44 protein-coding genes and 2 pseudogenes are annotated in these 44,676 nt (G+C 31.1%); 36 read left to right on the plus strand and 10 right to left on the minus strand.

Going from position 1 to position 44,676, the window contains the following annotated elements:
• Positions 1–332: 332 nt before the first annotated feature.
• The 10 genes and pseudogenes from B5E87_RS10235 to B5E87_RS10280 form a co-directional block, all read left to right on the plus strand.
• Entirely contained in the window at positions 333–995 is a 663-nt protein-coding gene (locus tag B5E87_RS10235) for a carboxymuconolactone decarboxylase family protein (protein ID WP_206399296.1), read from the plus strand.
• A gap of 199 nt (positions 996–1,194) precedes the next feature.
• The gene (locus B5E87_RS10240) at positions 1,195–1,731 is read left to right on the plus strand and encodes a flavodoxin family protein (protein ID WP_087244829.1); all 537 of its coding nucleotides are present in this window, start codon (positions 1,195–1,197) and stop codon (positions 1,729–1,731) included.
• 60 nt (positions 1,732–1,791) lie between these two features.
• Positions 1,792–2,277 (plus strand): NUDIX domain-containing protein, encoded by a 486-nt coding sequence (locus B5E87_RS10245; RefSeq protein ID WP_087244830.1) that lies wholly within the window; start codon positions 1,792–1,794, stop codon positions 2,275–2,277.
• Positions 2,278–2,279: 2 nt separating this feature from the next.
• Positions 2,280–3,044, plus strand: coding sequence for an HAD family hydrolase (locus B5E87_RS10250; RefSeq protein ID WP_087244831.1), 765 nt, complete (start codon positions 2,280–2,282; stop codon positions 3,042–3,044).
• 72 nt (positions 3,045–3,116) lie between these two features.
• Complete coding sequence (locus B5E87_RS10255; RefSeq protein ID WP_087244832.1) at positions 3,117–4,028, plus strand: DUF2232 domain-containing protein; 912 nt, start codon at positions 3,117–3,119, stop codon at positions 4,026–4,028.
• Between the two features lie 11 nt (positions 4,029–4,039).
• Entirely contained in the window at positions 4,040–6,004 is a 1,965-nt protein-coding gene (locus B5E87_RS10260) for a GGDEF domain-containing protein (RefSeq protein WP_087244833.1), read from the plus strand.
• Positions 6,004–6,450, plus strand: coding sequence for a 50S ribosomal protein L9 (gene rplI / locus B5E87_RS10265; protein WP_087244834.1), 447 nt, complete (start codon positions 6,004–6,006; stop codon positions 6,448–6,450). Before B5E87_RS10260 ends, rplI begins: the two co-directional genes overlap by 1 nt.
• Positions 6,451–6,462: 12 nt before the next feature.
• Positions 6,463–7,833 (plus strand): replicative DNA helicase, encoded by a 1,371-nt coding sequence (gene dnaB, locus B5E87_RS10270; protein ID WP_087244835.1) that lies wholly within the window; start codon positions 6,463–6,465, stop codon positions 7,831–7,833.
• A gap of 68 nt (positions 7,834–7,901) precedes the next feature.
• Positions 7,902–8,438 carry a GNAT family N-acetyltransferase gene (locus B5E87_RS10275; protein WP_087244836.1) on the plus strand — a complete coding sequence of 179 codons (537 nt, stop codon included), beginning with the start codon at positions 7,902–7,904 and terminating at the stop codon, positions 8,436–8,438.
• Positions 8,439–8,596: 158 nt separating this feature from the next.
• Positions 8,597–9,058: pseudogene (locus B5E87_RS10280) on the plus strand (GNAT family N-acetyltransferase); the annotation flags it as partial.
• 45 nt (positions 9,059–9,103) lie between these two features.
• Here B5E87_RS10280 and B5E87_RS10285 read toward each other — a convergent pair.
• Positions 9,104–9,490, minus strand: coding sequence for a hypothetical protein (locus B5E87_RS10285; RefSeq protein ID WP_087244837.1), 387 nt, complete (start codon positions 9,488–9,490; stop codon positions 9,104–9,106).
• A 237-nt stretch (positions 9,491–9,727) separates the two neighbouring features.
• On the opposite strand from B5E87_RS10285, the gene B5E87_RS10290 reads away from it, so the two are divergent.
• From B5E87_RS10290 to B5E87_RS10340, 11 genes are all read left to right on the plus strand, one after another.
• Complete coding sequence (locus B5E87_RS10290; protein WP_087244838.1) at positions 9,728–10,318, plus strand: thymidine kinase; 591 nt, start codon at positions 9,728–9,730, stop codon at positions 10,316–10,318.
• A gap of 183 nt (positions 10,319–10,501) precedes the next feature.
• Positions 10,502–10,807, plus strand: a complete 306-nt coding sequence (locus B5E87_RS10295; protein WP_087244839.1) for a pyrimidine dimer DNA glycosylase/endonuclease V — start codon at positions 10,502–10,504, stop codon at positions 10,805–10,807.
• 168 nt (positions 10,808–10,975) lie between these two features.
• Entirely contained in the window at positions 10,976–11,632 is a 657-nt protein-coding gene (locus B5E87_RS10300; RefSeq protein ID WP_087244840.1) for an HAD family hydrolase, read from the plus strand.
• Positions 11,622–11,795, plus strand: coding sequence for a GntR family transcriptional regulator (locus B5E87_RS10305; protein WP_087244841.1), 174 nt, complete (start codon positions 11,622–11,624; stop codon positions 11,793–11,795). The genes B5E87_RS10300 and B5E87_RS10305 overlap by 11 nt, the downstream gene beginning before the upstream one ends.
• A 29-nt stretch (positions 11,796–11,824) precedes the next feature.
• Positions 11,825–12,535, plus strand: coding sequence for an alpha-amylase family glycosyl hydrolase (locus B5E87_RS10310; protein WP_241147166.1), 711 nt, complete (start codon positions 11,825–11,827; stop codon positions 12,533–12,535).
• Positions 12,536–12,730: 195 nt separating this feature from the next.
• Complete coding sequence (locus tag B5E87_RS10315) at positions 12,731–13,417, plus strand: AzlC family ABC transporter permease (protein ID WP_342670401.1); 687 nt, start codon at positions 12,731–12,733, stop codon at positions 13,415–13,417.
• Positions 13,410–13,724 (plus strand): branched-chain amino acid transporter permease, encoded by a 315-nt coding sequence (locus tag B5E87_RS10320; RefSeq protein ID WP_087244844.1) that lies wholly within the window; start codon positions 13,410–13,412, stop codon positions 13,722–13,724. Before B5E87_RS10315 ends, B5E87_RS10320 begins: the two co-directional genes overlap by 8 nt.
• A gap of 33 nt (positions 13,725–13,757) precedes the next feature.
• A complete protein-coding gene (locus B5E87_RS10325; RefSeq protein WP_087244845.1) occupies positions 13,758–14,405 on the plus strand; it encodes an SGNH/GDSL hydrolase family protein in 648 nt (215 codons plus the stop codon).
• Between the two features lie 14 nt (positions 14,406–14,419).
• Positions 14,420–15,154 (plus strand): alpha/beta hydrolase family protein, encoded by a 735-nt coding sequence (locus B5E87_RS10330; protein WP_087244846.1) that lies wholly within the window; start codon positions 14,420–14,422, stop codon positions 15,152–15,154.
• 107 nt (positions 15,155–15,261) lie between these two features.
• Entirely contained in the window at positions 15,262–17,085 is a 1,824-nt protein-coding gene (typA, locus tag B5E87_RS10335) for a translational GTPase TypA (RefSeq protein ID WP_087244847.1), read from the plus strand.
• A gap of 373 nt (positions 17,086–17,458) precedes the next feature.
• Positions 17,459–17,677, plus strand: coding sequence for a DUF6465 family protein (locus B5E87_RS10340; RefSeq protein WP_087244848.1), 219 nt, complete (start codon positions 17,459–17,461; stop codon positions 17,675–17,677).
• 61 nt (positions 17,678–17,738) lie between these two features.
• Here the strand turns inward: B5E87_RS10340 and B5E87_RS10345 are convergent, their stop codons facing one another.
• On the minus strand, positions 17,739–18,278 hold the full coding sequence (locus B5E87_RS10345; protein ID WP_087244849.1) for a nitroreductase family protein: 540 nt from the start codon (positions 18,276–18,278) through the stop codon (positions 17,739–17,741).
• Between the two features lie 104 nt (positions 18,279–18,382).
• Here B5E87_RS10345 and B5E87_RS10350 point away from each other — a divergent pair, with 104 nt between their 5' ends.
• From B5E87_RS10350 to B5E87_RS10395, 10 genes are all read left to right on the plus strand, one after another.
• Positions 18,383–19,888 carry a WG repeat-containing protein gene (locus tag B5E87_RS10350; RefSeq protein ID WP_087244850.1) on the plus strand — a complete coding sequence of 502 codons (1,506 nt, stop codon included), beginning with the start codon at positions 18,383–18,385 and terminating at the stop codon, positions 19,886–19,888.
• A 9-nt stretch (positions 19,889–19,897) separates the two neighbouring features.
• A complete protein-coding gene (locus B5E87_RS10355) occupies positions 19,898–20,950 on the plus strand; it encodes a class I SAM-dependent methyltransferase (RefSeq protein WP_224759497.1) in 1,053 nt (350 codons plus the stop codon).
• A gap of 196 nt (positions 20,951–21,146) precedes the next feature.
• Positions 21,147–21,416, plus strand: coding sequence for a phosphocarrier protein HPr (locus B5E87_RS10360; protein ID WP_087244851.1), 270 nt, complete (start codon positions 21,147–21,149; stop codon positions 21,414–21,416).
• A 132-nt stretch (positions 21,417–21,548) separates the two neighbouring features.
• On the plus strand, positions 21,549–21,812 hold the full coding sequence (locus tag B5E87_RS10365) for an autorepressor SdpR family transcription factor (protein WP_087244852.1): 264 nt from the start codon (positions 21,549–21,551) through the stop codon (positions 21,810–21,812).
• A 2-nt stretch (positions 21,813–21,814) separates the two neighbouring features.
• Positions 21,815–22,456, plus strand: coding sequence for an SdpI family protein (locus tag B5E87_RS10370; RefSeq protein WP_087244853.1), 642 nt, complete (start codon positions 21,815–21,817; stop codon positions 22,454–22,456).
• 70 nt (positions 22,457–22,526) lie between these two features.
• On the plus strand, positions 22,527–23,255 hold the full coding sequence (locus B5E87_RS10375; RefSeq protein WP_087244854.1) for an ABC transporter ATP-binding protein: 729 nt from the start codon (positions 22,527–22,529) through the stop codon (positions 23,253–23,255).
• On the plus strand, positions 23,227–24,834 hold the full coding sequence (locus B5E87_RS10380; protein WP_241147167.1) for a hypothetical protein: 1,608 nt from the start codon (positions 23,227–23,229) through the stop codon (positions 24,832–24,834). The genes B5E87_RS10375 and B5E87_RS10380 overlap by 29 nt, the downstream gene beginning before the upstream one ends.
• A 385-nt stretch (positions 24,835–25,219) precedes the next feature.
• Positions 25,220–31,042, plus strand: a complete 5,823-nt coding sequence (locus B5E87_RS10385; RefSeq protein ID WP_087244856.1) for a lamin tail domain-containing protein — start codon at positions 25,220–25,222, stop codon at positions 31,040–31,042.
• 133 nt (positions 31,043–31,175) lie between these two features.
• On the plus strand, positions 31,176–31,754 hold the full coding sequence (locus B5E87_RS10390; protein WP_087244857.1) for a GrpB family protein: 579 nt from the start codon (positions 31,176–31,178) through the stop codon (positions 31,752–31,754).
• Positions 31,755–31,781: 27 nt separating this feature from the next.
• On the plus strand, positions 31,782–32,126 hold the full coding sequence (locus B5E87_RS10395) for a SpoVG family protein (RefSeq protein WP_087244858.1): 345 nt from the start codon (positions 31,782–31,784) through the stop codon (positions 32,124–32,126).
• On the opposite strand, the gene B5E87_RS10400 is transcribed toward B5E87_RS10395, so the two are convergent.
• Together B5E87_RS10400 and B5E87_RS10405 are read right to left on the minus strand one after the other, a co-directional pair.
• The gene (locus B5E87_RS10400) at positions 32,121–32,375 is read right to left on the minus strand and encodes a DUF1294 domain-containing protein (RefSeq protein WP_087244859.1); all 255 of its coding nucleotides are present in this window, start codon (positions 32,373–32,375) and stop codon (positions 32,121–32,123) included. The two genes, B5E87_RS10395 and B5E87_RS10400, sit on opposite strands and share 6 nt — an antisense overlap.
• Before the next feature lie 14 nt (positions 32,376–32,389).
• The gene (locus B5E87_RS10405; protein ID WP_087244860.1) at positions 32,390–33,256 is read right to left on the minus strand and encodes a LysR family transcriptional regulator; all 867 of its coding nucleotides are present in this window, start codon (positions 33,254–33,256) and stop codon (positions 32,390–32,392) included.
• A 113-nt stretch (positions 33,257–33,369) separates the two neighbouring features.
• Here B5E87_RS10405 and B5E87_RS10410 point away from each other — a divergent pair, with 113 nt between their 5' ends.
• Positions 33,370–34,377 (plus strand): YeiH family protein, encoded by a 1,008-nt coding sequence (locus tag B5E87_RS10410; RefSeq protein ID WP_087244861.1) that lies wholly within the window; start codon positions 33,370–33,372, stop codon positions 34,375–34,377.
• A gap of 6 nt (positions 34,378–34,383) precedes the next feature.
• Here B5E87_RS10410 and B5E87_RS10415 read toward each other — a convergent pair whose 3' ends face one another.
• The 5 genes from B5E87_RS10415 to B5E87_RS10435 form a co-directional block, all read right to left on the minus strand.
• Positions 34,384–34,806, minus strand: a complete 423-nt coding sequence (locus B5E87_RS10415) for a DUF2871 domain-containing protein (protein ID WP_087244862.1) — start codon at positions 34,804–34,806, stop codon at positions 34,384–34,386.
• A 107-nt stretch (positions 34,807–34,913) separates the two neighbouring features.
• Positions 34,914–37,028 carry an MFS domain-containing histidine kinase gene (locus B5E87_RS10420; RefSeq protein WP_087244863.1) on the minus strand — a complete coding sequence of 705 codons (2,115 nt, stop codon included), beginning with the start codon at positions 37,026–37,028 and terminating at the stop codon, positions 34,914–34,916.
• A 2-nt stretch (positions 37,029–37,030) separates the two neighbouring features.
• Positions 37,031–37,738 (minus strand): response regulator transcription factor, encoded by a 708-nt coding sequence (locus B5E87_RS10425; protein WP_087244864.1) that lies wholly within the window; start codon positions 37,736–37,738, stop codon positions 37,031–37,033.
• A gap of 74 nt (positions 37,739–37,812) precedes the next feature.
• Entirely contained in the window at positions 37,813–38,502 is a 690-nt protein-coding gene (locus B5E87_RS10430) for a TVP38/TMEM64 family protein (protein ID WP_241147168.1), read from the minus strand.
• 112 nt (positions 38,503–38,614) lie between these two features.
• Positions 38,615–39,202, minus strand: a complete 588-nt coding sequence (locus tag B5E87_RS10435; protein WP_087244865.1) for an HD domain-containing protein — start codon at positions 39,200–39,202, stop codon at positions 38,615–38,617.
• Positions 39,203–39,503: 301 nt separating this feature from the next.
• On the opposite strand from B5E87_RS10435, the gene B5E87_RS10440 reads away from it, so the two are divergent.
• Both B5E87_RS10440 and ybaK read left to right on the plus strand, forming a co-directional pair.
• Entirely contained in the window at positions 39,504–40,679 is a 1,176-nt protein-coding gene (locus B5E87_RS10440) for a MalY/PatB family protein (protein ID WP_158095602.1), read from the plus strand.
• 10 nt (positions 40,680–40,689) lie between these two features.
• Positions 40,690–41,163: a Cys-tRNA(Pro) deacylase gene (gene ybaK / locus B5E87_RS10445; RefSeq protein WP_087244867.1), complete on the plus strand. Its 474-nt coding sequence runs from the start codon at positions 40,690–40,692 to the stop codon at positions 41,161–41,163.
• A gap of 22 nt (positions 41,164–41,185) precedes the next feature.
• On the opposite strand, the gene B5E87_RS15450 is transcribed toward ybaK, so the two are convergent.
• Complete coding sequence (locus B5E87_RS15450) at positions 41,186–41,905, minus strand: metallophosphoesterase (protein WP_087244868.1); 720 nt, start codon at positions 41,903–41,905, stop codon at positions 41,186–41,188.
• A gap of 240 nt (positions 41,906–42,145) precedes the next feature.
• On the opposite strand from B5E87_RS15450, the gene B5E87_RS10455 reads away from it, so the two are divergent.
• Both B5E87_RS10455 and B5E87_RS10460 read left to right on the plus strand, forming a co-directional pair.
• Entirely contained in the window at positions 42,146–43,840 is a 1,695-nt protein-coding gene (locus B5E87_RS10455) for a phospho-sugar mutase (RefSeq protein WP_087244869.1), read from the plus strand.
• Positions 43,841–44,320: 480 nt separating this feature from the next.
• A pseudogene (locus tag B5E87_RS10460) lies at positions 44,321–44,676 on the plus strand (hypothetical protein); the annotation flags it as partial.

Genomic DNA, 44,676 nt, shown 5'->3' on the forward strand with positions numbered 1-44,676 from the left:
TCAGGAGTAGAGAGATCAATCATAAGAACACCACCTAAGATGATTATACAATACAAAAAAGCGATAATCATCAAAGATGATTAATCGCCATGGACAAAATTTATTTTGTCCTTTTTTTAGGATGTTTTTTATATTTTATAATCATATGGAAATGTTAATAATAAAGGTTAATAATAAATGAAAATGATCTGGTATACATTGTGGAAAATCAATGATTGAACATGCTATAATAAAGAGGAGGCTATCTTATAAATAGAATAGAAAGAAGTCAAAAGAAATATGAAGAATTATTTTTAAACTCACAAACATTAGATTTAAAAGATCCTGAATTCATGACACAGTTACAAAGATTGATATTTGGTGAAGTTTTTTATGTTGGAGATTTGACAGATAGACAAAGAGAACTCATCACATGTAGTGTTTTAACAGTTTTACAGACTTTACCACAATTAAAGGCACATCTGAATGCTGCCTTGAATGTAGGTGTTTTACCATTAGAATTAAAAGAATCATTATATCAATGTGCTCCATTTATTGGTTATCCAAGAACATTGAATGCGGTGAATGTATTGAATGAAGTTTTAGAAGACAGACATATTTCATTACCACTAGATAATCAGACAAGTATAAAAGATGAAGAAAGATATGAAAAAGGATTAGAAATTCAAAAAGAGTTATATGGTGATGAAATTAAAGACAGATATCGTTATTTACCAGATGATGTCGGTGAAGCTTTACCAAGATTTTTAACAGAATGGTGTTTTGGTGACTGTTATACAAGAAAGGTATTAGATATTCCAACAAGAGAATTATTGATCTTTTGTATTTTAACAGCACTCAATGCCTCTGGACAGCTTTATGCACATGCTTTAGGAAATATCAAAGTTGGAAACTCTTTACATACACTTTATTATGCATTGATTCAATGCCTACCTTATTTAGGTTTCCCATGTGTGTTTAATGCTTTTAATGCGATTAAAGATTTAGCTGAATAAATATGAATCATAAAGATGGATAGAAATGTTCATCTTTTTTTGTGATTTTGATTGTTGTAAGAAATATTGGGTTATTGTTTCATGTTGATGTTGTAAGCGGAAAAAGTATGCTTTTTAGCTATGCTGTGAGATTGTTTTTAGGTATTGGACGAAAAAGAATATACACATTAAAATAGGAATAAAGAAAGGATGATGAATAATGAAGATATTGGTTATATATGGAAGTCCACATCAGAAAGGTTCTTCATATTTATTAGCAAATGAATTTATCAAAGGAGTTCAGGAAAATCACCATGAAGTCACTGTTTTTGATGTGGCTCATCGTCATATTGCACCCTGTCTAGGATGTGACCATTGTGGAATGAATGGTCCATGTATTCAAAATGATGATATGGGTCAGTTAAGAAAAGACATGCTTGATCATGACATGATTGTTTTTGTCACACCACTTTATTACTTTGGAATATCAGCACAACTAAAAGCGGCTATTGACCGTATGTATAGTTTTACAATGGAATTATCATCTATGCATAAAAAGACAGCTTTTATATGCGCTGCATGGAATAGTTCTCAGGGAACAATGGATGCTGTTAAGATGCATTATGAGGCATTGGTTGATTATATGCATTTTCAAGATATAGGAAGCATTTTAGCAACTGGATGTGGAACACCATCTATGACTTTGCGTTCACCTTTTATGGAAAAAGCATGCCAATTAGGGAAAAGTATCCAATAAGGCTCTTGAAATATCAGGAGCTTTTTCTTTATAATAAATTTAATAAAGGGGCTGGAGAGTATGAAATATTGTGATGAATGTGGACATGAATTGATTGAAAAACCATGTGGAATTGATGGGACAATGCCTTATTGTGAACATTGTCAGAAGTTTAAATTTCCAATGTTTAATAGCGCTATTTCTGCTATTATATTCAATCCACAAAAAGATAAGGTATTGTTAATACAACAATATGGACAGGTAGACTATATTTTGGTAGCAGGATATATAAATAAAGGTGAAAATGCAAAACAGACATTAATCAGAGAGATTCAAGAAGAAGTCAATTTGAAAGTTGTAGATTATATGTATAATGATAATGAGTATTATGCAAAAACAAATACATTAATGCATAATTATATTGCGGTGGTTGATTCAGAAGATTTTCATTTAACAAATGAAGTGGATCATGCCAAATGCATTCCTGTTGATGAAGTCTTCAATGTTATGAAACAAGGATCATTAGCCCAATCCTTTGTGAAAAGATATTTAGAAAAGAGGGGTTGATTATGAAGAAAATATTTTTCTTTGATATTGATGGAACATTAGCGATACATGGTGTAATTCCTGAAGGGAATCTCAAAGCTTTAAAATTACTTCAGGATCAGGGACATTTCACATTCATATGTACAGGGAGAGCACCATTTTATGCCCAAAATCTTTTTGGAAATCTTGTCAGTGGTCTTATTACATGTAATGGAAGATATATTATATATCAAGGAAAGAAATTGTATGGAAAAGCTTTTTTACCAGAAGAACTGTCATATTATTATGAAAAAATAAAAGCATTCAATGCAGGAGCTATGTTTGTTTCTGATGAGGTTGCCGTTCCTTATTTATTAGATGATGCACAGATTGAAGGTATTAAAGATGAATATGGTTTACAACGTATTCAGACAAATGCTTCTTTATTGCCATTTTATACATTTGATTTGTTTTATCATGATCTTCAACAACGTGATACACTGATACAGGCTTTTGATAAAGAATTGGTTATTAATGATCATGGTGGTCATGGCTCATGTGACTGTTCAACCATTGGTTTTGATAAGGGTGATGGTATTGCTTATTTATTGAAATATTTTCATATTGATAAAGAGAATGCCTATGCTTTTGGGGATGGTTATAATGATCAGGCGATGTTTAGAGAAGTAGGACATGGTATAGCGATGGGAAATGCTGTAGATGTTTTAAAACAAAAAGCGACATATATTACAGATTCTATTGATCAGGATGGTATATTAAAGGCACTACAACATGAAGGAATAGCTTAAAGTTATTCCTTTTTTGTACATGAAGTTTGATTTATGTTATAATAGCGATACTTCAAAGGAAAGGATCTTTATATGGGAAATGTAAAAATAAGAAAAATGGTCCAAGGCGCTATGATTGCCGCTATCTTTGGTGCTTTGTCTATTTTCAATACGTATACAGGCAGTATGTTTGATATATTTATTTGTTATGGCATGGTGATTCCACTTGTCTGGTATAGTTATACATATCGTTTACAGGATGGTCTGTTAGTCAGTTTGATTGCGATGATTGTGATTATGATCACAGGATTACCTTTTTTTGCAATTTCATCATTTTCTTCATGTCTGATTGGTGTTTTTTTAGGTGAAGCTTTAAAACGTCAGGCTTCTCGAGGTGTTTTGTTTTTGGGGACATTATCTCTTACATTTTTCAATAATATCTTGCTTTATGAAGTTTTTGCAGGATTATTAAATATGGATCTGATTGGTGAAATGAAAGAGATGTATATGATGATGGAAAATGTTTTTCCTTCCATCACACAGACTTTTTCTTTAACATCATTTCTTTCATTAGCACCCCTTCTTTTATTGATTATGTCATTTCTTGAAATGTATGTGATTATTTTGTTATGTCAAATGGTTTTATCACGTTTTCATATTCCTTTTCCCAATTCGTTCCACATTGCTTATATGCATTTAAGTCGTCCAATAGGAGGTATTCTGACAATAATGCTGGTTGTCAGCTATGTATTAGAACATATTTATGCGATGAATAATATTTATATCACTTATATATATTTGATCTCTTTATTAACTTTGGCTGTTGAAGGCCTTGCCTTTTTGTCATGGCTGTCTATTTTGGAAAATAAACCACGCCTTATCATCCTGGCTTTTTTGGGTATGCTTATTCCATTTATCAATCAAATGTATGTTGTCATAGGAATCGTAGATATATTTAGTGATTTAAGAGAAAAACTATTGTATAATAAACATAATGAACAATAAGGAGGGATACAATGATCAGAAAGATATTACAAATCAGGAATCTATTAATGGCTTTATTGGTTGGAGAATGTGGTATATTATTTGGCTTATATCTTTTATTGAATACTCCGATATTGTTGGCTTTTAGTGTATATGCGCTTATTAAAAATGTTATTATTTTCTTGATTGTTGTTTATATTTCTTATGTTTTAGAAAATAATCAATTAAGTGTTGAAGAAGTTTTAAATAAAGATGCTAAAAATGCATTCATATTTGGTGGTATTGCTTTAATTCAGTATGATGAAAATAGAGATATTGTATGGACAAGTGATTTATTGAAGGCCATGAATATTAATATTGTAGGGGTTAAGCTTTTGGAATGGCAACCCCATTTGGCAAGTCTTTTTGATGATGAAGATGTCAAAGTGATTGATATTAAAGGTAAAAAGTTTGAAGCTTATATTAATCAGGGAACTAAGCTGATTTATTTAAAAGATGTCACACAGCTCATGTCTTTACAACAAGATTACTTAGATCAGCAGGTTTGTATGGCTTATATTACAATTGATAATTATGAAGAAACATTGGAAAATGCTGATGAACCTAAGATGGCTTTGATACAATCACGTTCTAGACAAGTTATCGTAGATTGGGCATATTCCAATGGGATTATTATTAGACGTTTTAAATCAGGTGGTTACTTAGCATTTTTTAATGAACGTATTTATCGTAAACAAGTTGAAAATAAATTTGCGATATTAGATACATTTAAAGAAATGTCAAAAGAGTTAGATGAAGTGATGACTTTAAGTATTGGTATTGGTAAAGATTCTCGTGTTTTAAGAGAACTTGATGAGATGGCTTCTGCCGCATTGAATTTAACGTATTCACGTGGTGGTGACCAGGTGGCTGTTAAATCTGGAGAAGATAAGAAAGTCAGATTCTTTGGTGGTAATAGTGATACTTTTGAAAAGAGCAGTAAAGTCCGTGCACGTGTCATTGCACAATCTCTAGCAGGGCTTATCAAAAATGCCAGTCAAGTAATCGTGATGGGGCATAAGAATTCAGATTTGGATTCATTTGGAGCATCACTCGGTGTGGCTAAGATAGCTATGGCCTATGGAAAGAAAACAACAGTCATTGTTGATTTTGAATCCATTGAAAAGAAAACTAAAGAAGTCGCTGTTTTGGTTAAAGCTGATCCACGCTATAAAGGAATGATTCAATCAGCCAATGAAGCAATTGAGCGTGTTGATAAAAATACCTTGTTAATTGTTGTGGATAATCATAAATCCAGTCTAGCACTTTCTAAAGCTTTGTTAGAACGTGTCAAAAATAAGGTTATTATTGATCATCATCGTCGTGGTGAAGAATTTATTGAAGCACCAGTTTTAACATATCTAGAGCCAGCGTCTTCAAGTACTGTAGAATTAGTTATAGAGCTTTGTGATTATCAAAATGTAGATTTGAAAATCAATGAACTGGATGCTACAATAATGTATGCTGGAATGCTGGTTGATACAAATAACTTTAAACAGCGAGTGGGTGTGCGTACTTTCCAGTCAGCAGCGCATTTGAAAGAATTACAGGCCAATGTGCCAATGGCTTATGAATTTATTAAAGATTCTTATGAAGAAACGTTGCAGCGTCTTTCTATTGCCCAGACAGCCTATCAGTATCGTCCTGATATTTTGATTGCCTGTGGACAAGAAAGCGAAGAATATAATTCTAGTTTATTAGCTAAATCAAGTAATGCATTGCTTGAAATTAGTGGTATTAAGGCAAGTTTTTCCATTGGTAGAATTTCTAAAACAAAGGTCGCTATCAGTGCGAGAAGTACCAAGGATATGAATGTACAGGTCATTATGGAAGCCTTGGATGGTGGTGGTCATTTTAGTATGGCTGCAGCACAGTTTGAAAATAAAACGATTGAAGAAGTACGTCTTTTATTAGAAGAAAAAATACAAGAATATTTAGATGATAGAGGTGAAGTATAATGAAAGTGATTTTATTACAAGATGTTAAGAAGGTAGGAAAGAAAAACGATATTGTCAATGTTGCTGATGGATATGGACAAAACTTTTTGATTAAAAACAATTTAGCCGTTTTAGCAACTGAACATGGGAAAAAAATGGTTGCTCAAACAAAAGAAAAAGAAAGATTGGAAGAATTAGAAAATAAAAAGAAAGCTGAAGAATTAAAAGAAAAAATTGAAAGTCTAACATTAGAATTTAAGTTATCATCTGGTAAAGATGGTAAAACTTTTGGAAGTATTTCAACGAAAAATGTTGTTGAAGAATTAATGAAAACACATGGAATCAAAGTGGATAAAAGAAAGTTCATTAATGCTAGACCCATACAAGCTTTAGGATATACAAATTTAAAAATTGAATTGCATAAAGGAGTTATTGCGACAATAAAAGTTCATTTATCTGAAAAATAAGGAGGGAAAAAGATGGCTAGAGAATATCCCCATGATTTGGTAGCCGAAAGATCATTGCTAGGATCTATGTTGATATCAAGTGATGTCTGTCAGACTGTTTTATCATTAGCTTCAAAAGATGATTTTTATTTGGATAGCCATCGTATTCTTTTCGAGGCTATGCAAAATATTTATGCTGATAATAGCCCTGTTGATGTCACAACATTAACATCTTATTTAATAGATAAAAAATTGTTAGATAAAACAGGTGGTGTTGAATATCTTTTAGAATTAAGTGAATCAGTGCCAACAACATCTCATAGTGAACATTATTTAAAAAGATTAAATGAAAAAGCTTTGTTGAGAAGATTGATTAAAGAATCAACAGAAATTATTGAAAAAGCTTATGGTGATGTCGAAAATATCAATGATTTTATTGGTGAAGTTGAAAAAGATTTCTTGAATGTCACAAGAGATCGTAATGCCGGTGAATTCCAAAATGTTAAATCAGTGATTCAAAAAGTAACAGATCGTTTGGTGATGTTACAAAAAGCAGATGGGAAAATATCTGGTGTTAAAACTGGATATTATGATTTAGATAAATTGACATCTGGTTTTCAAAAAGGTGATTTGATTATTTTGGCTGCACGTCCATCTGTTGGGAAAACAGCTTTTGCATTGAATGTGGCTTATAATGTTTCTTATAAGTCAGATGAAGCAGTCGCTATCTTTTCGCTGGAAATGCCAGCTGAGCAGTTGATTCAACGTATTATCTGTTCAGCAGGAAGTTTAAAAGCTGAATCTTTGCGTTCAGGTTCTATTTTAAAAGAAAGCAGTGAAAGGTATTATGCAGCTGCTGATAAAGTCTCTAAATGTAATTTATATATTGATGATACTCCGGGTATTCGTGTTGGAGAAATTGCTGCGAAATGTCGTCGTTTAAAACGTGAACAAGGTTTAAAGATGATTGTTATTGACTACTTGCAGCTGATTTCAGGACCGGCGAATAGTCGTGAATCTAGACAACAGGAAGTATCAGATATTTCACGACAATTAAAAATGATTGCCAGAGAATTAGAAGTTCCAGTTTTAGCTTTAAGTCAGTTATCTCGTTCCGTTGAAAAACGTGATAATAAGCGACCTGTTTTATCAGATTTAAGAGAATCAGGAGCTATTGAACAGGATGCCGATATCGTTTCATTTATTCATCGTGAAGATTATCAGGATCCTAAAAAAGAAGCTGAAACACAAGGAGCTACCGATATTATTATTGCAAAACACCGTAATGGGGCTTTGGCTGATATACGTCTTGTTTTCTTAAAACAATTTAGTAAGTTTGCCAATCCAGCAAGATCAGATCAGCAAATTAATCCATTAGAAGGTGTTAAAGATTTAAGAACATAAATATTTGACAAAATGAAGGAGTTTTGACTCCTTTTATTTAAAAATGATTTTATAAAGGAGGAACGCTTATGATTTTCACAACCAAAAGGTTAATTCTTAGACCGTGGGAAGAAAGTGATGCGCAAAGTCTTTTTCGATATGCCAGTGATCCAGATGTTGGACCGATTGCAGGATGGCCACCCCATCAAAGTGAGGAACAAAGTTTAGATGTGATACGTCATGTCTTTAATGGTGAGGAATGTTATGCGATTTGCAAAAGGGATAGTCATGAAGCTATTGGGGCTATAGAACTAAAACTCAATGGGCATACAGATATGACTGAACGTGATGATGAATGTGAGCTTGGATACTGGCTGGCCAAACTCTATTGGGGAAGAGGCTATATGCCTGAAGCTGGTAGAGAATTGATTCGACATGCCTTTGAAGATTTAGATATGAAGACTATCTGGTGTGGATATTATGATGGGAATACGAAATCTCTAAGAGTACAAGAAAAGCTAGGATTTATTTATCATCATAGTTGTGATGAGGTGCCTGTACCTTTGTTGAATGAAGTAAGGATTGGTCATACAAATTATATGACAAAAGAATCTTGGGAAAAATAGTGGACAATGGATACGTTGTCTTGTAGGGACATTATTTGTAATTGTGCTTTGTTTAGGTTTCTTTTTTCAAAGTATATTATAGATAAATAATCAGGAGGAATATCATGATTTTAGAAACAGAACGTTTGTTTTTAAGAGAATGAGAACAAAGTGATTTTGATGATTTAGCTCAAATATTACAGAATCTACATGTGATGTATGCTTATGAACATGATTTTTCAAAAGAAGATGTTCAGACATGGCTAGATCGTCAAAGAAAAAGATATAAGGAATATGGTTTTGGATTATGGGCCATGATTTTAAAAGAGACAAATGAAATGATTGGTCAGGCAGGGCTGACAATGCAGTCTTATCAGAATACCCAGATATTGGAAGTGGGTTATCTGTTAAAAGAGGAGTTCTGGCATTATGGATATGCTAGAGAAGTGGCATTAGGCTGTCAAAAATATGCTTTTGAAAATTTACAGGCAGATCAGTTATATGCCATCATTAAAGCTGATAATATTTCATCTATCAAGGTGGCAGAGAGTCTTGGTATGAAAAAGGTAGATGAGTTTATGACAGGATATTATAACGGAGAGACACTTCATTATTCATATACAATTGAACGTACAAAATAAAATCAATAAAAAAATGATAGACATCAAAAGATGAATATCATTTTTTTATGTGCGTTTATCAAATTGTTGATGGCATGTTGGGCAGGTAATTGTAATATCACCTTTTCCTTTTGGAACTCTTAAATATTGGTGACAGTGAGGACATTTTAAATATTTATGTGTTTTACGATATTTCCATTTATTTTTTTGACGATTAAAGAATTTTCTTATTCCAGATGTTTTAGCTAAAAACCATTCATTTTCCATATTACGTTTATAAATTTGTTTAGAAAACATTCTATATAAAGAATAAATAATAACCGCATAACACAAGAATGAAACAAATGGAACAAATAAAGAAATCACAAATAAAATAATATAACTTATAAATAAGAAATTTCCAAACTGATCAACACCATATCTGCCATACATAAAGTTTCTTAACCAATTCATTTTTATCACCGACCTCTATTATAAAGACGAATTATGAATGAAATATGACTTTTTGAATTCTTTATCTTTTAAATTCATTTTATTTGAAGAAATAATTTGAATACCTCCTATTGATAATGAGACTTTTATTGATGAAAGATAGAAATAGCTCATAATCGAATCTTGATTGATTATGTCAAAATATATTCAAAACTTATAGTGTTTGTAGTATAATGGATATTCGTGGAGGTTGAATTTATGTATAATCAATATCGAGAAGGATGGCTTGAAGTGATATGTGGATGTATGTTTGCTGGAAAGACAGAAGAACTCATTCGTCGTATTAATGTTTTATCTTATGCTAAAAAGAAAATAATTGTATTTAAACCTGAAATTGATAATCGTTATTCTGATAAAGAAATCGTTTCACATGCAGGAACGAAAGTCCCTTGTATTGTTGTAAAGGATTCTAAAGAAATTTTAAGATATATTAAACCTGATACAGAAGTAATTGCTGTAGATGAAGTTCAATTTTTTGATAGAGATATTGTTGATGTTTGTGAATACTTGGCTGATAAAGGATTACGTGTGATGGTTGCTGGTCTTGATAAAGACTTTAGAGGTGAACCATTTGGTGTCTTACCAGAATTATTAACACGTGCTGAATTTGTCACAAAGTTGACTGCTGTATGTGCAAAATGTGGTGCACCAGCAACACGTACACAAAGACTTGTGGATGGGTCTCCAGCTTCATTTGAAGATCCTATTGTTTTAGTAGGTGCTGTTGATCATTATGAACCACGTTGTCGACATTGTCATGAGATTTTAAATAAACCACATAAATTTTAAAAGTTCACACTCAAGACATATTTCTCATATATATTAATAGTGTCGAAAGACAAATACGATAGTATTGATTCCCCTCAAATCTATCATATATCCCTAAGAAAGAGATGCAACCCCAAAGCATCTCTTTCATTTTTTGGTATATTTTAATTATTTTGACATAATCATATATATGGAGGATTTTATATGAACTTATGTCATCAGGAAGATATACAAAAATTAACGACTCAAGAACTTTTTCAACAACATAATTATATTTGTTATTTAAGGGGAGATGGATGGCAAAAAGAACAGCATTATGTTTTTGACTATCCTTATTTATACCTCTATGCTTTTCATATGCATGTCATAAAGGAGATAGAACAAAGAGGTTATAGTGTAGATCCTTTATGGAAAGATTCGTGCTTTAGAGGAATTCATCGTGGATATGAAATTTCAATGCTCACGTATGATGATTTGGATATACCAATACATTTATATAAAGAAAATTAAAGAAAAATGAAATGTTCATATCTAATTCATATTGACAAAGTATATTATAGGTGTAAAGATAATAGAATCCATAAAAACTCCCTTTAAAATATGTATTCTAGAAAGAATCAGGTTTCTGATTCTTTTTTCTTTTTCTAAATCATGTATAATAAAGACGGGTGAAGAAAAATGAAAAGAATACTATTTGATTTAGATGGGACATTGACAGATCCATTTTTAGGTATTACACGTTCTGTAGCGTATAGTTTAAAATCTTTTGGCATTGAAGTTGATGATTTAGAAACATTAAAACCATTTATTGGTCCACCTCTAGATGTGTCTTTTAGAGAGTATTATCATATGGATGAAGCACAAAGCTGGAAAGCTGTTGAAAAATATCGTGAGTATTTTTCAAAAAAAGGATTATTTGAAAATAAAGTTTATGAGGGTATGGAAGACTTTTTACAATCATTACTGAATATGGATATGAAATTATATGTATGTACCAGTAAGCCTGAAGTGTTTGCAAAAGAGATTCTTGATCATTTCTCTTTAACACCATATTTTACAGGTATTTATGGCGCAACCTTAGATGGAAGTCTTAAAAATAAAGGTGATGTGATTGCTCATTGTATAAAGCAGGAACAGCTCAATATTCAAGACTGTATGATGGTTGGTGATCGTCAACATGATATTGTCGGAGCGCATCAAAATCAAATACCTTGTATTGGTGTCTTATATGGTTATGGAAGTTTAGAAGAATTTCAGGAGTATCATTGCGATTATATAGCTAAAGACTTGATAGAATTAAAAAAGATAATAGAGGAATGGAAAGATGTTAAGTAAATATCAACAGATTTATGAAGATTTGAAACAGAAGATTGAAAAAAATGAAATTCAGTCCAATACATTTTTGCCAAGTGAAAATGAACTCATGAATATTTATCAATCATCTCGTGATACCATTCGTAAATCCTTATCCTTACTCCAATTGACTTTCAGGAATTAAAACAATTATTAAACGATTGGCAATTAGGTATGCAAAATGGGAATGGCTGGAATGCTGTATTCTGGTGCTGCCATGATCAGCCACGTGTTTTATCACGTTTTGGAGATGACAAGAATTATCCAAAAGAATCAGCTAAAATGCTAGCCACAACAATCCATATGCTAAGAGGAACACCTTATATTTATCAGGGTGAAGAAATAGGAATGACTAATGCCTATTTTACAGATATTCATCAATATCGTGATGTCGAAAGTTTAAATGCCTATCAGATTCTTAAAGATAAAGGTGTACCAGAAAAAGAGATTTACCAGATTCTATTGAGTAAATCAAGAGATAATGCACGTACACCTATGCAATGGAATGATCAGGCATATGCAGGATTTAGTGATGTGGAATCATGGATAGAACCGATTTATAATTATAAAGATATTAATGTAGAAAAAAATCTAGAAGATCAAGATTCAGTTTTCTATTATTATCAAAAGTTGATTCAATTAAGAAAACAATACCAAGTCATTAGTTTAGGAACATATGAACCACTACTATCAGATCATCCAACACTATATGCCTATAAACGCCAATATCAAGATCAGGCAATCATTGTTTATAATCATTTCTATGGTGATCAGACAACATCTATAAGCATAGATGCAACTCAATATGATATTCTCAATCGCCAGACATTAGAAAATGAAATGATGTTAAAACCATATGAGTCACTTGTACTGATTAAAAAATAGATCATTATATAAATAAAAACATAACATCATTGATTGTTTATATGGGATACATAATTGATATTATGTATCTTTTTTTATGGAAATAACAAAAATAATGATATATTTTCTATTTTTCTGTATTAAAATACATATTCATGTTTCACAAAACAAATAAATAATGTTAAAATATTATCCATATAGATTTGAGGTGAAATCATGAAAAAAACAATGCGAGAAGCTTTTATTGCTTCCATACCAGTCATGATGGGATATATTGTATTGGGGATGGCATTTGGTATGTTACTAGAAAGTGAAGGATATTCTTTTTTATATGCATTAGCTATGAGTGTATTTATTTATGCTGGAAGTATGCAGTTTGTCGCAATCAATCTTTTAACATCAGGGGCAACTGTTATTAATATAATGATTATGACATTATTGATTAATGCCAGACATCTGGTTTATGGTCTATCCATGATTAAAAAGTTTGAAGATATGGGAAAACTCAAACCCTATATGATTTTTTCTTTGACTGATGAAACCTACTCTTTATTGGTCAGTGCTAAAACTCCAGAGGGATGCAGTCAAAAATATTATCTTTTTTTTATTTCTTTATTTGATCAATGTTATTGGATATTAGGAAGTTTAGCAGGAAGTATTATAGGCTCATTATTAACAATCAATACAACAGGGCTTGATTTTGCGATGACTGCTTTATTTGTTGTGATTGTGGTTGAACAGTATCTTTCCAGTGATAAACATATTTATACTTATTTAGGATTTTTCATTAGTATTGCCTGCTTGATTATTTTTGGTAGTGAAGCCTTTATTATTCCTTCTATGATAGGAATTGTATTGGGATTGCTTATGATGTATAAAAAAGGAGGAGTACAAGATGCATGATCTTTTATTAATTGCTGTTATAGCATTCGTTACACTTTTAACACGTTATCTTCCTTTTCTTGTATTCAAAAACAAATCATATCCAGTTATTGAATATTTGGGTGATGTTTTACCTTATGCGATTATGGCTATGCTTGTCGTTTATTGTTTAAGAAGTGTTGATTTACTGAGTGGAAATCATAGTATTTGTGAAATCATAGGTGTTGGCAGTGTTATTTTATTACATTTATTGAAAAGAAATACACTTTTGTCTATTATTGGTGGAACTGTGATTTATATGCTATGTGTTCAAATTATTTTCATATAACATATGTTATAATGAAAATGAGGTGAAGATTGTATGCGTCAAAATATGAGATTTGATACAAATATTTATCAGTTAAGAGAGTCTGTTTTAAAAAGAATGATACAGATTATTCAACAACAAAGATATATAGAAAAAAACAGTATTGTTTTTTATGGAGATTCCATCATTGAATATTATGATGTTGAACATATTTTTAGACATTTAGGACCAGTCTATAATTGTGGAATTGGTGGTATAACATCTGATATGTTGCTTCATTTTGTAGATGAAGGGGTTATCAAATATCATCCAAGCCAAGTCTTTATTTTAGTAGGAACAAATGATTTAGGAAATACGGTGATGGCGAGTCCAAGAGATATTGCTTTAAATATTAAAGAAATGGTAGAAATCATTCATTATAATTTACCAGAATGTCAAATTCATTTGTTGAGTCCAATACCTTGTATTGAAAAGGTTCATGGTTATCAGGCTATGCATCAAGGTTTAAGAAGTCATGATATTTTACAGATGATCATGCAGGAATATAAACGTATGATACCTTATGACTATGTTCACTTTATAGATATTTATCAGTCTTTATATCAAGACAATATTTTAAGAGAAGATGTTTTTATTGATGGTTTACATATTAACGAAGATGGTTATGCTTTATTGACAGAAGCTATTTTAAATCAATTATAAGGGGGGATAAAGACATGCAAGAATATTATGAAATTAAGACAAAACAAGGGGTTATGCGTGGATTCTTTCATAAACCTGATGGAAATCAATATCCAGTATGTATTATTTTTCATGGTTTTACAGGTCAAAATACAGGAACAAAATTTTCTTATGTACAATTATCAAGAATGCTGGAAAAACAAAATATTGGAACCATTCGTATGGATTTTTTAGGCAGTGGACAATCTGATTTAGATTTTAAAGATATGACTTTTCAAAATGAATTAGATTCAGCTATCAAAATCTTAGAGGAAGTCAAGCAGATGGATTGTGTGACAGATATTTATTTGCTTGGTCATTCTATGGGTGGAGCTATCGCAAGTGAGGTTGCTAAAATGTATCCTCAAGATATTTCTAAAATGTGTTTATGGGCACCTGCATTCAATCTTCCTGAAGCGATTGAATATTTAAAAGGGCATGTTGAAGAAGCTCCTTATTATGATCATAGTGGTTTTGAAATCTCTCATGAATTTGTTGAAGATATAACATCGAGAGATTTATATCAGGATTTAGATACTTATCAAAATGATCTTATGATAATTCATGGAACTGAAGATACAACAGTTCCTTATGCGATATCTCAGAAATATTTAAAAGGTTTTGTCAATCCAGTTTTTCATCCAATAGAAGGTGCGACACACAATTATGATAATTTAGAACATATTCGTCAGGTGATTCAACTGACATATGATTTTTTCATACAGGGCTAAACTCCCTGTATTTTTCATGATAAATTCAATAAAGAGTCAAGCTTTTTGTATTGTCTTTTCAATGAATTGTGTTATAATCAAAAAGGCAAAAAGGAGGAGTGAAAAACATGAATAACATTAGAAATATAGCAATTATTGCTCACGTTGACCATGGAAAAACAACTCTTGTTGATCAGTTATTAAAATTATCTGGAACATTAAAGGATAATGAACAGATTGCTGAAAGAGCAATGGATTCAAATGCCATTGAAAGAGAACGTGGAATTACTATTTTAGCAAAAAATACTGCTATTAATTATAAAGATTATCGTATTAATATTATGGATACACCTGGTCATGCCGACTTTGGTGGTGAAGTAGAACGTATCATGAATATGGTTGATGGTGTTTTATTGGTTGTTGATGCTTATGAAGGAACAATGCCACAAACACGTTTTGTATTAAAGAAGGCTCTAGAAGCTAAAGTGAAACCAATTGTCGTGATTAATAAAGTCGATCGTCCAGTTGTTCGTATTCATGAAGTTATGGATGAAGTTTTAGAATTATTTATGGAATTAGGTGCTGATGATAATCAGTTAGATTTCCCAACTGTCTTTGTTTCAGCTTTAATGGGAACATCAAGTTTAGATCCTGATATTGCAACTCAGGTTCCTAATATGGATTGTTTATTTGATATGATTATCAATGAAATTCCAGCTCCATTAGTAGATGAAGAAGGTGGATTACAGTTCCAGCCTGCTTTACTTGACTATAATGAATATGTAGGGCGTATTGGTATTGGACGTATTCAAAAAGGAAAAGTTAAAGTTAATGAAACTGTTGTTTGTTTACGAGCAGATGGAACAAAAACACAATTTAGAGTTCAAAAATTATTTGGTTTTTTAGGATTACATAGAATTGAAATTGAAGAAGCTAGTGCTGGGGACATTGTTGCTATTGCGGGACTTGCGGATATTGGTGTTGGTGAAACTGTCTGTACAATGGGACATGAAGAACCATTACCATTATTACGTATTGATGAACCAACAATTCAAATGGTTTTTGGTACAAATACTTCACCATTTGCAGGTAAAGAAGGTAAGTTTGTCACAGCAAGTAAAGTAGAAGAAAGATTATTTAAAGAAACAAATAGAGATGTCTCTTTAAAGATTGAAAGAGTGCCAAATGCTGAAGAATGGATTGTTTCAGGACGTGGAGAATTACATTTATCTATTTTAATTGAAAATATGCGTCGTGAAGGATTTGAATTACAGGTTTCTAAACCAAAAGTTATTATTAAAGAAATTGATGGTGTTAAATGTGAACCTTATGAAGAAGTCTTTATTGAAGCACCAGATGAATGTATTGGAAGCATTATTGAATCTTTAGGATTTAGACGTGGAACATTAGAAAATATGGAATCTGATAACGGTATGACAAAAGTGCATTATATCATTCCATCACGTGGTTTAATTGGATTCATGACAAACTTTTTAACAATGACAAAAGGATATGGAATTATCAATCATTCATTCTTAGATTATCGTCCAATGGAAGGAGATACTGTTGGAGAAAGACAGTTAGGAGTTCTTGTTTCTATTGATACAGGACAAACAACAGCTTATGCCCTTGGCGGTGTTGAAGATCGTGGAGTTATGTTTGTTGGTCCAGGTGTAGAAGTTTATGAAGGTATGATTGTGGGTGAACATAGCCGTGATAATGATTTGGTTGTCAATGTCACAAAAGGAAAACAATTAACAAATACACGTTCTTCTACAAAAGATTCAACTGTTGTTTTAAAGAAACCAAGAGTTTTCAACCTAGAAGCTTGTTTAGATTATATTAATGATGATGAACTTGTAGAAGTGACACCAAAGAATATTCGTTTAAGAAAACGTTTATTAACTGAAAATGAAAGAAGAAAAGCTTATACGAAAAAAATGAATGGATAATGAAAGGGTTCTTACTTGAATGGACAAGTAAGAATCTTTTTTCATGTAAAATAAAAGAGAAAAATTGTGATATAGTAGTTGAAAACATGGCTGATAAGGTAAATTGTTAAAGGGATTGATCAAGATTTATCAATCAAAGAAATGATAAATCCGATTATTTTAAAGATTAGATAAATTGATAAAATATTTTTTTTGTATTAAAAATTTGATAATATTTTTGAGAATATGATATAAAAAATATGAGAAAATCATAAAAAATTCAATAAAAATTTGAGTATTTCTTAAAAAAGTGGTATATTGTTGGAGGTAAATGAAGTAATTTATTGAAATGTAAAACGCTTTCATTTATAATATGAATTAAGGAGGGGACGCAGTGAAAATTAAATTACAAGTACAATTTCATAATAAAAATGTTGAAACAACATCTATTGAGAAGTTAGTAAAAGAGGATGTTAAATCAAAAGGTGTTAAAATGACAACTATTGATACATTAGAGGTTTATTATAAACCAGAAGATTCTTCTGTATATTATGTTGCGACAACAAAAACTGGTGAAGTCGTTGGTAATGACCAACCATTATACATCGGTTAATCTTAATATTACAAACATATACCCAAAGAAAGAGGCTCATTTGAGCCTCTTTCTTTATGTCTTATTTAACAATATGAATACGGTTTTCATTTTTATCTTTTGTAGGTGTTTCTTGATTGACATAACCAATAGAAGCACAACCAACAACTTGATGATTATGAGGAATACCCATTTTATTTAAAATGTTTCTTACTTCATCAACATCTTGTGTATCACTGAGTTGATTGATCCAGCATGAACCAATGTTTAGACTCGTTGCTGCTAGAAAGATATTTTCCAACATACAGCTGCCATCTTCGACACGTCTTGAATCATATTCAGGACCACTGACAATCAGTAATACTGGAGCGTGATAAGAGAAATGATAAGTATCTGGTTTCTTTTCACCACGTTCTTCACTTACTTTTTTAATAGCATTCGTTAATTCATCAATATAAGCCAAATTGGTAATGGCATAGATTTCACATAATTGTCTATTCATAGCACTAGGTGCTTGAATTCCAGCTTTTAAAATAGCTTGAAGTTCTTCATCTTTAATCATTTCACTTCGATAGCTACGACAGCTTTTTCTTTTTGCGATTGTTTGTAATGTTTCATTCATTTCATATCACCCCTTATTTTCTATTATAGTCTGATTGTTTGAAAAAACAATGCTAAAAAGTATATTTTATGGTATACTAGGGGCAACTAAAGGAGGATTGAACGATGAAAAAAATATTCGTTGGGCTTATAACACTTTTATTATTGGTGGGGTGTAGTCAAAATCAAAAGCTAAACTACTTTATGTTAACAAATGATAAAGAATTAAGTGCTTTATATAATTCTGAAGGTGAACAAATAACAGAATATCAATACCAATCATTTGAACGTGTTGGGAACTTAGGATATATTGTCACAAATAGTCAAAAACAAGTGGGATTGATTTCATTGGAAGGTGATGAAATGATCCCAATGGGTGAATATGAAACACTAGAAAGTGTAGATCAGATGTTTTTTGCGACTAAAAAAGAAGAAAAGAAAAAAGATGATCAAAAACAAGATAATCAAAAACAAGAAGAAACTTCTCAAAATCAATTGGTTAAAGATAATCTTTATGTTTTAAATAGTGAAGGTGAAATCTTGTATCAGGCCAATGACAAAACAAGTATTATGAAAACTGATTTACCAGTGATTTATCAGGATAAAGAATATATTGTTTTATATCAAAATGGTGAAGAACTTTATAGAGGAAAAGATGCTGTGACATATGTTTCACAATATCAAAATGGAAAATCTATGGTTGTTGGATTTAAAGATAAGAATCACTTTTATTATGTGACTGGCAATGAAGATGAAGATTTTGATCTTGAAGTAGAAAAAGGAACTTATACGTTTTTACTTCAAAATGATGCTGGATGTATCATTAATGATGAGAAGTTAAAAAGTATGATATATATTGATTTTCAAAATCAAAAGGTTTATCAAAACAACATTGCGATTAAAGATGCTTATTTTGATAATAAAGATAATATTATTTTAACTTCTGATGATAAAACATATCTTTATTCTATTGGTGGTGTTCCAACTTTAATTAATACTTATTACTATGATACACAAACATATTTAATACGTGAAGAAAAGGTTTATGGACCACATTATATATATAAAGATGGAAAGTCAAAAGGAACACTTGAAAATTGTCAATTATATCCTAGTGTGCAGGAATTAAATTTTGAAATGTATCCAGTTTATGTACAAGAAAAAGGATATGTCTATTATAATTTTGACAATAAACAGGTGTTTGACCAAACATATCTTGAAGCGAATCCATTTGATGCTTGTGGTAGAGCCATTGTGAAAATTGATGATCAAGGTTATTCATTAATCGACGATAAAGGTGAAAAATTGACAGAAAAAGCATATTATCGTATGGAGTACATAGGCAGTTCATATTATGCGGTTTATAATGAAAATGGTATGTATGGTATTATTGATATAACAGGAGAAGAAGTCTTCCCTGTTGAATATACATCTTTACCAGAAACACCTTTAATTGAATATAATGATGAAAATTATTTGTTATTGAATAAAAATGGAAGAAGTTATGTCTATAGTATAGATGATGATATGGAAGAATTGTTTTCTATTGAAGGAGATTTAACATTCCATAATGAGGGATATTTTTCAGACGGATATCATTATTATACAATTGAGGGAGAAAGTATAGAATAAGGAGTTTATATGGAATATTTAATGATATTATTATTAATTTTTATAGCAGTGTTATTTTTAATGCAGGTCGTCTTTTTTGAAATAACAAAAAGTAAAATGGAAAAGATGAACAATATGAACTGGTTTTTATCTTTAGATAAACCATTTAATTATAATCGTGTTGGATATATGGTCTTTCTTTGCTTTATCTGTTATTTGATTTCATCACCAGCACCATTATTTAGTCTAGAGTGGTTTATTTACTTTGTCTTGTTTTTAGCAATGGGTATTGTTGCTGATGCAGTTGTTCAATATGCTATTTTGATATATAGTAAAAAAAGATGTCGTAGACAAATTGAAGATGCGCATTTATTACAAAATGAATTACAACATTTTACGCCAAATACTGATTTTGAAAAAGATTATACATTAACACCTCAAAATTATGATGAAACTTCGATTTTAAGACAATATATGACACCTGAAGATCATTTGGCTGTCATGAGTGTGGATTCAGGAAAGTTTGCAAGTCAATTTAAAGATGATACGGAAGCGATGTTTGTTGTTGAGCCTTATACGGATACACAAAGAGTACAGAGTCAGTTTGAAGATGATTCATCAGTCAAAGTCACAACATTGACACCAACTGGGAAAATGCCTTTTAAAGATGAAAAAATAGATATTATTATGTGCCAGGAATGTAATTATGATAAAAATGAAATCCAAAGAGTTTTGAAAAAAGGTGGATATTTCATTGTCAATCAGCATGGAACAGAGAATTTAAAAGAATTTGTTCGTTTATATATGCCTTTCCAAATGAAAGGAAAGTGGGATGCTGAAAGCTGTGCACAGACTTTAGAAAGTATTGGTATGCGTGTTGTTGATAAATTTGAAGATTATGGAACAATTCGTTTTCATAGTATTCAGTCATTATATCAATATTTTACAAAAGTGTCACCAGACTTTGCGAATGTCAATAGATATCAGGTTTTCTATTTACAGGCCTTAAAAGAAATGAAAGATCATTCATATTTTGAAATGACAACACATCAATTTTTGGTTGTAGCACAAAAAACTTTTTAGGAGAATTTTGAGTCAATTCTCCTTTTTATATGAAGTTTTATTCATTATATCAATGCTTTTTGGAATAGAAAAAAAGAGTTAAAATACTTGACAAAAAAATATTATGAAAGCGTATTAAAAACTTTTGAAAATGTATGGAAAAGTAATTGAAATGTGTTATAATAAGACTATAAATTATTAAGGAGGAGTCAATAAGATGGCAGAAAAATTATCTTTTGTAGTTTCAGATCCAGTTGGATTACATGCTAGACCTGCAACTATCTTAGTCAACCAAGCTAGCAAATTTACTAGCAATATCAAATTATGTTACAATGGTAAAGAAGTTAATTTGAAGTCAATTATGGGTGTTATGTCTTTAGGTGTTCCTACTAAAGCTACTGTAGAAATCGTAGCTGAAGGTGAAGATGAAAAAGACGTAATCGCATCAATTGCTAAAGTTATTAAAGAACAAAAAGTTGCTGAATAATATAAGGCTTCAAATACATGGAACTATACATTTTGTATAGTTCTTTTTTCTTTTGTTTGACAATAGAAAGCAAAGTGATAAAATATATTTAGATATTTAGATAAATATCTAAATATTAAAGGAGGGAGAGATATGGGTGATGCATTTAAAGCGTTAAGTGATCCAACGAGAAGAAGAATCTTAGAGTTGTTACAGGATAGACCTTTAAATGCTGGAGAAATTGCAGATTGTTTTCAAATGACGAAACCATCTATATCACATCATTTATCTATTTTGAAATCAAGTGGTTTGATCATTGATGAAAGACAGGGGCAGAATATTGTTTATAGTATTGATATGTCTGTTTTTCAAGAAGTAATGAAGTGGTTTATGAATTTTATTGATATGGGGGAATGAAAATGAAAGTGAGAGCTTTTGATTGGATTTTATGGTTAGTCACAATTCTTTTGTGTGCAGGTATTTTTATGATGCCTCATGTTGTTCCTATACATTGGAATGGACAATGGGAGATTGATGGATATGGAAGTCGTTATTGGGTTTTCCTTTTAGCTTTTTTACCAATATTTGTTTATTATGGCATGTCACTTACAAAGCATATTGATCCTAAAAGAATGAATTTAGAAAAAAGACAGAAAACATATCGTATTTTTCAGTGTGGATTAACAGTTTTCTTTATTATTTTGGCTATCTTTTTTGAATATATGATTTTTAATCCACAGGGGGATATTGAGATTTTTATATGGTTGATGATGTCGTTATTATTGATAGGAATGGGAAATTATTTGCCAAAAGTTCCACAAAATTATTTCTTTGGCATCAAAACACCATGGACACTAGCAAGTGAATATGTTTGGAAAAAGACACATAAAATTAGTGGATATTGTTTTGTGGTGATTGGATTAATCACAGGAATAAGCGCCTTGGCACATTTTTCTTACACTTATCTGGTATTGATGATTGGTGTTCTAGGTATGACTGTATTTATTTATGTGTATTCTTATTTTTTATTTAGAAAATGTAGTCAAAAGATTGACGAATAAATATTAAAGATATAAAATATATAATATAAATAATTTTAATAATTATTTATAGAAAGAGAGGATATATAAGATGTTAAAGATTGAACATTTAACAAAGAAATATGATCAATATAAAGCTGTTGATAATTTATCATTGCATATTGAAAGAGGACATATTTATGGCTTTATTGGTCATAATGGGGCAGGAAAAACAACAACATTGAAAGCTGTTGCTGGTATTATGCCTTTTGATGAAGGGGAAATCATTATTAATGGAAAATCAATGAAAAGTCATGCTTTAGAATGTAAGCAAATCATGGCTTATATACCAGATAATCCAGATTTGTATGAATATCTCACAGGAATTCAATATTTAAATTTTGTGGCAGATGTTTATCAGGTATCAAAAACACAAAGAGAAGAACGTATATCAAAATATGCTGATTTATTTGAATTAACAAGTGACTTAGCACAACCTATTAGTGCTTATTCACATGGTATGAAACAAAAGTTAGCGATTATTTCAGCTTTTATACATCAACCACAATTAATTTTAATGGATGAACCATTTGTTGGATTAGACCCTAAAGCATCACATTTATTAAAACAAATCATGCGTGATCATTGTGATCGTGGTGGAGCTATTTTCTTTTCAACACATGTTTTGGAAGTGGCTGAAAAGTTATGTGATCGTATTGCGATTATTAAACAAGGAAAATTGATTGTCAGTGGAAAGACTCAAGATGTAATTGGTGATGAATCACTTGAAGATGTTTTCTTAGAGTTGGAGGATGATGACAATGTTAATGACGCTCATTAAGATTAGATTGCAGGGTATTTTATTAAGACAAACAAAAAGTTCTAAGAAAAAAGGGAACAGTATTGGAAAGCTGATATTATTTGGTTTATTGTTTGCTTATGTAGGTGTTGTCTTTATTGGCATGTTTGGGATGTTGTTTTATTCTTTGATTGAACCATTTTTAATGATGGGGATTGAATGGTTATACTTTGCTTTAATGGCATTATTCATTATTTTGCTTTGCTTTATAGGAAGTATTTTCTTAACACATCATGAAATTTATGAAGCTAAAGATAATGAATTGTTGTTGGCTATGCCAATTAAGAATAGAGATGTTTTATTGAGCCGAGTCTTTACGATACTGATATTAAATTATGTTTATGAAGCACTCATTGCATTACCAGCTTTTTATGTTTATATAACAAATGTAGGCATGAATATGATTGAAATTCTTATGTTTATTGGTGTTTGTTTGACATTGCCATTATTTGTATTAGCTATATCTTGTTTATTTAGCTGGATATTAGCACATGTACTTGTGAAGATTCATCGTTTTAAAACAATGATTTCTGTTGTTTTATTTGTAGGAGCATTTGGTTTATATATGTATGCAGTGAATTCTATACAAACATATATGACATGGCTCTTGGAAAATGGAAAGACAATAGCAGAAGCCATTGAAAGTTCAATGTTTCCGCTGTATCATTTGAGTCTGGCATTAAGTGAAGGAAATGTGATAAGCTTTATCATTTATTTGTTATGTGCAGTGATTCCATTTGTTGTTGCTATTTATATTCTTTCTGTTAACTTTATTAAAATGGCCACAACAAAACCTAAAGTCAAAAAAGCAGTTTATAAAGCGAAACCAATGAAACAGAATTCTTTATTTAAAGCTTTAATTATGAGAGAAGTGAAACATTTTACATCTAATGCCATGGTTATGCTCAATGGCGCAATGGGAATTGTTTTATGTGTGATTGCAGCTATATTCATTCTTTTTTACAAAGATGAAGTTCATATGATTATGACACAGTTGCCTCAAATTCAGGAATTTGTAACACCGGTTCTTTGTTTAATTGTGATTGGAACATCATCATTGAATATGATCAGTGCTTCATCTATATCATTAGAAGGCGACCGTTTTTGGATTATCAAATCATTACCTATAGCATCTAAAGATATTCTCAATGCAAAATTAGCTATGCATTTCTTGTTATGTGTACCAGCAGGACTTTTATTATCATTGGTTCTGATTTTTGTGACAGGAATAGGTTTACTTGATGGTCTTATTGTATTAGTTGTTCCTATATTGTTTACATTATTAATTGATTTCTTAGGTTTAATTTTAAACTTATGGAGACCTAAGTTTGACTGGGTTAATGAGACAGTTTGTGTTAAACAAAGTTTACCTGTAACACTTACTATGTTTATTTCAATGGGTATAGCTATTTTGTTAGTGATGGTTTATGCTATGTTATTAGTAGATATCATGTCTATTACAGTGTATATGTATAGTGTGATTATGATTGTTATTATTTTAGATGTTGTTCTTTATCAGACAATTCAAACGTGGGGTATACAACAATTTGAACATATATAAAAAGTAGAATAAAAGGCTGTACGAGATAAATAATCGTAAAATCATCTCAAAGAAGAAAACGGCAATGAATATCAATTACGATCATCATTGTCGTTTTTTTGTATATAGAGATTATGGAAATACATTATACAATCTAATTGCACTCATAATTATAATGTAAGTCATTTTTATGATATTAAAGCAAGAATAATGAATGTGCTAATCAACAAAAAGCAATTTATATCATTTTAATCTAGCATGAAATAAATTGCTTTCATATAGTGGATAAGGTGGTTTCAAATCAATGTTTTGATGTCATTAAAAACTATTAATGTACTTTTTACCTGACATTAACAATCTTTAGAAGCTGTTTTGTTATAATCCGTTTATAAATGGAGGAAACAAAATGGGAAAAAAAGCTAAAAAGTTAATTGGTAGTAGTATGAGTGTTCTTGTTGTGGCATCATCAATGAATTTGAATGCATTATCTGTTGTTCATGCAACAGATACACTTACAAAGAATGCTTCAAAAATTATAAGTCCAGTAATGATTAGTGAGATTGTAGCTGATACACATCAATCTGATATGACAACTGCATCAGGTACAGATGCGTTTGAATATATTGAGCTTTACAATACAACGAATCAAACTTTAAATATGGATAATTATCTTATTCAAAATGTCAATGGAAGTAAAAATACTTTATGGGAAATCCCTGAAGGTACAACAATCGAAGCAGGGGAGACACTGGTTGTATGGGTACGTAATAGTGAAAGTGACTCACTTGATGAAAATCAATTCCGCTCTTACTATAACATTACTGATGAATCAGTAAATATTGTGAAAACAAATGAATCGGTGAATGGTTTTAGTAATTCTGAAGAACGTTCAATGGAAGTCCTTGTCAAGGATACTAAGCAAGTCATTAATTCTATGACTTATAATGATGGAGAAGCAAAGGCCCAGACAAAAAAGGGGATTACATTTCAATATCAGAATGGTCGTATTCAAGAATTGACACTTGGCTATGATGGAGATCCAACGCCAGGATCATTGGTTGATGAACAAACATTAGATGACCATTATGTCGTTAATAAGGATGAAGATGCAGCAGTTAGTCTATTAGTTAATGAGACATTTAACCCAAATGCATCATATGTTGTGAAAGCAACTACAAACTTAACTTCTGTTATATTAGAAGCAAAAGCCTTTATAAATAATAAGTCATATAATATGACTTATGATAATGGTGAATTTTTTGTTTCTATTCCTGCATCAGATTTAAGTGGGTTAGAATCTTTTGAGTTATCAGTTGAATTAACTGATGGAGTTAATGAATTAAAATCTAATAAGACAATTACAGCAGAGACAACAGATTCAGTGAAATATCAATCACCATTATTATTGACTGAGTTTGTACCTAATACTGTTAATGTGGATGGCTCTGATGCATTTGAATATTTTGAAGTTTATAACGCTAGTAATCAGACAGTAGATTTGAAAGATTATCATTTTATTTATGTTAATGAAACTAAAGAAACTGAATGGATATTGGAAGATGATATTCAATTAGAAGCAAAGAAGACTTTAACTGTATGGATTCAAAATGAAAAAGTGATAAGTGCTCATTATACAGTGGACGACTTCAATGAAAATTATGGAACAGCTTTAGAAAAAGGTAAAGATCTGACAACAGTACAAAGTGATGGTTTATCAAATTCTGGGTCTCGTATAATGAAGATTACTTCACAGACAGGTTTAGAATTAAATCGTGCAGAATATAATGCACAAGATAGTTCTAATGAGAAAATAGATGAAAAAGAGTCTATTTATGTAACATATGAAAACTCTGAAGGAGTTGTTCATTATGATGGTGAACAGACTGTAGGAAATGTTTCTAATCAAATTTTTGGAGAATATCAACGCCCTGATGTGATAGAGAATCCTACTGTATCAATTGATGCACCATCTGTGGTTTCAAATCTTCAAGATTATGAAATGACGATTCAGACAAATCTAGAAAAAGTTTTCACAGCAACTGCAGATATTTATAGTGGAGAAACACTCATTGATACAATTAACTTTACATATGACAATGATATTTTAAAAGGGTCAATTGCATATAATGCTGTTAAAAATTATGACAGTATAACTTATAAAGTCACAATCAGTGATGGAGTCAATCAAGCTACTTATACATCATCTTTAATTCCAGTTCAAAGTGGAGAAGTCGATGTAACAAATGCGCCTGCCTTAACAATCACTGAAGTTATTCCAGATACTTCTAATGTAGATGGTGCAGATGCGTATGAATTTATTGAAATCTATAATAACTCTAATAAGGATATAAATTTGAAAGATTATAAGCTCTATTATAATTATCCAGATAGTGGTAGTGATAGTATTTGGTGGGAAACAAACGAAGATAAGATTTTAAAATCTGGAGAAACACTTGTTTTCTGGATTAAAAATGGTACAAATGATGCTTTAACAAAAGATAATTTTAATGAAAAATGGGGAACAAATCTTTCAGATGACCAATTGATTGAAATTTCATGTGGTGGGATGTCTAATAGTGGAGCGAGAGGAATTAAAATAGCGACTAATGTTAAAGATGTGATTGATTATGTAACATATAATATGGATGGAACTGATAATACAACAGCTGACAAATCTATTGTTTATCAAAACCAATATAATAATGGACAATTCCAGTCTGTATTAGTGAGTGATGATAGAACGCCTACACCTGGTAGAGTTGATAGTAATACGAAACCGCAATATTCTCCAGTATTGCCAGATACAGTAAGTGAACCTGTTTTAGAAGATCGTACAGCATCAACTTTTCATACAGATGAAGATTTTGCATTTGAAATCAAAGCAACTTCACAAGAGACAACGATTAAAACTGTATCATTATATATGAAAGATAATAAGTCAAACGGCTATACTCAATATAATCTTTTAAGAAATAATGGAGATGTTTTCAATTATACTCTAGCAAGTGTTGACTTAATTGGGAAATCTTCTTATGAATATTATTTTGTTGTTAGTGATGGATATCAAACAGTAACAACTGATGTGAAAACGGTAAACAATGAAGAGGGAACTCTTGAGGGTGATCGTTTCAATATTGATGATCAAACAGTGGTATCACAAAATCAACAAATTATAGGAACGGGAGAAAACCTTATTCTTGATGGTAAAGATATTACAGGTGAAGCCAAAAAATCTATTAGCAATTCAGCAAAAATTGCATTTGATGCTTCACAGACAGATGTCTTCTTTAAAAATGCAGTTTCTATAGGTAACGATTCAATAGGTGTCTTTAATGAAGGAACTTATGACTCATGGATGACATATAGTTATGATGTAGATGCAAAATATTTTGATTATGATAAAAAACAGGTGACAATTGCATTCCATGCTGGAAATAAAGCTAATGTGTTAGAACATAATATTGAAAATAACGATGATTTTGTTTTAAAGAATATTCGTCTTGTTTTACCTGATGGTACATCTTTGAGAGGAAAATATACTGGTGTTAAGGGGCTTGGAGCAGTTGAACATACTGCAGATAACTGGCATCCAGATCAACCAGAAACATTGGACAATTATTCTCCACAAACTGAAATTTCAATGGGAGATGGAACAAGTAAAATAGAAATTCTTTATGTCACATTTGATATTCCTGAAGCATCATTTGATTCATTACGTTATGATCTTGATACAACAAAGTTATCAGATGGTGTGCATACACTTCAAACTGGAGAATCATCTATACAGTTTATAGTAGATAATACGGCTCCTGAAATTATGACAAATATGGAAGAAGATGCACAATATAGAAGTCATACAATTGAAGCGAGTGCTAAAGATGCTATAAGTAAAAATGTTTCTTTATTAGCAACATTGGATAATCAAGCAATTGAATTGCCTTATGCATTTGATACAAAGACATTAGATGCTGGAGAACACGTTTTATCTTTAACTGCTACAGATGAAGTAGGGAATATGGCTACCAAAACAATAACATTTACTGTTCCTGAAGAAAATGCTACTGTTGGTGAAATCACACCAGGTGATGGGTCAGTGATTCATGGTGATCCTACATTATCTGTTCAAGTGAGTGATGCAACAAATGATGTTATGAATGTTGCATTTAAGAAAGGCCAAAAATATACTTTGAATGATCAAAATATTCAAGCTTCTCAAGGTGTGAGTCAGACTTCTGGTACTAATGAACAGTCTTTTGAAACAAATTCTGCCAATGGCTTCCCATATCAGCAATTTGATATTAAGGTTGATTCTTCATTTACAAATAAGGATGCAATGAAAGTTCATTGGGAAGGTGAAAGTAATAATGCCAAAACATTTATGTATGTTTATAATCACACAACTCAAGAATGGGATTTACAAGATGCCCAAAAGATTTATGATGGCAGTCAGATTGAATTAACTGCATCAATAGCGTTAAATGATTATCTCAAAGATTCATCAGTAAGAGTCATGATACAAAATGGGGAAGGATATACGCCACCTCAATATGATTCACAAACAACACGTATTACAACTTCTAATGAAGATGATACTCCTCGCGAAGATTATGATTTTACATTTGTTGTAGAAAGTGATACACAATATTATAATGAAGATTATGATGGTAATCCTGAACAAGATGTTGATGGTTCATATCAGTATCAGTTAGATATTCATGAATGGGTTCTCGCAAATAGAGAACGTATGAATATTCAATATATGTTCCATGATGGAGATATTATTGATGATGAACATCTTGATCCTGAATGGGAAAATGCCGATAAAGCTTATAAAATACTTGATGAAGCAGGAATGCCTTATGGTGTATTGGCTGGTAACCATGATGTTGGTCATTTAAGTGGTGATTATACAAGTTTTTCTCAGTATTTTGGTGAAGAAAGATATAATCAGAATCCTTGGTATGGTCAAAGTTATAAAGATAATCGAGGACATTATGATTTAATTAGTGTAGGTGGTATTGACTTTATTATGATTTACATGGGATGGGGTATTGGTGATGAAGAAATTCAATGGATGAATGATGTCTTAGCACAATATCCTGAACGTAAGGCCATCTTGAACTTCCATGAATACTTACTTGCTAGTGGAGGTTTGGGTGAAGAACCTCAACGAATCCATGATGAAGTCGTAGCTGTGAATCCAAATGTTTGCATGGTATTATCAGGACATTATCATAACGCTCAGACAAATGTAGAAAGTTTTGATGATAATCATGATGGTGTTGCAGATCGTACGGTTTATCAGATGTTATTCGATTATCAAGGATTAAAAGCTGGTGGTATGGGATATATTCGTTTAATGCACTTTGATTTAGAAGGTGAAAAAATTATTATTCGTACATACTCACCTTCATTAGATGATTATGATGCTAAAGATGAAACTGATATTGGTGATGTCGCCAATATTAATGGAGAAGAAGAATTTGAAATTCCTTTTTCAGCATTGGGAATCGAACCAAAGACAAAGAGTCTTGAAACTTCATCTTTAGATATAGATGTTTATGGAAGTGAAGTGTTAGGTGAAGTTAAAAATGTAGAAAGTGGTCAAACTGCACAATTGACATTAAATAATCTGGCTAATCAAACATTAGGATGGTATGCTGAAATTACTGATGAAAATGGTGGATTGACAAGAACGGATGTTCAGTATATTACAGTGAACAAAGAAGAAAAAGCACCAACAATTATTTTACCATCAGATAATACATTTACTGTTGGAGAAGAATTTGATCCAATGAAGGGTGTGAGTGCAACGGATTATACAGGAAAAGATATTACATCTCAAATTCAGGTTGCTGGTCAAGTGAATACATCAAAACCTGGAACTTATGAATTGACTTATACTGTATATGATGAATATGGTTATTCTACTCAGGCTGGAAGAGTGATTACTGTCAAAGCAGAATCATCATCTCAAGGTCAACCTTCTCTTCCTGATGAAAATAAACCAATGCAAAATCCTAATCAGAACACTCCACAACAAAGTGATAATCCTTCACAACAAATTCAAAGCCAAAACAATATTCAACAGGTACAATCATCTATGCAACCACAAACCTCAGATCTTTATGGAAACTTTGCTGGATATTTATTTGTTGCCATTATAACATTGATTGGTATTGTATATTTAACATTAAAAAATAAAATCAAAGATTTATTTCAAAAGTAATATAAAAGGAATCAATTTTACTTCTGATAAGTAATAAATAATGAAGGTGGATACCTCAAAATAGAGGATCCACCATTTTCATTTGATAAGTATATGATATAATATGATAATCGATAAAAGGAGGGAATCTGATATGACAGAGTTAACTGATGAATATATTAAAAAAGTTGTTGTGAGTGGAAATATTGAACATAATCAGACAATTCTATTGAAACCTTATGATGATAAATGGCCTGTTTTATTTGAAAGAGAGAAAAACAGAATCTCCAAAATATTAAAAGAACGTGCTTTAACGATTGAACATATTGGTTCAACCTCTGTACCTGGTTTGACAGCAAAACCTATTATTGATATTTTGCTGGTGGTTGAAGATGCTGGAAAAGAGGAACTATATGTCAATGATTTATGTGAACATGGTTATATCTTGCGTATCAAAGAACCAGATTTTGAAAATCATCATATGTTTAAAGGACCAGATACGGATATCAATTTACATGTTTTTTCTAAGGATTCAAAAGAAATTGAAAAGTATCTCTTGTTTAGGAATTATTTACGTTGTCATGCTGATGCGAGGCAACTTTATGAGAATACAAAAAAAGAGTTAGCAAAGAAAACATGGAAATATGTACAGAACTATGCTGATGCCAAAAGTGAAGTTGTTCAAAAAATTCTCAGTGATGCCATTCAAGAGAACAAGACAAATCAAGAATAAAAAGAAAATACAGAAAGGAAAGATTATATGATAGATACAATAAAAATAACAAAGGTTTATCATGGTGGAAGTTTAAAAGCCTCTGCTACTTTAACAATAGGAGGCGTTCTTGCTTTACATGATATTAAAATTATAGAAAAAGAAAATGGATATTTTATTGCCATGCCAAGTCAGTTAATCAAAGGTGAATATAGAGATATTTATCATCCTATTTCAGCACCTGCTCGCCAAGTCTTTGAAAATCTTCTTTTAAGATGCGTTGAAGATCTGATGCAATCTCAAGAAAGTTCACTCTTTTATCAATGTCAAAATACAAATATTCCATTTCTCGATTTAACTTATGATGATTTTCAAATTGTGAATCAATCATAGATGAAAATGCAGTTTATATATGATTATCATCTGTATGATGACAATCATAGGAATACCCCATACAAAATACCAATGTTTAGTTTTATGATGAAATAGATACATCCCTAGCCATACGCCTAAGCTGCCACCGATAATGGCAACTGTAAAAAGTGCTTTTTCACTTATACGATATAAGTGATGCTTGGCTTTGGATTTATCTATTTTCATTATTATAAAGCCAATACAATTGATGATAAGGAAATAAATCATAAAAAACTCCTTTCTCATTCTGTCATCATATGAAATAATTGCTGATACTCATCTTTATGAATATGTGATTTGAGATAAATGAAGTGCATAGGACGAGAAATATGAAAGTTTTCAATCTGTAATTCAATTAATTGTTGATTTTGTATTTCCTCTTTCACAACGCCAGCATATAAAAAAGTAACTGCCTGACTGTCCATAAGCAATGTTTTTATCATAGATAAACTACCCACTTCAATAAAATGTGAAAAACGTGAAAGAGGATAGATTGTCTGTTGTAAATAATTTTCTAGGATATCTCTTGTTCCTGAACCTTTTTCTCTAATGAGTAATGGATATGCAAAAAGCTGTTCAAATGTTACTTTTTGATGAGCTAAAGGATGATGAATACTTGCAACAGCAATAAATCTTTCCTGTTTTAATAAATGATAATCAAATAATTGTGTATCAAACTGTCCTTCTACAAAAGCACATTCAACTTCACCATTAATGAGTTTTTGAATTAAAGTATACGTATTAGCGACAACAATTTCACATGGACGAGAAGTTTGAATGAATTTTTTCGCAATCATATGAGGAATATAATAATCGGCAATGGATAGTGTTGAGCCAATAGTTAAAGGTGGATAAGCTGTTTGGAGCTGTTTTTGAAAAAGATCTTCATTATGAATCTGTGTTTTGGCATAGTGATATAAAAGTTCACCCATTTTGGTGAGATGGAAAGATTTGTGAGTGCTATCAATAAACTTTTGTTGATAATGTTCTTCCAGAGCTTTGATATGTTGTGTAACGGCAGGCTGAGTAATATGTAAATTTTTAGCTGCCTGAGTATAGTTTTGACATTCAACGACTTCTACAAATGTTCTCATTTTGTCATCTATCATGAAATCACCTCATCTTCATTATAATATATTGTTATAATAAATAAAATATCATAATTTTTATTTATAGAAAAATTGTGGTAATATAACCCTGGTTGATAAGGGGAGATGACAAAGTGAATAAAATCAAAGATATATTACCAGGATTTATAGTTTGCTTGGCTATTGGACTTATAGCTCAGCAGATTGCGAAGTTTTTTCCAAGTATTGGTGCTGCACTTTTTGCGATTGGGATTGGAATGCTTGCAGGCAATACATTTTTAAATAAAGATATTTTTAATGTGGGAACGAAATTTTCAGAAAGTCGTTTATTGGAATATTCGATTGTTTTAACTGGGCTCACATTACAATTGGCAGATATTGCAGGTATAGGATTTCAAGGTGTAGGCTTTATTGCTTTACAGATGATATTCACGATTGCTATGTGTTATTTTATCGGGAGAAGACTTAAGTTTTCTAAAAAGTTTTCATTGTTAATGTGTGCAGGAAATGCCGTTTGTGGATCTTCAGCCATTGGAACAGTTTCTCCAATTGTGGAAGCTGACAGTAAAGATAAAGGTATTTCTATTACAATTGTCAATGTCACAGGAACAATCTTGATGGTTGTCTTACCTATTTTAACAAGCTTATTATATCATCATGAAACACTTCAGACTTCAGCGATGATTGGTGGAATACTGCAATCTATTGGACAGGTCATTGCATCAGCATCACTTGTGAATCAGGAGGTTGTTGAATTTGCAACAATCTTTAAGATCGTCAGAATCATTTTTGTGGTTGTCGTTGCTTTAACATATGCCAAGATGAATCTTGATGAAAATCAACCATTGTTTGCTAAAAAGGAAGGAGTGGCAGCTAAGGTTAAAGCCAAAGTTCCATGGTTTGTTATTGGATTCTTTATTTTTAGTATTATCAATAGTACAGGTATTTTACCAGCCATCATTTCTACATCTGCAAAAATAGTAAGTTCTCAATTTGAGATTATTGCTTTAGCAGCCATAGGGATGCGTGTTAAATTTGCTGATCTTATTAAAGAAGGACCTAAAGCTATGTTATATGGATGTTTAACAGGAACATCACAAATTATCTTTGCATTCATTTTGATTGCTTTATTGTTTTCATAAAAAAATCTATTCGGCTTGAATAGATTTTTTTCGTAGAATGATAAAGAATAAAACAAAAGATATAGCTAAAAGTATATGTGAGATTCCAGCGATACCAGAAATCATCGCATTCATTGCAGTTGATAATTGAATATTCAAGACTTGAACAATTCCTCTTGTCATCAACATGATAATAAAAAATGGTAAAGCTATGTTATATAAAATAAAGAATTTCTTAAATAATGAGCTTTCTAATATATCTTTATCATTTTTAATAAAGAGTGCCAACAACAAGAAAACAAAGACACCCAAAATAAATAAATGCGTATGTGTAACACTTAATGTTGTTTTTCCTGTGAATTGATTAAATTTAGTCAATTCTCTATAAAAAACACCCGCCACAAGAGCTGCTATCATATAAATCATTGAAACATTTATTAATTTTTTCATTGAATGAACCTCCCCATTCTATTCTTTGGATATCTTAATGCGTAGAGAGAATCTTGTCAATGAATATGCAAATAAAAAGAAGTTTTCAAATCGAAAACTTCTTTGTTTTATGAACACTTAGGGAAGATGACAATAGTCTTAAATAAATCACCGTCTAGCTCTACATGGAATTGCCCACCTTGTATTTCAGTAAAACTCTTGACAATGGCTAGTCCTAAACCAGAACCATGCGTATTTCTTGATTTATCTCCTTGAACAAATCTTTCTACGATTTCATTTTCATTAAATGTCATTTCTTCTTCAGATATATTTTTAAAGATAATTTCTACTTGGTCATCATGATCATGAATATCAATATAAACACGTGTATGTGGTAAAGCGTATTTACTAATATTCATAAATAGATTTTCAAAAATACGATAAGTTTTAGAACTATCTAAATGACATATGATTTTCTCTTCAGATGAATTCCATTTCATGGATAAAGATTTCTCATCTAAATTATCCTGACACTCTAATTGAGATTGTTTAATAAGCGAAATGATATCTATATCCACAAGATTTAATTTGACATCTCCACTATTGGCTTTGCTGACTTCAAATAAATCTTCAATTAAATTTTTAAGCCTTAAAGAATTTCTTTCTAAGATATCTAAATAATGTTGACGATCATCACTGCTAAGATTGTTATTCTTTAATAAATCTACATAAGTGATAATAGAAGTTAATGGTGTTTTTAAATCATGAGAAACATTAGAAATCAATTCCGTTTTCATTCTTTGAGATTTGACTTCTTCCTTCACAGCTTTTTCAAATCCATCCTTGATATGAACAAATTCATCTTTTAAAGGATTGAAGATACCAATATCTTGATTAATCTGTACATCAAAATGACCATTAGATAATTGTTGAGTCGCTTTTAATAATGTATGATAATCATTTTGAATATCTTGAAATTTCTTTCTTATTAAAATAAAGATAATAATAGAATAAATCACTGCAAAGAATATACCAAAAACAAAGAATATTGAACATCCTGCTATAATCAAGAGATTGAATAAAACGATTTTTAAGACAGTTTTGTTTAAAGAATCATCTAGATCAAAATCAATGACTTTATTCATAATCTGATAGCCATGAGTAATCAGCCATCCAAGACATGTATTTTCCCAAAAGTATTTTTTGAGTCCCTTATGGAAAAGATATTTAATAAAGTAAGCTAAGATGATAAAGAGGAGATAGAAAATAAAGTAATAAGCGATATTGATGGCTGGAGTTAAATAGGGACCAATAGCTTCAATCGCAAATTGCTGGTAAATATATTGGAACTGATCTTGAATAGTACCTGCAATCATAATTGCCGTACCAGCATACATCATAATAGCTAATGTTCCCCATATAATAGCCAGAAAGGCAAATTTAATACGCATCACAAAGGATAAGAAACGACTTTGTTCAAGATATTTCATAGGAATACATAATGTGACAATACAACAGACCACAATTGCAGTGAAAATATATGGAAGTGAGTAGAGATATAATTGACTACGTGATATATTCATCAGATAAGAACCAATTTGACTGGTCATATGCAATTGATCACTAACTGCAAGTGTTATAGTGATATTTTGTAAAGGTTGATAGCGAATCGTGATATCTTCTTGACTATAATCATCATAAAATGTGGTGTTATAAGAGAAGAGAGATTCTAGAGAATAAATATTGATATGTTCATCATTTGTATGGGTAACTTTTGGAACACCTTTGTTATCAAATTCAATTTGCATATACCATTGATATTTGTCTTGTAAATCCTTGTTTTGTGAGATTTGAGAAATGGGATCATTGGTATTAGAGAATTGTTTTTGTGATTGATGATCAGTGATATGGAAGAAAATATCTTCTTTTTGATGGAGTTCATTCACTTTATCTTCTACAGCTGACTGGAAGTCATAATAATAATCTGCATTGGTTTCATCTTGTGAGGATTGATAATAATCATAAATGGAAGCAGATGGATCTTGACTTTCCTTGAGTAGAAAATCAGATGCATAACTGTATTCAATCAGATAAGAAGACATATAATCCGAAATATCACGGCTTTCAAAACTAGATTTTTGAGTAGCTTGATTAATAAAAGGATAACATAAATAAGTTCCTATACTTGTTATTATCAGTGTTACCAAGATAATAATACTTGCGATATGTTTTTTGATTTTCATAGTTAATCCCTGCCTTGTTTTTCAATTTTATATCCAACGCCCCACACAACTTTTAAGTATTGAGGGTGTTTTGGATCTAATTCTATTTTTTCTCTTAAATTACGGACATGAACCATCACTGTATCCGTGTTAATAGCATCTTCTTTCCAGACACTTTCATAAATGTTTTCAGCTGAAAAAACTTTTCCAGGATACTCCATGAGTAATTGTAAGATTTTAAATTCAATAGGTGTGACCTTGATTTGACGATTATCTACACTCACTGTTTTTGTATCTAAATTAAGCTCTAAACCACCAACAGTATAGACATTCTGTGATGTTTTCTTTGCAGTTGCATCTAGATATTTGCGATAACGTCTAAGCTGTGATGAGACTCTGGCAAGTAATTCAATTGGCACAAAAGGCTTTGTGACATAATCATCTGCTCCAATGTTTAACCCAGTGACTTTATCAATATCTTCTGATTTGGCTGAAAGCATAATAATAGGAAAATCATATTTTTCTCTCATTTTCATTGTCATTTGAATGCCATCCATCACTGGCATCATGATATCCACAATAGCAAGATGAATAGTTTCTTTTTCAACAATGTCTAATCCTTCAATACCATTATGCGCTTTAAAAACATGATAGTTTTGTGTTTTTAAATAAATCTCAATCGCATCACAGATTTCAATTTCATCTTCTACAATTAATATATTATAATCCATAAAAACCCCTCCCGACTTTTCTACATTATACTTGAATTTAAAAAAGAAAAGTAGAGGATAAAACGAAAGATTTTCTAAAGATGATATGATAACTTTCGTTTGTTTATTTTTTTATAGATGTAAATACCAATGAAAGAAATAATACCCGTCACGACAAAGATAATGATAGAAAACAGATAATCTTCAATTCCTAATGCATGACCACCAATGGTAGATGTGATAATTGAAGGTGTTCTTGCGATAGTTGTAATGAAAAGAAATGTTGAAAGTTTCATATCTGTTAATGGAATGAGATAAGTGAGAATATCTTTAGGTGTACCAGGTATAAAGAAAACAATAAAACATAAAATATTTCTTTTTTCTGGGTTATGTAAAAAATGAACCTGATTTATCGGATCTAAACTGATAAAACGCTGAATAAAATTTTGTCCCCATTTTTTAACAAAAGTATAAATCAGTAACGAACCCATAGCGCTCCCTATTAAACATAAGAGGAGTCCTACAAATGGACCATAAATAAATCCAACCATAATTTCTACAATTTCACCTGGAAGAAAAACAAATATAACTTGTAAAATAACAATACCAACAAAAATGATTTGTCCAAATAAACCAAAACTTTGTAGCTGATTTCTTAGTAACTGAGGATTTTCAAAGATCTTCATCATAGGTTGATATAAGCATAAACATATCAAACCCATGATAAGTAGACACTTGATTATAAATTGAATTTCTTTTTTATGTTGTTTGATTTTATTGATCATAAAGGTCACTCCTATCGACATTGATAGTATGAACGAAAAAGCGAAAAAGGAAACAAGTAAAAAGATAAAGATTTTCTAAAGAAAATAAAAAAACAAGCTAAGCTTGTTTTGATTAAGAATGCTTTTTTCCTTCCATAAAATAAGTGGCTTCCATATCGGCAGTAGATAAGGCAAAAGCGAGTGGAAACATTTCAAAAGCAGCACCTACATTTCTGGCATCTTCATTACCAGCAAATCCCATATGATAACGAATCGCAAAGGCTTCTTCTCTTGTTAAACGCATATAGCCACTAATCATATAAACACTTTTTTCTCCATGACCATAAGGCAATGTATCTTGAAATTCATAAAAAGGCACTTGAATCCATTGTCCATTTTCTTTGACATTTCTCATACTTTGTTTATAACAGTTAATTTTACATAAATCATGAAGTAAAGCAACAATAGCGATAGTTTCTTCATTATAATTCAAATGGTATGTTTTTTGAACACGTTCACGTGATAAATAGTCTTTTAGACAATCATAAACATTGAGGCTGTGCTCCAGTAGACCACCTTCATAATTACCGTGATATCTTGAACTGGCAGGGGCTTCAAAAAAATCAGAATTACGTGATAATAAAAATTCTAATAATTTTTCACTTCCATCACGATGAATTTTTGTTTTATAAATTTCAATAAATCTTTCTTTGTTTGTCATTTTCTCACATCCTTGTTTACATTATAACAAATAATCATCATAAATTTGATGATTTAAATAGATTTTTTATGATTTCTTTAAGAATAGTTATCATTGAAATGATTGTAATGATAAATATCAGTGTTTTCAAAAAAAGTGGTATAATCTTTTGAGAAAATCAATTTGAAGTTTTAAACAAAAAAAGATGATAAAGATTCAAGTGAGAACTGTTTATTGCTTGTCACATGAAAACGGCTTATAATAACATATAGGCCGATGTATTTTTTGTGGAAAGATATTGATTATGAAGGGAGATAAAAGAATGAAAAACGATTTTGGATCAATATTAGAAAGAAGACATAATGGTTCTATGAAATGGGAAGCTCCATATATCAATAAGAGATTCCATACTCATTTTCAAACTGAAGATCAGTTTTATCCATTATTTATTGCGGATATGGATTTTAAGATGGATGAAAATGTTCAAAAGAGATTAATGAAATTTGTCAGTGAGGGAGATTTAGGCTATTTTCATGTCCAAGATAGTTTTTATGAAAGCATTATTCAATGGTATGATGAAATTCATCATATTCATATCAACAAAGATTGGATTATTCCATCTATTGGAACAATTACATCACTACATTTATTAACTGATTTATTCGCAAGAGATCAAAACATTTTAATTATGACACCTGTCTATGGACCATTTTATAATTGTGCTCAAATTGGGCATGCTTATAAGATGCCATTAAAAAATAAAAATCAGGAATATTTGATAGACTATGATGAATTGGAAAAGATGTTGAAATTACATCAAATTGATGTCCTGTTGTTCTGTAATCCACATAATCCTGGAGGTAAAGCCTGGTCATATGAAGAACTTAACCAATTAGTTCAATTATGTAAAAAATATCAAGTCATGATTATCTCTGATGAAATTCATGGCGATATCCTTATATCAGATAAAAAATTTGTTTCTCTTATCCAATTTTTTGATATTTATGATCAGATTATTGTATCATCATCGCCAAATAAAACATTTAATATTTCAGGATTATCAACATCTTTTACAATCTGTAAAAATGAAGATTTCAATAAACAATTTAATGATTATCTCTCAAAGCTTCATATAGGTCCACAACGTATTGGTATTTATATGATTGAAACTGTTTATAATGAGGGGAAACAATGGTATTATGATTTATTAGAATATCTTCGTCAAAATATCAATATGACAATGGAATTACTAGAAACAACAGATATGAAAATCATGAAACCTGATACGGGATATTTAATATGGGTTTATTTACCAAAAATAGCCAATATTGATCAGTTTGTTATTGACTTAGCTAATGAAACACATGTGTTATTGGAAACAGGAAGCCGTTTTATTGATAATTATGAGGGATGGGTACGTATTAATACAGCAACAAATTCAGATTTATTAAAAGAAGCAATGATGCGATTTATTGAATTCTATAAATCATATAAGTAATGGTGTAAAAATGAAAAAGATTAAAACAAATGTATTAAGGTTATTGGATCAGCAACATATCAATTATGAAACACGTGAATATGAGTATGATGACAATCATTTATCTGGTGAACATATTGTTCATCAGGTAGATTTAGAAGCAGATGAAATCTATAAAACACTTGTATTACATGATCATCATGAATATTTGGTTTGTTGTATACCAGTCATGGAAGAAATTGATTTAAAAAAACTGGCGAAAGCCAGTGGGCATAAAAGTGTTGAAATGCTTCATCAGAAAGATTTATTACCATTAACAGGATATATGCGTGGTGGGTGTTCTCCTATTGGCATGAAGAAAAAGTTTCCTACTTATTTTCAGGAAGATATTTTGCTGTTAGATAGAGTCGCAATCAGTGCAGGAAAAAGAGGTTTACAGGTGATTTTAAAACCTCAAGATTTAATCCAATATGTCAATGGTCAATGTGTAGATGTGATAAGATAAAAAAGCAAGGGATCCTTGCTTTTTATTTATGAGTGATTTCAATGATTTGATGATAAAGAATATGCATACTTCCTATATCTTTATCTATATGGTAATGACCTAGATACCAGTCTTGAAATTGTGTGGCCTTTTTAAGCAAATATAAAACACTATGAATATCTTCATATTCATCACCATAAACAGTCATATCACAACTATCATAAAATCCTAAATATTCTTTAATGTCACGAGGGGCATCGTGACTTAAAATATAATCAACCTGATTATGATATTTCTTGAGATTAGTGAGGGCATGATTGACTTCTTCATGTGTTGGCAATTCTCCTTTCCACCATGAAATACCTTCTTTTCTATAAACACGATCAGTTGAATAGCCACCACCAAAAGCTAAGAAAGTTTGATTATTAAGTGTAAAGATTTCACCACGCATCAAATGAAAAATACTATTATTGATTTTATGAATACGTCCACCATTCCAGTTTTCTATGGGATATGTTTTTAATAAATCATGATTTTCATGATTGCCATCAACCCATAATGTTGTCCAAGGCTGTTCATCGAGCCAGTTTTGCCACCAGCGATCAGATCCAGCTAACTCACCACCCCAGACACAGCCAAAATCGCCACAGATTATCACATAGTCATCTTTGGTTAAGGTTTTTCCTTCAGGAAAGTTCTTTCTTGCAAGTTTTTGAATATCATATGAGCCATGTGTATCACCAGTTATAAAAATTCTTGACATATTATAACCTCGCTTTCTTTTCATTATTATATCATCATTTTATATGATTGATTTTATTTTTTTATGTTTGAATATCTATTATGAAAAGTGAAAAAACACATAAATAAAACAAAAAATGATAGTGGTTACATAAATTTGTGAAAACTATTATTTTTTAATGAAAATGTTTACATTTCAAAGTGGGTTTTTATGGCGTTGGTTTTTAAGATTTGTTATAATAGAAATAGAGGTGAAACAATAATGGATTATAAAGCAAATTATGAAAGATGGTTGAATCATCCTGCAATGGATGCAGCCACAAAAATGGAATTAACAAACATGGGAGAAAAAGAAAAGGAAGATGCATTCTATACAAATGTTGAATTTGGTACTGCTGGTATGAGAGGTATTTTGGGACCTGGAACAAATAGAATGAACATCTATACTATTAGAAAAGCAAATGTTGGTTTTGCAAAATATGTATTGGGATTAGAAAATGGAAAGGAAAGAGGCGTAGCTATCGGTTATGATAACCGTCATATGTCTTACCGTTTTGCGATTGAAAGTGCTAAAGTTTTAGCAACTTATGGTATTAAATCATTTATTTTTGAAAGCTTAAGACCAACACCAGAATTATCATTTGCGGTGAGATATTTAAAATGTGCTGGTGGAATTATGATTACTGCATCACATAATCCTAAAGAATATAACGGATATAAAGTTTACGATGATACAGGATGTCAGTTGATTCCTGAATGGGCTGATGAAGTTGTTAAATATGTTAATGAAGTTGAAGATGAATTAGATATTCATGTATGCAGTGATGAAGAAGCTTATCCATATATGACATGGATTGGTGAAGAAGTTGATGAAGCTTATTATAAAGCTGTTATGGGTATTGAAATTAATCCTGGTATGGATAAGAGTGGATTTAAAATTGTCTTCTCTCCACAACATGGAACAAGCAATATCCCTGTGAGAACTTGTTTAGGACGTTTAGGATATGATGTTGTGCCAGTATTAGCACAATGTGCTCCTGATCCAGATTATACAAATACAAAATCTCCTAACCCTGAAGTGGATATGGCTTATGAATTAGCTATCATTAAAGCTAAAGAAGTTGATGCTGATGTTGTTGTTATCTGTGACCCTGATGGAGATAGATTAGGTGTTGTTGCTAAACATGATGGAAAATATGTATTGATGAGTGGTAACCAATCAGCTGCCGTTTATCTTGAATATATTTTAAGTCAAATGAAAGAAAAAGGAACATTACCTGATAATGCTGTTATGTATAATACCATTGTTACTTCTGATTTAGGTGAATTAGTAGCAAGAAGCTATGGTGTTGATGTAGAAAAAACATTAACTGGATTTAAATTCATTGGAGATAAGATTCGTAAATACGAAAAAACTGGAGAAAAACAATTTGTCTTTGGTTATGAAGAATCTTATGGATGTGTTGTTAAAGATTTTGTTAGAGATAAAGATGCAGTACAAGCTGTCTTAACTGCTGCTGAAGCTGGTAACTATTATAAAAAACAAGGTAAAGATTTAATTGATGTATTAAATGAATTATATGCGAAACATGGTGCATTTAAAGAAAGTCAAATTGCTTTATCTAAAGCAGGTGCTGCTGGAGCTGCAAGAATTAAAGAAATCATGGATAATTTAAGAAAAGATGCACCTACTGAAATTGGTGGTGTTAAAGTTGTTGCTGTTGAAGATTATCAGACAAGTGTAAGAACTGAAAATGGAAATGAAACAACTATTGATTTACCAAAATCAAATGTATTGAAATATTATTTAGAAGATGGTTCTTGGATTGCTGCTAGACCTAGTGGAACTGAACCAAAATGTAAATTCTATTTCTCAATTAAAGGTGCAACTGTTGATGATGCTGCAAGCAAAACAGAAGTGTTCCAAAAGGATATGATGAATATTATCGGTGAATAATTCACGATACTTAACAATACTATAATATAGTATAGAATACTGATAAAAAAGTCTGATTTAATCAGACTTTTTTTTGCGTGTGCCACGCATGGCATAAAACTTGGTGGTGAAAGTCCACTGTGGAGGTTTCGTACTACCAACCACTAGCCAAAGACAAGGTATCCATCGTAAGGTGTGAACGGGAGGAAGTCGGAGGCAAAATCCTGACCCAAGGAACACGAACTATTTGAGGCATATGCTTATCGGATGAGATTGCGCAACAAATCAAAGTCCAATAGTACGACGGAATAAGCAATGTAAAGATAGTGGGTACATGGGATGAAAGTGTTATGTCTTACCGTGGGAGGTCCTAGGGACATGGTGAAAATGTAATCATGGTGGAAACGTTTGTCCTAGGAAGTCAGCCGAGGTCATAGTAGTGATGATGGTAACTGTAATGGTTATCTAGCGAAGGACCGAACATAAGGAGGTGAACTGGAGATGAAAGATACTCAAGATAAAATAGGATACTGTCAACTATCATTAGGCTTACTCTATGAAGATAGTACGGAATACGACAATAACGGAGAAGTGTATCCTGTATCAAAACAAGAGATATCACATATGAAGAACACCAATAGATTTGTAGTACATGAAAAGTTACTTGAAGCAATCGTAGAAGATGCCAATATAGAAAAGGCGATTCAAAGGGTTGTGAGCAATAAGGGGAGTGGTGGTGTAGATAAAATGCAAGTCGCAGAAGTTCGTACGCATTTCGCACAACACTGGTCTTATCTAAAGAAACTTATCATGGAGGGACATTATAGTCCGCAAGCCGTCAAAAGAGTAGAAATACC

This window comes from Massilimicrobiota sp. An142 (genome assembly GCF_002160725.1).
GTDB classification, from domain to species: domain Bacteria; phylum Bacillota_I; class Bacilli_A; order Erysipelotrichales; family Coprobacillaceae; genus Allocoprobacillus; species Allocoprobacillus merdigallinarum.

Coding starts and splice junctions, on each gene's coding strand:
- B5E87_RS10395 (WP_087244858.1), top strand. CDS start 31,782: ATGATAGATACAATAAAAATAACAAAGGTTTATCATGGTGGAAGTTTA.
- B5E87_RS10300 (WP_087244840.1), top strand. CDS start 10,976: ATGAAAAGAATACTATTTGATTTAGATGGGACATTGACAGATCCATTT.
- B5E87_RS10390 (WP_087244857.1), top strand. CDS start 31,176: ATGACAGAGTTAACTGATGAATATATTAAAAAAGTTGTTGTGAGTGGA.
- B5E87_RS10255 (WP_087244832.1), top strand. CDS start 3,117: ATGGGAAATGTAAAAATAAGAAAAATGGTCCAAGGCGCTATGATTGCC.
- B5E87_RS10250 (WP_087244831.1), top strand. CDS start 2,280: ATGAAGAAAATATTTTTCTTTGATATTGATGGAACATTAGCGATACAT.
- B5E87_RS10415 (WP_087244862.1), bottom strand. CDS start 34,806: ATGAAAAAATTAATAAATGTTTCAATGATTTATATGATAGCAGCTCTT.
- B5E87_RS10315 (WP_342670401.1), top strand. CDS start 12,731: ATGAAAAAAACAATGCGAGAAGCTTTTATTGCTTCCATACCAGTCATG.
- B5E87_RS10345 (WP_087244849.1), bottom strand. CDS start 18,278: ATGAATGAAACATTACAAACAATCGCAAAAAGAAAAAGCTGTCGTAGC.
- B5E87_RS10320 (WP_087244844.1), top strand. CDS start 13,410: ATGCATGATCTTTTATTAATTGCTGTTATAGCATTCGTTACACTTTTA.
- B5E87_RS10240 (WP_087244829.1), top strand. CDS start 1,195: ATGAAGATATTGGTTATATATGGAAGTCCACATCAGAAAGGTTCTTCA.
- B5E87_RS10260 (WP_087244833.1), top strand. CDS start 4,040: ATGATCAGAAAGATATTACAAATCAGGAATCTATTAATGGCTTTATTG.
- B5E87_RS10380 (WP_241147167.1), top strand. CDS start 23,227: ATGATGACAATGTTAATGACGCTCATTAAGATTAGATTGCAGGGTATT.
- B5E87_RS10420 (WP_087244863.1), bottom strand. CDS start 37,028: ATGAAAATCAAAAAACATATCGCAAGTATTATTATCTTGGTAACACTG.
- B5E87_RS10285 (WP_087244837.1), bottom strand. CDS start 9,490: ATGAATTGGTTAAGAAACTTTATGTATGGCAGATATGGTGTTGATCAG.
- B5E87_RS10400 (WP_087244859.1), bottom strand. CDS start 32,375: ATGATTTATTTCCTTATCATCAATTGTATTGGCTTTATAATAATGAAA.
- B5E87_RS10310 (WP_241147166.1), top strand. CDS start 11,825: ATGCAAAATGGGAATGGCTGGAATGCTGTATTCTGGTGCTGCCATGAT.
- B5E87_RS10405 (WP_087244860.1), bottom strand. CDS start 33,256: ATGATAGATGACAAAATGAGAACATTTGTAGAAGTCGTTGAATGTCAA.
- B5E87_RS10290 (WP_087244838.1), top strand. CDS start 9,728: ATGTATAATCAATATCGAGAAGGATGGCTTGAAGTGATATGTGGATGT.
- B5E87_RS10375 (WP_087244854.1), top strand. CDS start 22,527: ATGTTAAAGATTGAACATTTAACAAAGAAATATGATCAATATAAAGCT.
- ybaK (WP_087244867.1), top strand. CDS start 40,690: ATGAAAAAGATTAAAACAAATGTATTAAGGTTATTGGATCAGCAACAT.
- B5E87_RS10385 (WP_087244856.1), top strand. CDS start 25,220: ATGGGAAAAAAAGCTAAAAAGTTAATTGGTAGTAGTATGAGTGTTCTT.
- B5E87_RS10355 (WP_224759497.1), top strand. CDS start 19,898: ATGGAATATTTAATGATATTATTATTAATTTTTATAGCAGTGTTATTT.
- B5E87_RS10350 (WP_087244850.1), top strand. CDS start 18,383: ATGAAAAAAATATTCGTTGGGCTTATAACACTTTTATTATTGGTGGGG.
- B5E87_RS10360 (WP_087244851.1), top strand. CDS start 21,147: ATGGCAGAAAAATTATCTTTTGTAGTTTCAGATCCAGTTGGATTACAT.
- B5E87_RS10305 (WP_087244841.1), top strand. CDS start 11,622: ATGTTAAGTAAATATCAACAGATTTATGAAGATTTGAAACAGAAGATT.
- B5E87_RS10370 (WP_087244853.1), top strand. CDS start 21,815: ATGAAAGTGAGAGCTTTTGATTGGATTTTATGGTTAGTCACAATTCTT.
- rplI (WP_087244834.1), top strand. CDS start 6,004: ATGAAAGTGATTTTATTACAAGATGTTAAGAAGGTAGGAAAGAAAAAC.
- B5E87_RS15450 (WP_087244868.1), bottom strand. CDS start 41,905: ATGTCAAGAATTTTTATAACTGGTGATACACATGGCTCATATGATATT.
- B5E87_RS10235 (WP_206399296.1), top strand. CDS start 333: ATGACACAGTTACAAAGATTGATATTTGGTGAAGTTTTTTATGTTGGA.
- B5E87_RS10435 (WP_087244865.1), bottom strand. CDS start 39,202: ATGACAAACAAAGAAAGATTTATTGAAATTTATAAAACAAAAATTCAT.
- typA (WP_087244847.1), top strand. CDS start 15,262: ATGAATAACATTAGAAATATAGCAATTATTGCTCACGTTGACCATGGA.
- B5E87_RS10275 (WP_087244836.1), top strand. CDS start 7,902: ATGATTTTCACAACCAAAAGGTTAATTCTTAGACCGTGGGAAGAAAGT.
- B5E87_RS10455 (WP_087244869.1), top strand. CDS start 42,146: ATGGATTATAAAGCAAATTATGAAAGATGGTTGAATCATCCTGCAATG.
- B5E87_RS10425 (WP_087244864.1), bottom strand. CDS start 37,738: ATGGATTATAATATATTAATTGTAGAAGATGAAATTGAAATCTGTGAT.
- B5E87_RS10325 (WP_087244845.1), top strand. CDS start 13,758: ATGCGTCAAAATATGAGATTTGATACAAATATTTATCAGTTAAGAGAG.
- B5E87_RS10295 (WP_087244839.1), top strand. CDS start 10,502: ATGAACTTATGTCATCAGGAAGATATACAAAAATTAACGACTCAAGAA.
- B5E87_RS10365 (WP_087244852.1), top strand. CDS start 21,549: ATGGGTGATGCATTTAAAGCGTTAAGTGATCCAACGAGAAGAAGAATC.
- B5E87_RS10245 (WP_087244830.1), top strand. CDS start 1,792: ATGAAATATTGTGATGAATGTGGACATGAATTGATTGAAAAACCATGT.
- B5E87_RS10440 (WP_158095602.1), top strand. CDS start 39,504: ATGAAAAACGATTTTGGATCAATATTAGAAAGAAGACATAATGGTTCT.
- dnaB (WP_087244835.1), top strand. CDS start 6,463: ATGGCTAGAGAATATCCCCATGATTTGGTAGCCGAAAGATCATTGCTA.
- B5E87_RS10330 (WP_087244846.1), top strand. CDS start 14,420: ATGCAAGAATATTATGAAATTAAGACAAAACAAGGGGTTATGCGTGGA.
- B5E87_RS10430 (WP_241147168.1), bottom strand. CDS start 38,502: ATGATCAATAAAATCAAACAACATAAAAAAGAAATTCAATTTATAATC.